A 57,671-nucleotide genomic window follows, 5' to 3' on the forward strand; every position below is an offset into this window, starting at 1 on the left:
TTCCGGTGGCCGTCGCCGTGTCGATCGTCAGCAGGGAGTCCTCGAGCGGTACGGACAGCCGTGCCAGCACCACCTCTGCACGCTCCGGGTTCGCCCCGGTGGCGACGCCGAAGAACGGCGGCGACGTTGTCGATGACCCGAAGACGACCGAAGCCGGGGATGCCTGGACGCCACGCATCGAAGAAGTCACCAACCGGCCGTCCCGACGCGATAAGACCGTCCCGCCGATCCGCCCCGTCCGCAATGCGTGGGTACCGGTGGAGGCCACGAAAACGTCGCGCACGCAACCCAGCTCACGCGCCGCGGTCAACGCGAGCAGAGTGCCGATCCCCAGACTCGCACCCATCCCGGCGATCGCGCACACACCGCCCGCCCGCGCTTCGACCTCGAGTTCGCCCCTGCGCAGAGTCGGTTCCCACTCGTCGCAGGCATCGAGGTAGTGGGTCCCGGTCTCGATCGCGACCCGCAGGACGGTGAGACCGCATTCGCGATACGGCCCAACAGTATCGAGCACAACGTCCGCCGCCCGCAGCGCACCGAGCAGGTGGTCCCGATCGGTGAGCTCCACCCCGTGCGCACGGATGGACCGCCGGCGGTCGGCGATTCGATCGGCCACACGTTCGGCTGTACCGAGGTCAGGATCCGCGATCACGATCTCAGCGACACCGGGCAAGCCCGCTGCGGTCGACACCGCCGCTTCGCCGGCCGCCGCTCCCCCCAGAACAAGCACCCGCACAACACTCTCCGATCAGTACGACATCATTGGATTCGGCCGGCTTTCGCGGCCATGGGCGTTCCGTGAGCCGGCGGGACCTCGCCGAGGCCGCCGTAGACGTCCTTGCCCTGTGCTCGGGCTCGAGCGACCATCTCATCGGCCCCCATCGAAGCCCCGCCGATGCGCAGGACCGCGTCGCATCGGGTCAGCAGTTGCTCGGCGATCGGATGGAAGATCTCCTCGAAAACGGTGTCTCCGAGATGAATGCTCCCCGCGATCTCGAGCAGCGGCAGGGCCAGGGCCTCACCGGTGACAGGCAGGTGCCCGGCTCGGAACAGCGCCAGCGCGGCCCGGTTCATCGCATGAAGGTTTGCGGCGATCTTCGACGGGTCGTCGCCGGTACCGGACCGGTACGGCCCCGCCACGAGAATCATCAATGTGCGCGGCTCGCTCGTCATGGGCACCTCCTGGAGGGATAGCGCGATTCGGCTTGGCAGATGTGATGGGCCGCGTCTTCGCCGGCGCGGACGGCGCCGTCCATGTATCCGTTCCAGATGCGGGATTGTTCGGCCCCGGCGAAGAGGATCGGGCCGTGCCGGTCTGCGAGGGTGGGTCCGATGCGGGTGATCAGACCCGGCGGCACGGTGGGCATGCAGCCGGCAGTGAACTGCTCCGCACGCCAATCCCGTTCGATGTAGTCGAGCGGGCGTTGCGCTTCGGGTCCGAAATAGCTTGTCAAGCAGTCGATTACCGCACTGCGGCGAGTTTCCGGGTCGGAGAGTCGGTCCGGCGTCGCGGCGTTCCGGCCGGTGCCGTCGGCGACAAAGGCGGTGAGGATGCCGAGGCGGGCATCCGGTGGCGAATTGTCGACCGTCACCGGCGCCGGGCCCAGGTCGCCGAGAGCCTGGCCGCTGAGGCCCGCGGCGCGCCAGAACGGCCGCGGATAGACGGCGTGCGCCTTCATCCCGGCGTGAGCGCCGATACCGGCGGTCGCTTCGGCGAGTCCATATGGCAGAGATGGCCGGAACGCGATCGAGCGACGGTCCGCAGGGCTCAACGCAACGATCACGTACCGGGTTGTCACCACCCGCTCGCCGGAGTAGACGGCCGCGCCCTCCGCGGTGGCATCGATACGGGTCACCGGGCGCGCGAGTTCGACGGTGTCGCCGAGGTCAGCGGCCATCCGCGCGGCGAGCAGTTGCGATCCGCCGGCGAAGCGCAGTTCCTGTGCGCCGCCGGTCATGTCGAGTAGCCGGTCGAGCCCTCCCGCCGATCGGATGCGGATCAGAACCGAGAGAAGTGAGATGTCCGCGGGGTTGCCGCCGAAGGTCAATCCACTGATCACGTCGAGCAGATGACGGGCGCCGGTGGTGCGCAGCTGTCGGCGCAGGAACTCGTCGAGGGTGCGGCCGTCGAGTTCGGCGGCGCCGTCGGCGACCCACGGGCGATCGAGATCGATTCGGCGAGACATCGACTCCAAGCGCATCAGCGCCCCGGCCAGGTCCAGCCCGATCAGCGGAAACGGATACGGCACACCGAATCGGTAGGTGCGCCGCTTGCCGCCGAGAATCAGCACCGAACGCCCGCGGTCATAGCTGGCGAATGTCGGAACGCCGAGCTCGCGCCCCAACGCCAGCACTCGATCCTGGCCAGGACCCACCCACTGCCCGCCGCCTTCGACGACGGTTTCGGCGTCGACGCGCTGATTCAGCACACGCCCGCCCACCCGGTTCGCCGCCTCGAACACCGCTATCCGACGAATCCCGTTCTGCCACAGCCGACGTGCGGCCACCAAGCCGGACAGGCCGGCGCCGACCACGACGACATCCCGCTCGAAGACCTCATCCATGGCAAGACCGATGCAACAGCCCCGCGCTGTCCGGGCTGATAGCCCACACGACTCCTCCTACGATCGAAAAATAACCGTTCACATTCGATACGATCGAATGTAGCATGAACGAATAGTCGCTGCGGGAGGAAGCTCATGCGGGTTCGCCACAGCCTTGATCGACACGGAAACCATCTCGCCGCACGGAATCTCAACAACTCTGGGCACCTCTGCGCCCTGGAAGCGCTGCGCGGCCTCAGCAACCACGCCCGCACAGCACCGGATGCGCCCGTGCCGCACCTCGCGAAATAGCGCACACCCCATGGCATCTCGACGGGCCTTCGCCGAACCCCTCAGACCAAAGGCGGCAGAGCACCGAGTTCAGCTGTCTCGCAGTGACGCACGAGTGCGCGGTCAGCGTCCAGTGTCGCTCAACGCTGCATTGCCGAAACACCGCTTGCTGGGCGGTCTTTGGGCCGGCGATGCTGAGTGAACATCCGAACAGGCTCGAAAGGCTGTCCATGCGCAAGATCATCGAATCCACCTTCGTCACCACCGACGGAGTTGTCGGCGAGCCACATCAGTGGGGTACGCCGTACTGGGATGACGAGCACAGCGAGTACGGGACCCGGCTGCTGTTCGCCGCCGATGCGCTCTTGCTCGGCCGCGACACCTACGAGGGATTCGCGCAGGTGTGGCCCACGCGCCCCGCTGAAGATCCCTATACGGCTCGCATCAACGCCATGCCCAAGTACGTCGCGTCCCGCACCCTCGCACAGCGGGACACGACATGGAATGCCACTGTCCTGCAGGGGAATATCGTCGACGCCGTGCGCGCCGTCAAGGCGCAGGACGGTGGTGACATCCTCAAGTTCGGCACCGGCTCGCTGTCACACACACTGCTCGAGGCCAAACTGGTCGACGAATACCACTTCTGGGTCTTCCCGGCCATCGCAGGCGCCGGCGATCGGCTGTTCGACGGCTACGCCGAACTCACCCATCTCCAATTGCTCGGGACGACCGTCTTCAAATCCGGCATCGTCGTGCACCGCCTCGCCCCGCAGTGAATGCCGATGAATCGCGGGGCGGTTCGCGCCCGGATAGGCTCCAGCCCTCGCCACGGATAACCTCCGCTGGTGAGGGGAGGACACCTCGGACAGCTTCGCGATTCAGAGCTCGAAGATGAATTCGCTTGCGCTGGCCTGTTTATGGCTCATACCGGGCGGGAAGGCGGCACCGGGATCCAGTTCGACTTCACTGGTGGTGGGGTTCCAGCGGAAGTAGCAGGAACCGGTGGGGTTGTAGATGTAGGTTTCCTGGTCACGCACATAGAGTGCGGTGGTGACCGAGCGGCCGTCCTCGAAGGCGAGGGCGATGGGCAGGAAGTCGGGGTCGTTCTGGGCGAGCCATCGCTCGCTGAGTCCCGGGTCGGCGCCGGCGGTGTTCACCTTCATCGCGTAGGTGCGGTCGGGGCGCGTCGCGTTCACGAAGCGGGCGGCGATGAACCGGGTGCTGCGGTACGTGACAGTGAAGACCGACAGGCCATGGATGGCGCTGATATCGGGCTGATCGGTGTCCCATTCAGCGTAGGCGCCACCGAAGCCGTAGTGCTGCCAGGCCATTACTTTGGCGGTCGCGCCCACTCGGACGGAGAGGAATCTGTCATTGAGTTGCCCGGGGACTTCCACTACGCCGTCGTTCGTGCTGTAGGGAAAAGAATCACCCTGAAAATCGCGCTGTGTGAAGAAGATTGCTTCATTGGATTGCGGAGTGGTCATCTCCGTACCTTCCATTGTGACTACCGAGCATTCGGTATCGGAAAGGCGCCCCCGGTCGGCGCTGACCGCGCTGACGCTGCCGATTCAGTGTCCGATCGCTGTTCCCCGTCCGGGAGAGTCGAAAGTCCTCGGCCAGTGGGGATCCGCTCAGTCGGCTCGGGGCGGCTTCAGCGGTGGGAGCCGATGCAGGAGATCGGTCATGCCTTCCAGGGGATGGCCTTGTTGCAGCGTGGTCACGGCTCGGGTGAGCTGGATGCACGCATCGTCGACCGCGCGGCGGGCGTGGTCGCGCTGTGCCGTGAGGGTCGCGTGGAGCAGGGCTGTGAGGGCAACCGAACCGTTGAATGCCTGCAGCACAACCATTTTCGTGGTGAGGTCGAGGTCGGCGAACGCGGGGAGATTTCTGGAGGCCGCGTAGGAGGCGACCGTGGAGGAAATCAGGGCGCACGGTACGGTGCCGGCCAGGTGGAAGCGCAGTCCGGCCCAGATGAGGAAGGGAAAAGCGAGGAACAGCATGTTCGCGGCCACGGCGGTCGCGGCGAGCACGACCGCGAGCGTGCCCGCGAACAGAGCGATAGCCTCGGCGATCCGCCATGGCCCCAGCGTCCGGGGTTTCGCGCCCGAACCAAGGAGCAGGATGAGCGGTGCGACCGTGAGCACGCCCATCGCGTCGCCGGTCCACCAGACGAACCAGGTCGGCAACCAGTGGTCCGGTGACAGCGCACCCGCGACCAGCAAGGTCGTGCTGCCGACTGTTGCACTGACCAGCATTCCGGTGAGCGCGCCGAGGAACACCAATGCCAGCACATCGGTGATCCGGTCGAATCCACGGCGAAATCCGACCCGTCGGAGCAAGAGATACGCCACGAGCGGGGCCGCCGTATTCCCGGCCGCGATCACCAGGATGGCCGGAAGCTGCGGCCCGAGAACGAGGTTGACCGCGAACGCGCCGAGGGTGATACCCGGCCATACCCGCGGGCCCCGTAACAGCAGGCACGCGAGAGCGATTCCGGTCGGCGGCCAGAACGGTGTCACCTGGTGCTCGACCAGCGCCATCCGCAACCCGACTTGCGCGGAGGTGAAGTACGCGACGGCGACGGCCACGATCCACAGCACGAGAACGACGTGGCCGCGAACCCGGCCCACCGGCAGCTGAGGGCGCATCGTCTAGCCCTCCGCGGGGAGCGGGGCCGACCAGCGCAAGGTGGTTCCGCCGCGGACATTCCCGGTGGCATCGAAGTGGCCGCCGCACTCGCGGGCCCGGACGGCCAGGTTGGCCAGTCCGCTGCGGCGGCGGACGGAGGTGTCGAGGCCGACCCCGTCGTCGGCGACCTCGAGGGTGACCTCGTCGGCGACGGTGAGGCCGACGGTGACGGTGCGGGCGGAGGCATGGCGCACCACATTGCTGAGTGCTTCACGCAGAACGACTTCCACGGTCTCGGCGAGCGCGTCGGGCAGGACGGAGATCGGGCCGGAAAGGTGGATCGTGGTGTGCAGGGCGGTCTCGGTGGTCATGTCGGCGACGACGTCGTGCAGGCGGGTGTGAAACGTCGGCGCCCCCGGTCTCGTGTCGTGCAGGTTGAAGATCGTCTGGCGGATGTCGTTGACGATGGCCTGGAGATCGTCGATCGTGCGGGTGAGCCGGTCCCGGATGGGCGCGGAGCGGGCGCGCTGGAGAGTGCCCTGCAAGTCCATGCCGGTGGCGAAGAGTCGCTGAATCACCTGGTCGTGCAGGTCGCGGGCGATGCGTTCGCGGTCGGTGAGCACGTCGAGTTCCCGCATTCGCCGCTGATTGTCGGCCAGTTGCCAAGCCATCGCGGCCTGATCGGCGAAGACGGCCATCATCGCGAGCGCGGATTCGTCGAAGTCGGCCGCATCGGGCGGGCGGAGCACCGCGAGCACGCCGATCACCGAATTGCGGGCGCGCAGTGGCAGCAGCAGCACCGGGCCGAAGCAGGACAGGGCATGTCGCATCGGGCGATAGGCCAGCCTCTCGGCCGTCGCTACGCAACCGGTCCGGAACACCCGGCCGATGTGCGAACCGTCGAGCGGGATGCGCTGCGACAGAAAGGACTCCGCATTGTGGCCGGAGCCGGCCGCAACGATCAGCTCGCGCACGTCGTCGTCCGGTACATCCGGGTCCTCCGGGAGCGCGATGAACGCGCACGCCGCTCGGGTGAGTGTGAGCGCGCGCTGGGCGACGAGGCTGAGGATCTCCGAGGGTTCTCCGCAACCCAGCAGTTCGGTCGCCGCGTCGCGGGTGGATTCCAGCCAGCGCTGGCGAATTCGTGCATCTTGGTAGAGCCGAGCGTTCTCGATCGCGATGCCCGCGGCCGCCGCCAGAGCGCGGACCACGAGTTCGTCGTCCTCGGTGAACTCCCGGCCGTCGGTCTTCTCGGTCAGGTAGAGATTGCCGAATACCTCGTCGCGCACCTTCACCGGAACACCGAGAAAGGTCTTCATCGGCGGATGATTCGCCGGGAAGCCGACCGATGCCGCATGAACCGAAAGGTCGCTCAAGCGAAGCGGTTTCGGCTGCGCGATGAGCAGCCCGAGCACCCCCTCACCGTGCGGCAGCTCGCCGATCAGCTCGCGGGTGCGATCGTCGATGCCCTCGTAGACGAATTCGGCGAGATTGTTGCCCAGCTCGCGTGTCTCACGGACGCCGAGCGCGCCATACCGGGCATCGACCAGTTCGATGGCTGTATGCACGATCGAGCGGAGTGTGTCGTCGAGGTCCAAGCCCGCCGAGATCACCAGCATGGCCTCCAGCAGCCGGTCCATTCGACTCTGCATGCCGGCGAGCTGGCCGATTCGCTCCTGCACTTCACCCAGCAACGCCCGCAAACGCAACTGAGAGGGCGCGTCGGCCCAGGGATCATGGCCGCCGCGGGCGCCCGGCTCACGTGGCATGGCCGCCATTGTGCACGGAGCCAGGTCGTGCCGGAGGCGGTATTCAGCGTCATTGACAAGACCGCCGCGTGTCGGTTGCGCCGGTGATGCACCGATCGAGCGCAACAGCGCTCGGGCGTCGATTCGGGCCATGGCGGGACTTTCGGCTCTGTCGACGCCATTCATGCAGTGGTGCTATTGGTGCGCCCACTGCGAGTCACGAGGAAGAACGGGGTAGCGAACGTGAGTACGTGCGAGGGACTGCGAACTTCCCGGGCCCGGACCGAGGTGATCACATGCGGCGCGGTCCCGGCGGCCATGACGGCTCGAGCGGAGTGGCTGATCGAGCGAGTGCTGCGCCGGCACGATCTCGACGCCGACGCGCGGGTGCGGCTGACCCGGTCACGGGCGGCGAACGACGAACTCGTCGTGCAGGTGAATCTCGATACTGCCCGCACACCGATCCGGACACAGATCAGCGGCCCCACCGGCTTCGCCTTGACCTTCGCCGCGGAGCGGTTGGACCGCCACATACACCGGATCACGACCGCCGAGGGCCCGCGGAACTGGCCCGACCCCAGTCGGGCTCCGTTGGCGCTGGTCACGGCCGACCGGCCCATCGTGCGGCGTAAGGCCGGCTACCCGCTGCCCCGCGACATCGCCGATGCCATCGCCTTGATGGAGGAGATGGACTTCGACGCCTGCCTGTTCACCGACGCGATGGCGGGTGAGGACGCGATGGTGTACTGGTCGGGGCCGCTGGGTGTGCGATTGGTCCGGCAGCGGCGGATGAATGCGCCGAAACAGGCGAAGCTGTTGCGGCTCACCGTGAACCCGCATCCCACGGGCGTTCTCACCGAGCCGCACGCGGTGGCCCGGCTGTGTGGTTACGGGCTGCCGTTCCTGTTCTTCACCGATGCGCACGACGGGCGCGGCCGCCTGCTGTATCGGCGGTACGACGGCGACCTCGGGATGGTCGTCGCCTGTGATGGATGAGATCGATCTGTGATGGATGAGATCGATCCTGGGCCGACGGCCCACCGGGCACGGATTCGGGGTAGCCGTACCCGGTAGGCCGCCGTGGCGGGTCGGTACCGTGGCATCCACATCCGGGTGGCGGACGATACGCGTGAGCGATCCGGGATCGCCGTGCGATCGTCGGCGCCTCCGCGCGACGCGCGGTCGCGGGGCGGGGCGCAGGGACCGAACCGATTGGCTCGCTCGTCGATCGACGTCGCTCGACACGATACGTCCGCAGACCCCTGGTGCGATGTTCCGACTGGCGGTAACCGACGGATTCAGTATGTGCGCGAACGGATTCGCGGTGGCAGAGGCAAGCGGCCTCGCCGCTGCGGGACTTTGGTCCTCGAACCGTGGGGACAACATCGGTTCCCCTGAGCGATGGGTGCCGGACTGTCGACATTCGGGGCAACCCGGCCGGGGTCAAGCCGAGCGGCGTGCATCGCCCACGTTATGTAGCTACGCATTCGCTGTCTGTCGAATAGGGAAGCAGGACGCCCGCGCATATGGGGCGGACTGTCGTGAAATCGCTGAAATTTCACGCCCGAGCGCAGCGAGTGGCTACTCTCACGAGGAGTTTGCTATCTATTGGCTCACTCGCGCTGTACTCGGCAATACCCTCAACCAGGAGGATGCGGTGGTCAGCAGTTCGAAGTCCCGGCGCGTCCGGGCAGCCATAGCGATGGGTCTGGTGGGCGCGGTCGCCTTGGCCTCGGTCGCTTGTTCGTCGGATTCCTCGACGGATTCCTCGACACCCGGCTCGTCGGCGGCGCCAACGGCCGATGATCTGGCGGCACTGGCCTACACCTACACCTATCCGCTGGTGTCGGTGGAGGTGACGCGACGGCAGTCCACGAACTATCCCGCACCGGATCCATCGATCGGCGCGGCCCCGATGAATCAGCTCGCCCCGCTGCACTTCTTGCCCGACGCGAAGTTCACCGGCGTGGTGCGCCCCAATGTCGACACCCTCTACACGTCGATGTTCTTCGACGTCTCGCAGGAGCCCCTGGTGGTCAGCGTGCCCGATATGGGCGGGCGGTATCACCTGTTCCCGATCCTGGACGCGTGGACCAATGTCGACGCCTCCGCCGGACCTCGCACCCTCGGTGACGTGCACGGTTACCAGTTCGCCCTGGTCGGGCCGAACTTCCACGGCACGCTGCCCGAGGGCGTGCACGAATACCAGCTGCCGACCGATTCCGGGTGGATGATCGGCCGCATCCAGGTCAACGGCCCCGACGACGTGCCGAACGTGATGGCGATCCAGAATCAGATGACAGCGATCCCGCTCAGCGCCTACGGCACCGCCTACACCCCGCCGACCAACACCGACCTGCACCCGGACTGGCCCAAGGACCAGGCAGTCGGCAAATACATCCACGACCTGACCCCGCAGCAGTACTGGGATCTGTACTACACCAGCCTGTCCCACACCCAGACCCGCCCGGACGACAAGGCCACGCTCGACCAACTGGCCACGATCGGATGGTCTCCGGACACGAAGCTCGACCTGAGCTCGCTGCCCGAGTCCGAGCGCGCCCGCTGGGAACAGGCGTGGCCGAAGGCGCTGTCGAAGATCGAAGCCGATCTGGGCAACAAGGAGGTCAACGGGTGGAAGATCGCGCGCAGCGACATCGGTGACTACGGCACCGATTACGCCGCTCGCGCGCTGGTGGCCTACGGCGGACTCGGCGCGAACCTGCCCCAGGACGCCATCTACCCGGCCACCCGCGTCGACGACAAGAACACCCAGCTCGTCGCCGACCACGCCTACGTGCTGCACTTCGCCGCCGACCAGATCCCGCCGGTCAAAGGCTTCTGGTCCCTGACCATGTACAACGAGCAGGGCTTCTTCGTCGACAACCCGATCAACCGCTACGCCGTACGCGGCGAACGCCTGGCCAAGAACCCGGACGGATCGGTCGACATCTACATCCAGCGCGAAAACCCCGGCCCGGAAAAGGAATCCAACTGGCTGCCCGCTCCGGCCTCGGGCGAATTCAACCTGATGCTGCGCACCTACTGGCCCGACCGGACCATCGTGGACGGCACCTGGAACCCACCCGCTGTCACCCGAACCAACTGAACGCCACAAGCCCCCGGGCAGAGACAGCGGGCGAAGGGACAGCGGGCCTGGCTGCCTCATCTCTCGATCGAGCGCAGCCTCCACCAGGTCAGCGCGAGACTGACACCCAGCAGACCGCTCATCACGAGGACCGCGGTGGCGTCCCAGCCCCGCCCCAGCCAGGGACCGCGCAGGACCGCCCCGGCATAGGTGAGCGGAATGAGTTCGCTGAGGCCGGACATTGCGCCGGGCATCACTTCCCGGGGCGGGCCGGCGCCACCGAGCAGCAGAAAAACGAAGAACATCAGAACCCCCAGACCTTGCGCGGCACGGGCGGTCGGCAGCATCACGCCGACGCAGGCTCCCAACACCGCGAAAGCGACGGTGATCAAGACGAACCCGGCCAGCACGCCGAGCCAATCGTGCGGCAGCGCACCGTGATACCCGACAGTCGACAGCGCGGTCAGCAGGATCGCCCCGACGGCACCGGTCACCACTGCAATGATCACGTGCGCGCCGATCAATGTCGTCGGCGTCAGTGCCGACGCGCGAAATCGGAGCAGTATCCCCTGTTCCCGGTAACCGGCCAGGTGTACCGGGACCGATAGGACGCCGACCGTCGCGACAACCAGGGCGACATAGGCGGGCGCGTAGAAGTCGACGGCGCCGACCCCTTCGTCGACGTCCGGGTTCGGCTGGTTGCCGAACAGGCCGTTGAGGATGTACAGCATGATCAGCGGCAACACGAGCACGAAAACCACCGTGATCGGTTCCCGGCCGAACAGCTTGAGTTCGACCCAGGTGATCTCCCGCAGAGCTCGCATGCGCTCAACCCCTTCGTGCCGCGTCGAGATGTCCGGCAGTGGTGCCGGTCAGCGTCAGATAGGCATCCTCGAGCGAGGGCAGTTCTATTCGCAGGTCGAGTGGTTCCTCGCCGTGGCTCACCAGTGCGTGTGCCACCCGGGCGGCCAACGGTCCCGACCCCGTGACTTCGACCCGGTCGCGGGAGCGCTGCACCCGGGCGACACCCGCCACCTGCCTCAGATAATCGAGATCATCGGGATCGCGCGCGGTGAATCGCACTGTGCTGCTGCGGGTTTGGGCAGCCACCAGCTCCGCCGGAGTGCCGGCGGCCACCACTCGTCCAGCCGTCAGCACAACGACCCGATCGCACAACCGGGCCGCCTCGTCCATGAAATGCGTGACCAGCAGCACCGCGGTGCCTCGTTCCCGCACCGCCTCGACCAGTTCCCAGGCCACTCGCCGAGCGGCCGGATCCAATCCGGTGGTCATTTCGTCGAGGATGACCACGCGCGGATCGTTGACCAATGCCAGGGCGACGAACAACCGTTGCCGCTGCCCTCCGGACAGGTCTCCGAACGCGGTGGTGCGCCGGGACCGCAGCCCCCACTCGTCCAGCAGCAGTTCCCAGGGCGGCCCGTGCGGGGACAGCGACGAGAACAGTCGCAGCGCCTCCCACACCTTGATTCGATCCGGCAGCGCGGAGTCCTGCAACTGGCTGCCGACCAGTCGTCGCACCTTCGCCGGTTCCCGTCTCGGATCGGCGCCGAATATCTCGATCTCGCCTCTATCGGCTCGGCGCAGGCCCAGCACACATTCGACCGTGGTGGTCTTTCCGGAGCCGTTCGGTCCGAGCAGGCCGAGGATCTCGCCCTTGCCGACCTCGAACGACACATCGTTCACGGCCACCGTGTCGCCGTACTGTTTGCGCAGGCCGCGTACCCGCACCGCGGTACCCATATCGGTTCACCTCAACCGCGAGAAGCACTGATGTCCCGATATCGAGAGTCGTTCATTCGTCATGCTGCGCACAGGGCCGCGGTACCGCAAAGCCGAGGACCAACGCCCCTTCTCACCGCAAACCCGACGCCGCCGACCTCGAAGCAGGGATTGTTCCGCGATCCACGCGGCGCCCGTGAGTGTGCTTACGCCGTTGCGGAGCGCTCCGACGTATCCTGACTACATTGGTCAGGAGCGGTTATGGCCTGGTGGAAAGACGATCCGGATCTGGTGCGGTACTACCGCGAGCAGGACCGCAAGTACGCCGAGCGGCGCGCCGAGATCGATATCGCATTGATCCGCGGCCGATCCGACATCGACGCGGTCAACCGCCGGATCACGGCGGCCGAGGATGCCGAACAGGCCCGGTGGCGTGCGCGAAACCGCCGGTTCGCCGAGAACCTCCGTGACTCCGCCGAGCGCACGTTCGACGACTGCGATCATTTCGACGAGTCGGCCTGCCGGCGCTGGGCCGACGGGATTCATCGGATCTTCCGCACAGCAGGCGACGATCACGCCGAAATCCATGCTCTGCTCGACGATTTCCGCGGCGCCGCAGCCGCGCTCCAGCGTGGTCTGCGCGGTATCGCCGACCTGCTGGGCCTGGAGTTGCCGCCGGACGCCGTACCGGTTCGGGCTCCGTTGACCGAACTGTTGCGAGAGCTCGGCCTCCCGGATCTGAGCAGAACGCTGTCCCACCAGCCGGCGACATCCACCATTGATGTGAGCGAATTGCGCTTCCGCATCCTCACCTGCGCCCACCTGCGCGCACGAACCCGCCATGAGTGGCTGTCCGAACTGCGGCCGCCGCCACACCGTCCGGGCTGGACCATTCCGCCGTGGGCGATCGATGAGTTGCCCACCGACACGGTATTCGACCTACGCCGACGGGTGACGCTCGAGTCTCGCCATGCCGCCCTCGACGCCGGCTTGATCACCAGTTCCTTGGAACTCCTGGCAACCTATGCCCACTGAGCGTTCAGTTCGAGGTTTTTCGACACGTATCACCCTGGCAGCAAGGATCTTTGGCCAACATTCGGCTGGCAGGTCGCTGCCGCGGTCGCCCGACTCCACGCAGGGTGCTGAGATCCGCAGCCCGGGACGATATCGGCGCCGACATCGTGGGCCATCGAATACGACATTCTATGCCAATTCACCGAAATACTGTGGGGCACAGACCATTTGATGACCCTTCCGGCAGCTCCTATGCTGGGATGGAAGGAATCTCGACCGTGATGCACGCTCAGAGAAGGGAACCGAGGCCATGCAGCGCCCGCGCCAGCGGATCCGGCTGTCCTCGATCCAGGTGTCCTGGTCGGAATCCGACGCCGCGTTCGTGGCACGCTCCGACCAGTTTCCCGGGATCGCCCACAGTGACCCCCATTCGTCGCTGGCAGCGGTCGACGGCCTACTCGAGACAGTCGAGGCCGCACCCGTGCGCAACATCGACAGACCGCACTAGCAATCGGGGTTCCCGAGACGGCGAATCGCGAATCTCCACACCCCGGAGTGCGGGTCACCAATGCGAAGATAGGTCGATCGGCCGATCCGGGCGTCACCGTGGCGCGCACACCATTGGCTAGAGGCAAAGCTCAGGGGCGCGGACCTCTTCGCATCAGACCTCGAAAACGCTTTCCTGCACGGGGATTTCACGGAAGCAACCTTCTTCTCAGCGAACCTGACGAACGCACATCTCGGGGGTGCGAATCTCACGGACGCAGATCTGCGGAAAGCCGATCTCACCGGTGCGGATTTGGCTGGGGCGAATCTGGCCGGCGTCTACTTCGACGAAACGACGAAGTGGCCCGGCGGTTCTCCGCCACCCGGCGTATCGGCCCGGTACCTGCCACGGGAGGTGGAGATGGCGCGCTGCGGCCGGGGCGAGTTCATGGTTTCGATTCCTGCTGGTTGACACCACGGTGGTGAGCTACGACCAGGCGCGCAATCGTGGTGATCGCATGTCCAACGGCTCGGCCGACCGCGTCGAATCGGCATGACAATCGCGCTAGTCGGAGAGTTTGGTCGCCATGCCGGGGAGGCGGTCGACCATGGCTACTACGTAGTCGGCGATTAGTTCTATGAGGACTGGGCGTTCGACTTTTAGGCCGCCGTCCAGCCAGACCAAGGTCAATTCGGCGGCGCCGCCGGTGATGAGTTGGGCCAGGGCGGTTATGGCGGTGTCTTCGCCTTCGGGGATGTCGAGGAGGAGGCGGGTTTGTTCGATGATCAGGGCGGCTACTTCGCGCATGCCGGCGAAGCGGCGGCGCATGAGGGCTTCGCTGCCGTAGGCCTGGGCGAAGGCTATGTTGGCGCGGCGGGGGTCGTCGGTGACGGAGATGATGAGGGCGGCTACGCCTGCTCGGATCTTGTCTTCGGCGCTGCCGGGGGTTGCGTTCATGGTGAGGCGGGCTTGGTCCAGGGCCTCTTGCTGGACTTCGGTGAGGAGGGCGCCTGCCAGGGCGTCGAGGTCGGGGAAGGATTCGTAGAAGAAGCGGGGGCCTACGCGGGCTTGTTCGCAGACGCCGCGGACGGTGAGGGCGGACAGGCCTTGGGAGCCGACTATGTCCAGGGCGGCGTCGAGGAGGCGGCGGCGGCGTTGTTCCCGGCGTTCGTCGGTGGTGGTTCCGCGATAGGTGCCGCTGAATTCCCGGGTCACTCAGCCAGCTTCGCATAGATGTCCGGAAACGACCATTTACGGAAACGGTTGTTTCCGCTACCGTTGGGGGAGGTATCCCGGAGGGAGACGATCATGAATCTCCTTGTGCCCAGCGATCTTCCGGTTCGCGGAACGCTGCGGGCCCATCATGTGCGGGCGCTGGTCAATCTGCGGGCGCGCAGTGCGGCGGCGCGGATCTCGCGGGCGTATCCGTCGGTGCCGCGGGCGCTGGCCGTGCCGCCCGCGGGCAGTGGGTTGCGGCCCGTGATGGGGGATGCCGGGTTGCCGGGTATCGGGCATCTGCTGAGTTCGCTCGGGGATTCGCTGGACTTCTCGCGGGAGCGGTTCGAGCGGTTCGGGGCGGTCAGCTGGTTCGGGATCTTCGGGCGGCCGGTGGTCGGGATCGGCAGTCCGGATGCGGCGGAGGCGGTGCTGCTGGATCGCAAGCACGTGTTCTCCGCGCAGCGGGGGTACGAGTACCTCATCGGGCCGTTCTTCCACGGCGGAGTCCTGTTGCGCGACTTCGACGAACACCTGCACCACCGGCGCATCTTGCAGCAGGCGTTCGGGCGGCCGAGCCTCGTCGGGTACCTGGACCTCACCACGCCGCATCTGGACGCCGGGATGGCCGCATGGCAGCCGGGCCGCGACTTCCGGCTCTACGACCACGCGAAACAGTTACTGCTGGAACAGGCCACGGTGGTGTTCGCCGGCGCCCGCCTCGGACCCGAGGGCACCCGCCTCGGCTACGCCTTCGAGGACGCCGTGCGCGGCGGGCAGGCCATGATCCGCGCGAAGGTGCCCGGCGGCGTCTGGTCGCGCGGCCTGCGCGGGCGGCGCATCCTCGAGGAGTACTTCCGCCGGGAACTGCCCCGCAAGCGCGCCGGCGATGACGCCGACCTGTTCAGCGTGCTGTGCCGGGCCGCGGCCCGCGAGGACGACTTCACCGACGAGGACATCATCTCGCACATGATCTTCGTGATGATGGCCGCGCACGACACCAGCACCATCGCCATCTCCATGCTGGTCTACGAACTGGCCCGCCATCCGGAATGGCAGGAGCGGCTGCGAGCCGAATCCATTGCCCTGGAATCGGATTCCCTCACCTACGACGACCTGGCCCGGCTGCCGAGCCTGGACCTGGCGTTCCGCGAGACCCTGCGCCTGCACGCGCCGGTCGGCCAGGAGGTGCGGGAAACCATCGCCGACACCGATATCCTCGGCTACTACATCCCGCAGGGCACGCTGATCATGATCGGCGCCGTCCCCCTCATGCGCAACGAGGACTACTGGTCCGATCCGGACGTTTTCGACCCGGAACGCTTCAATACCGAACGCCACGAAGACAGTTCGCACCGCTACGCCTGGTCGCCCTTCGGCGGCGGCGCGCACAAGTGCATCGGCATGTATTTCGGTGGCATGACCGTCAAGTCGGTGCTGCACCGCATGCTGCGGCACTACCGCTGGTCCGTCTCGCCCGGCTATCGGGTCCCGCTGACCTCCGGCACCGGCCCGCTGCCCGCCGACGGCCTGCCCGTCCACCTGCAGCGCCGCTAGCGCACGTCCCGCGGAATCCCGAGTTCGATATCCAGATAACTCAATTCGGGATCGCGCCGCCGCCCGTTGCGGAAGGCGCGGAACACCAGATCCTGCGGATGCACGACCGCGAACACGTCCCGGAAGGTCGCCACCGTCCGCCGCGGCGATCCGCGCAGGCACGGGTTGTACCCGGCGCGCGCCACCGGACCCTCCCAGATGAGCGCGGCCCCGCCCGGCACGCTGTGCGGTGCGAAGCTCCAGCCGAGATCGCGCATGCGCCTGTCGAATTCGCCCGCGCCGAGCCCGGCCACATCCCAGCCGCTGGCCTCGTTGAACAGCTGCCGCCCGTGCAGGAACTGCACGAAGCACGGGTCCGGTCCGGGATGCGGGGTACTCAGATTGATCACGCCGTCCCACGGCAGAGTGGTCAGCGCCCACGCCAGCCGATCCTCGAAATCCGCCCAGTCCGAACAGGATACGGGCGCACCGCGCTCACTCGGCCGATCGGCGGTCAGCCCGAACGTCCCGGTCTCCGGCACATCCAGGCTCCACGCCGCGATCCGCAGCCGATCCGGATGCATATCCAGCCCCTCGCGCAGCACCGCCACCACCGAGTCCGCCACCCGCTTGCGCGCATCGATCCCGGCGCCCTGCGCCCACCCGGTGCTCCATTCCCGCGCCAGCCCCGGCTGCTCCCGCACCCGCCGCACCGCCTGCCACTGCGGATCCGGCGCGGCCCCATCCGATTCCGCGGGCAGCGGCACCGGATCCCAGATCCCCTCCGGCTGCGCCTTCAGCACCGATAGCAGCGTCTGCGCATCGGCGGCGTCATCCGGCACCGCCAGCACGATCTCCACATCGCTGCCCTGCTGCGCGAAGTGCACATGCCGCCCGATCCCTTCGTCCCGCACCTGAATGAACCGCGGGTTCCATTCCAGCCCCGAATCCGCGTTCTCCGCACCGTCCTCCAGAAAGAACGGCATCCACTTCAGCAGGACATCCCATCCCTGCACACCCATCTACGCCTCCCTCCAGGCTCTCGCCAACCTACCGGGCGGTCTTCGGCCGCGCCGGGGTATGGGTATCGGATGACCACCCCGGCGTGGTAGAACCTGTTCTAGTTTTCGACGAAGGACCAACGCGCATGAACTGGTACACCGGTAATACCGGCTATGACACCGTCCTGACGATCGCCTTCGGGTTCGCGGCGTTCGTACTGGTGGGCGGGCTGTTCGGGCAGAGCCCGTACGGCCGGTTCGCCACCGCGAAGCTGGGGTTCAATCTGAATCCGAAGCTCGGGTGGTGGCTGATGGAGATTCCGGCCACGGTGGTGTTCGCCGTCGCGTATCTCGGTGGCCCGAATCGGTTCGAGCCGACGTCGCTGGTGCTGGCGGCCATCTGGATTCTGCACTACGGCAATCGCGGGTGGTTCTTCCCCCTGTCGATTCGCCAAGTGCCCGGCAAGACCAGCAGTTTCAATGTTTCGGTGCTCGGTATGGGCATGTTCGTGACGGCGATGCACGGGTATCTCAACGGCGCGTTGTTCAGCCATGACTACCTGGGGCAGTACGGGACCGGCTGGCTGACCGATCCGCGGTTCCTCATCGGCCTGGTGGTGTATCTGTGCGGGTTCGCGCTGCTGGTGAACTCCGAGTGGATCGTTCGCAATCTGCGCGACAAGAACAATCCGGGCGCAACGGAATACAAGATCCCGTTCGGCGGCGGCTTCCGATTCGTCACCAGCCCCACCTATCTCGGGGAGCTGGTGGCCTGGGCGGGCTTCGCCCTGCTCACCTGGGCGCTGCCCGGCGTGGTCATCTTCCTGATCACCTTCGGCAATCTGGTGCCGCGCGCCTTCGCCACCCACACCTGGTACCGGGAGAAGTTCGCCGACTACCCGGCGGAGCGGAAAGCCTTGGTGCCGTACGTGATCTAATGCCCTGCCGCGGAGCGATCTAGCGGCCCTGCCGCAGCGCCTTGTCGCGGTACATGGCGCTGTCCACGGCGTGCATGAGTTCGTCGATGGCCGTCGAGTCCACGTCCACCAGCGCGGTGCCGATACTGGCGCCGACGGTGACCGACAACCCCGCCACAGTGAACGGCCGCAGCAGCGCCGCCAGGATGTCATCGGCGACCGTGGTCAATTCCTCATGGTTGGAACAGTTCTCGACCAGCACGATGAACTCGTCGCCGCCCAGCCGCGCCGCCACCGCCTTGGTGGGCAGCACCGTGGCCAGTCGCCGCGCCACCTCGCGCAGCACCTGATCCCCGGCGGTGTGGCCGCGCTGATCGTTGATCTCCTTGAACCCGTCCAGATCCAGGTAGCAGACGCCGATCCGGCCGCTGGCCGCCGCGAGCCGGTCGAAGAACAGCAATCGATTGGGCAGCCCGGTCAGCGAATCGTGGTGGGCGTCGTGCCAGAGCTGGTCGGCCAGCTTCTTGCGCTCGGTGACATCGACGGTCACGCCGACCAGGAAGCGCGGCTTGCCATTGCTGTCGCGGACGACCGACATGGAGAGGTCGACAATGGCGGTGCCGCCGTCCGGGCGGGTGTGCTTGGTCTCGGTGCGGAAGCTCGCGATCTGCCCGGTGATGAGCCGCTGGAACTTGTCGAAGGCATCGCCGATATTGGCCGGGCCCAGGATCTCGGCGACCGACCGGCCGGGCATGTCCTCGGCGGGCACGCCGAGCGTCTCGGCCATGGCGCGATTCACGTCCACCACCCGGCCGGTGCTGATGTCCACCGTGCCGATGCCGACCGAGGCGCCGGCGAAGATGGCCTGGAAGCGGGCCTCGGACAGCTGCCGCCGCGCTTCGGCTTCACGGGCGGCCGTGAGCGCGGCGGCCAGCGTGGCCTCCTGTTCGGCGAGCGCGGCATTGCGCAGGCCGGCGGTGAACTCGGCGGCGAATTCCGCGGCCACCTCGATGGCGCGGTCGCGAACCGGGTCGTAATCCGGACATTCGGGATCGGGGCAGACGGCGCGCACCAGGTCCTTGCACAACACCAGCAGGGAGCGATGCACGGCGAGCGGATCCCGGTAATTGGCCGCGACCAGCGCCGCGGCGGCTTCCCGCGCCACCGAGACGTCCTCGGTGCCCTGCACCGCCGCGATCAGACGCGCGGTGTACCCCTCCAGCAGCGTCTCGACCTGACCCCTGGTGATGGTGGGTGCGACCGCACCGTCGAGCATGCCGGCCCACCGGACCGCCAGTTCGTGTGCCGTACCCACCACGACTCCCCTGCCCCGAATCGCCCGCGCCGCTCAGGCTTTCCGGCCGACGCCCGCGAGTCCCAGGGAGCGGCCCGGAGTCTCGTGCTGATCTCGGTCGGATTCGGGTCGCCATTGCGGCAATTCGACCACGCCGGGCTCGAGCAGATCCCAGCCGTCGAAGAAGCCGGTGATCGCTTCGCGGGAGCGGAAGTGAATGCCGATCTTGTTTTCGTCCGCGGCATTGGCGCCGAGTTTGGCGGCATCCTCGGGGCGGGTGGCGGAGGTGAGATGCGAGAGGGCGAGATAGCTGCCCGCGGGCACCGCGGCGCGCACGGCGGCCACCTGCGCACCGGGCTCATCGGCGTCGCCGAGCAGGTGCAGGACCGCGATCATGAGCACACCGACCGGTTGGGAGAAATCGATAATGCCGGTGGCCTGGGCCTGATCGAGCAGATCGGCGGGCTTGCGCAGATCCGCCTCGATGGCCGCGGACCGGTCGTTGTCCAGCAGGATCGCCCGCGCGTGCGCGACGGCCACCGGATCGATATCGGCGTAGAGCACGCGGCACGAGGGGTCGATCTCCTGAGCGACCTGGTGCACATTGCCCGCGGTCGGGATGCCCGAACCAATGTCCAGGAACTGCCGCACCCCCGAATCCACCAGGAATCGCACGGCCCGGCGCAGGAAGGCCCGGTTGCTCAACGCCACGCGCGGCAGGTCCGGTACCAGCATTTTGCCCATTTCAGCGGCTTTGCGGTCGACCTCGAAGTTGTGCGAACCGCCCAGCAGCGCGTCGTACATGCGAGCCGGGCTCGCCTGCGTCATATCCACGCCGTCCGGGGCCCATGCCGGTCTGTCCATGTCGAACCCTCCTGCGATCACGATCGAAACCCGGCCGGTCGATCCCGTGCTCCCGATCACCCGGACGGTGTAAAGCGAATGTTAGCCCCCGTTCTCGAGAAATCTCGCGCCGGTGCCAATCTCCTTGTGACGTGCCAAGATCCTCATGCTCCGGATGCGGGCGCGCAGGTGCTCTGCGTGATCCCGGGCACGCACACCCCGGTCACGTCGGCCAGCAGCAGTCGCCCGCCCAGCAGCAGCGAGCACACCGCGATCGCGCCGAACAGCAGCACCCACAGCAGTCCCGGGATGCGGGTCAGCCGGGCCAGCTGATCGGCATCGGAATTGGGTTCGTGCCGCCGGTTGCGCTGCAGTTCCAGGACCGGGCGCACCGCGGCGAGCAGCAGGAACCAGGCCGCCAGATAGGCCAGCCCGGCCTGGGTGACATCGGTGCCGAACCAGGACACCGCGAAGACGATGCCGCCGATCACGAACATGCTGAGCACGCCGTAGAGATTGCGCACCTTCACCAGCAGGATGAGCAGCAAGGCGATGGTCAGCCACAGCATGAGCGTGATCCGATGCGCGCCCAGCAAGGCGGCGTAGGCCAGTCCCAGCAGCGCCGGGGCCGGATAGCCGGCCGCACTGGTGAGAATCATGCCCAGCCCGTACGGCTTTCCGCTGGACACGGTGAGACCGGAAGTGTCGGAATGCAATCGGATGCTGTTGAGCCGCCGCCCGGTGAGCAGGGCCGTGAACGCGTGCCCGCCTTCGTGTGCCAGGGTCACCACATTGCGCAGAATCCGCCAGGTGGGCCGGAAGGCGACCAGTAGGAGCGCGATCACGCCGGTTCCGATCACCAATTCCACCGGGGGCGGGGTCTGTGTGGTGGTCAGCCGATCGATGATCGAACTGCCGCGTTCGACGAACTCTGCGGTGTCCATCGCCGAACCATAGCGAACCGCCGTCTTCCGGGCTGTTCGAGGCGGCGCAGGGCGGACAGCGCGGCATTGTGGCCGCCCATACCGTGGGTACCGGTTCCCAGTGGGGTGGCGGCGGAACAGATGAACATACCGGGGACACCGGTGTAATACGGGTCCGGCGCTATACGCGGACGGGTCAGCAGTTGAGTGGGAGTAGCCGCACCGCCCATCACATCGCCGCCGACGAAATTCGGGTTGTCCGCGGCCAGATCCGTGGTCCTGATCGCCGAGGTCGCGACGATACGATCACGGAATCCGGGGGCGAAACGTTCGATCTGGTCGAGGATGGCGTCGGTCGCATCCCCGGTGAAGCCGTTCGGGACATGGGCGTAGGCATAGATCGGGTGGAGATCACCGCGGGAGCGAGCTGGGTCGGCCAGGTACTGCTGGCCCAGGACGATGAAGGGGCGAGCGGGCATGCGTCCCGCATTGGTGTCCCGTTCCGCAGCCACCATCTCGGCGAAAGAGCCTGCAACATGGACGGTTCCGGCATGTCGGCAGTCTTCGTTCGACCACGGGATGCCGCCTTCGACTGCGAGGTCCAACTTGAATGCTCCGGGGCCGTAGGAGTATCGGCGGTACGCGCTCTGAATTCGTCCCGGCATGCGGTCACCGAGGATGCGGGCGACAGCGTGCGGTCCGAGGTTGAACAGAGTGAGGTCGGCAGGCGGCAGATCAGCGGCCGAGGCGACTTTCACGCTTGTCTCGATGCGGCCACCCAGTGAGATCAGCAGAGCAGCCAGGGCATCGGTGATCGATCGCGAACCGCCCTGCGCCACCGGCCAGCCATAGCGCTGGTTCACGGCCACGAACATGACGCCGAGCGCCGCGGACAGGGGGGCGGTCAGAGGCTGGAAAGAGTGGGCGCATGCACCCCCGAACAGCGCCTTCGCCTCCTCGGTCCGCCACAGCCGAGCGACCAATGCAGCCGAGGCCACCGACGGTATACCCAAGCGCGCCAGGGTGATCGGATGCCGGGGCAGATGCGGCAGCGGCCGGAAGATCTCCTCCACGGCGTCATCGATGCGGGCGGAGAGCTTGCCATACAGTCGATTCCACCGCTGCTCATCGACGCCCAGCCCCGCCGCGGTCTCGCTCACCGAGCGAACCAGCACGCCCGCCGCCCCGCCATCGACCGGATGCGCCAAGTCGACCGGCGCGTAGCGCCAAGTGAGACCATGCTTTTCGAGATCGCGGCCGCGCAGGAACGGAGACGCCGCAGCGAACGGGTGAACCGCCGAGCAGTGATCGTGCAGCAGCCCGGGCACGGTGAATTCCCCGCTGCGCGTCCCACCCGCACTACTGTCGGCCGCCTCCAGCACCGTCACCTCGACCCCGCGCTCGGCCAGGGTCACCGCAGCCGCGAGCCCATTGGGCCCCGCCCCCACCACAATCGCCGTAGTCATCTCTCCCCCTCGTCCACTCGTCCACTCGTCCAGCGTAGCCACAGTCCGCGACCCATCGAACGGTCCGCGCGTGCGTCAAACCTCACCCACCGCACTCGTCACCGGCCTGACATGGACATGCGATCACCGGGAACTGATGGCGGGGGCTTCTCGGCCGATGCCGCCACCAGTTCCCGGTGATCATTTGACCAGGGTGGGTAGCCGGCGGACGCGCAGTACGCCGGTCAGCATCGGGAGGGCGAAGTTTTCCGGCCAGCACGGCATCGACGCACGCATCGGGGAGCGGGATCGCCTCGGCGCTGCCCGGCAGGGCACGCAACCCCCGGCAAGGCTCGGCGCAGCTCGGTCAGCATCGCCGGATCGGGCTCGACCGCAATGACATCGGCGCCGAGCGCGACCAGTGTGCCGGTCAGCTTGCCGGTTCCGGCGCCGAGGTCCAGTACCCGCGGGCCGGGCGCGGGCTCGAGCGCCCAGCGCACCGCTGTCTTCGCGTAGTCCGGGCGATGCTCGGCGTAGGCGTCCGCTGCCGCACCGAACGACGAGGCATGAAGTGACCGCACGTCGTGCTCCATGCGGTCACACTATCCGCGCTGGACGTCGCTGCGGCTGCAATGAGTTTGCCGGTTGCGATGACCGTTGTTGCGGGATGTCGGGGGCGCCGGTACGCTGGGCGGCGGATCTAATTGGTGATCTGCTCAGGCGGTCACCATGTGGATGTAGGTGAGTAGCTCCCTCCCACACATTCCAATCTCCCGAAGTTCGGTCGATGTCCTCGTTGCAATGTCGCCGGTTCGGGATTCGCCGCAGCGTCGTGCTGCATTCGCGGCGGTTCGCCGTATCCGAACGAATGAAGACATCCACTCTGATGAGAGAGAAAAACCATGACAGACAACATGATTCATGTTGGTGATGATCGGGTGCCGGTTACCGGGATCGTGGACATCACCGACAACCACGCGACTGTGCGGGTGGAGGGCTATCAGGCCGGTCCGCACGATATTCACGTGTCGGCGCGGGTGATCCGCGAGTACGGGCTGCGCCGGGGGGATACCGTCACCGGGGTGGCGGGGACCAGGCAGGATGGCGTGAGGCTTGCGCCGTTGCTGCGGGTCGACACGGTCAATGGGATGACGCCGTCGCGGGCGAAAGCGCGTCCGCATTTCGGTGATCTGGTTCCCATCTATCCGAATCAGCGGCTTCGGCTGGAGACCGAAGCGCATGAACTGACCACGCGCATAGCCGATCTGGTCACTCCGATCGGGAAGGGGCAGCGGGCGCTCGTGGTCGCGCCGCCGAAGGCGGGGAAAACCTCTGTGCTGCAGGCCTTTGCGCACGGGATTGCCAAGAATCACCCGGAGTGCCAGATCATGCTGGTGCTGGTCGGCGAACGGCCCGAGGAGGTGACCGATCTGTCCCGGGGTGTGCCCGCCGATATCGCGGCCGCCACCTTCGATCAGCCGCCGCGGGAGCAGATCGCGGTCGCCGAACTGGCGATCGAACATGCCAAGCGGCTGGTGGAAATGGGCCGCGACGTGGTGGTTCTGCTCGATTCACTGACCCGGTTGGCGCGCGCCTACAACATGGCCGCACCCACCTCCGGGCGAGTGCTGTCCGGTGGTGTGGATGCGGGTGCGCTGGCGCCGCCGAAGAAGTTCCTGGGTGCTGCCCGGAATATGGAGAATGGCGGGTCGCTCACGATTATCGCCAGTGCGCTGGTGGAGACCGGGTCGCTGGCCGACACCGTCATCTTCGAGGAGTACAAGGGCACGGGCAATTGCGAGCTCAAGCTCGATCGGCGGAGCGCGGATCGGCGGCTGTTCCCCGCCGTCGATGTCGCCCAGTCCAGCACGCGCCGCGATGACCTGCTGTTCACTGCGGAGGAGTTGGCGGCGACCGCGGCAATGCGGCGCACCTTGACCGATCGCGATCCGCAGCAAGCCCTCGAGCTGTTGCTGACCGGACTACGGCAGACCGAGAACAATGCCGAGTTCCTGACCCAGATTCGGTCGGCCGGCAATGGCGGTCGCGCCGCCGCGTGACCGGGGACCGCGCCGCGATCCCAACACGCAGGGCTCGGACCGGTCGGTATCGAGGCGGGGCTGTGGTGGAATCGGGTGCTCGTGCGCGCTCGATGGCCTGCCTCGCACCGATAGGAGACGAATTGGCTCGGGTCGGAGTTCGATTGCTCGCGGTGCTGGCGGTAGCCGGGGTGGCGGCCTGTTCGGAACCGCCGCAGCGGCCCGAGCCCAGTGTCGAGCCGGTGTCGGTGGGGGCGACCGCGGAGGGGTTGACGCTGGACGGGAAACCTTGGTGGCCTTCGGGATTCGATGCGCCCCAGCTGGCGACCAACTTCGCGATCAATTTCGGGTGCGGGGCCGAGGTGGAGCTGGATTCGTATTTCGGGTCGCTGCCGAAGAACGCGTTGACGCGGTTCAATCTGTTTCAGGCCTTCGCGGTGGACAAGACCACCGGGGAATTGAATTTCACCGCGGTGGACGCGGTGTTCCAGGCGGCCGAGCGGCATCGGCAGGCGGTGCTGCCGGTGCTGTCCGCCCAGGACGGCGGCTGCAGTGACGAGCGGTTCAAGCAGCGGCAGTGGTATGTCGAGGGCTGGAAGCAGTTCCGGCCGGTGCGGGGGCGGGCCGTCATGAGCTACCGGGATTGGGTGCGGACCGCGGTATCGCGATGGCACGACAGTCCGGTGCTGGCGGGATGGGAACTGGTGGGGGAACCGGAGGCGAGCGAGTGCGCGGGCCGCGATTGCACGCTGCGCGCTCGGACCTGCCCGGCGGATGCGGCGCAGGTGCTGCGGCGGTTCTTCGACGAGGCGGGCGCGATCGTGCGGAAGCTGGATCCGGGGCGGCTGATCTTCTCCGGATTCACCGGCGGCGGGCAGTGCGGAACCGCCGGCGCGGACTACGCGTTCGTCGCGGCCTCACCGCAGGTGGATGTGCTGGACTACCACGACTATTCGAAGGACCCCGCCGTCCTGCCCGGCGACGGGCACGATGGCCTGGCGGTGCGCTTCCAGCAGGCCCGCGACCTCGGAAAGCCGTTGCTGCTGGCCGAAGTCGGCGAGGAGGCCGGGTCGTGCCGGAGTCCGCAGGCGCGCCGCGACGATATGGCGGTCAAGCTGACCACGGTGCGCGAGGCGGGCGCGGCCGGGGCGCTGTTCTGGGCCTTCGTCCCGGATCCGCGCCCGGACGAGTGCACCCTGGACATCGGTCCGCGCGATCCGCTGTGGACGCTGGTGGCCGAGCGGATCACCGTCGGCCCGTAGCCGGGCGGGTCATTCCGCGCCCAGCACCCGGTAGATCCGCCAATCGGGCTGTCCGGCACCGGCATTGGGCATCTCGAGCCACAGCGTGGCGATGCCCGCGCCGTTCTCGTAGATGGTCGGATAGCGCCGGTTCACCGCATCGGACACACCGCGGCCGGAATTCGGCACGGTGAGAATGTATTTCACGCCGCGTTCGGCCGGCCGGTTGAGCACCCGCACGAAGTCGCGGTCGGACGGCACCACGAACTGGTCGGGGTACCGCGAGGCCGCCGCGACGGCGAAACCGTAGACGGTGTCCATCAGGACCGCACCGCGCGGGAGCCGCATGGCGTCGAGGTAGTCGGCCATGGTGCGCCCGGTGGAGAAGGTGGCGGCGATGCGGCGCTGATCGGCGTTGTAGGCGGAGGCGTCGTCGGGATCCGGGAAGAGCACCTCTTCGAGGGCGTACTCCTGCACCGCCATGGGCTGACTGGTCATCCCCCACGCCGTCAGCGGCACCGAGGTGACGAGCAGGCACAGCGCACCGGCCATGGCCGCTTCGGGCAGCCCGAACACGGGCCGCGAGGCGTGCCGGCCGGGCGGGAAAGCCCGTGCCGGAGCATCGGTTACGGCATGGCGGCCGGGCCTGCGGCTGGGCGGGAACCCGCGGGCCGCGACGATCTGCATGCCCAGCACGGCCGCCAGCGGAATCGCGGCGATATAGAACCGCAGGAAGGCGAATGTGGAACCGGAGGCATAGCTGAGCGCCTGGAAGCCGAGCACCGCGCCGAACAGCAGCAGCGGCACCAGCACCTGCCCATCGCGTCGCCGCCACGCCAGCGCGGCGACGATCGGTATCAGCACCGGCAGCGCCGGGCCCAGAATCAGCGTCGCCCCGAACGAATACTCCACCGCGGCAAGCAGTTCCGACTCCCCCGCGCCGCCTTCCTGCGCCAGGATCGAGGCATTGCCGTACTGGGAGGTGAACTGCTGGAACGCCTGCCCGGTGATGAGCCAGCTGGTCAGCGCCCAGACGAAGAAGGCGACCGCACCCGGCGCGCCGACGAGCACCAGGTCCATGAGCGCGGCGTGCGTCCGATGCGGCTCCCCCGCGGCGCGCCGATAGGTGACCACGAACACCAGCGCCCCGGCGGCCACGGCGGGCGCGATCGCGTCGTATCGGGTCAGATACGCCAGGCCGAAGGCGACGCCGCAGGCGGTGAGATCGTGCACGTCATCGGTGCGCATCCAGCGCATGAGCCGCCGCACGGCCCAGCACAGGAAGAACAGGAACGGGGCCTCGCTCATGCCGTTCGCGGCGTAGAAGACGATCATCGGGTTGAGCGCGAAGGTCGCGGTCACACCCCAGCTCATCCACCCGGGCAGGCCGCGGTCGGTGCCGATGCCCAGGATCATGATCACCGCACCGGCCATGAACAGCGCCGACATGAACGCCCCGGACAGCCCCCAGTGGGTGAGCCACGGGAACAGCGGGGACAGGGCGACGAACGGCAGTTGCGCCAGCGAGGTCAGCGGTGTGAACACGAAGCCGATGGCCGACAGGTGCGGATCGCGGCTGAACAGCGCGGCCTCGGTGGCCTGGACCCGCGCGAGCGCATCGCCCATCACGAATCCGTGTCCCACACTGAGGAATACGGCCGCCAGGCAGTAGAACAGCGCGGCGGTCAGGAAGACGCACCACAGCGTCCGGCGCGACGGCCGCCGGATGTCCTGCGCGACCGGCGGATCGACCGGCGCGGCCGCGCGCACGAGGGTCTCGGTCAACTCGTCGCCTCCGAGGTGCCGGCGGTCGTCCCCAGACCGTGAAAGGTCTTCTCCCAGTACGACGGATTGCGAATGAGCTGATAGCACCCCTTCACCGAGGCAACGGCCATCATGATCCAGTACAGCGGCGAGAGCAGGCACGCCCAGATCAGATCCGGCCGGTTGTTCTCCCGGCAGGCGATGAGGTTCATGTAGATGGTCGCCGCATTGCCGATGATCAAGGCGATGAGCGAGGGGAAGTACACCACCGACGGGAACAGCTGCCCGATCACACTGGGCTGCCCCAGAATCCACGCGATGGAGATGGACCAGAACACCAGATTCAGGCAGGCGATGACCGGGGTGCCCGCCAGGAACAGGGTGAATCGAATGAAGCTCACCGGCCCGATCGCCCGGTACAGCTGGATCGGGCGGCGCGCGTGCACCAGCCAGGATTGCAGATACCCCTTGTACCAGCGCGACCGCTGCCGCACCCAGTTGATGGGATCGGGATTGGCCTCTTCCAGGGTGGTGGAGTCGAGCACGCCGGTCGAATAGCCGTGCACCGCCAGCCGGACGCCCAGATCGGCGTCCTCGGTCACGTTGTAGGGATCCCAGGCGCCGAGCTCCTCGAGCACGGTGCGCTTGAAGTGATTCGAGGTGCCGCCCAGGGGAATCGGCGCCGCACTGCGCATCAGGCCCGGCAGCAGGTAGCCGAACCACAGCCCGTAATCCATGGTGAACCAGGCGGTGAGCAGATTCTGCCGCGCATTGTGGAACGAGAGCTTGGCCTGCACACACGCCGTCGACTCCGGCAGATCGCCGAAAGCCGCCACCACCCTGCGCAATTGCAGCGGATCGGGAATGTCCTCGGCGTCGTAGATGGTGACGATCTCACCGGTGGCCAGGTGCATGCCGTAGTTGCACGCCTTGGGTTTGGTGCGCGGCTGCGCTTCGGGTACCAGAATCATTGTCACGTAATCGATCTCGCCGCCGATCCCGGCCCGGCGAGCCGCCTCGATGGTCGGCTCGTCGTCCTCCTCGAGCAGCAGCAGCACCTGCATCTTGTCGCGCGGATAGTTCAGCCCGCCCAGCGCGCCCAGCAGATCCCCGACCACCTCGGGCTCACCGTAGGCGGGCACCAGAATGGTGTACGCGGGCAGCTGATCATCGGTGAGCGCCAGCGCCCGTTCGTCGTCGACCGTCATGATGGCGTCGCGCGGCAGCCCGCGTTTGAAGATCAGGACCCGGTCGAGCATGCCCGCCAGGTACACCAGCGTGCAGAGCGCGACCAGCACCGTGAGCGTCGCCATGGGCGCGAACACCGCGCACACCACGATGAGCAGCACCGCCGCGATGGCCGTATTGCGTTGCCACGGCAGGAAAGCCACCGATGCCGAGGCCATGGGATCGTTCTCCCGCAGGCCGTGCACGGCGTAGTGCAGCGCCTGCGCCGACCGGGACTCGGGCCCCTCGACGCCGCTCACGACCGCCCCGTTCCCACCCGCACCATCTCCCGCGCGAGTTCGGTGAGCATGGCCGCGTCCTTGGGCGCGGCATCCGTATCGACCAGGGTGGGATCCGGATCCGAATCGAGCACGACGGCGCTGCCGCGGAAGAAGATATTGACCACATTGTCGAGCACGCCCGTCGCCGCCGGATGCGGCTGCGGGAACTCCGCATCCGGCAGATGATTGTCCGCCGCGATGAGGCTGACACGCTCCGCGCCGTACTCGTCGCGCCAGTTCCAGCTCAGCCATGTCCAGCTCAGCAACTGCCGGTCGTCGAGCACCGTATTCATCCGGCCGACCACCCCATTGCCCAGATCGACGCGGATGGCCGGGCCGATGCGCGGTTGATTCAGGGTGTAGAGCACGAATTCCGGCAGTTTGTCGATGTCGTGTCCGGTGGGCGCCGACATGACGTCGACCATTACGCGGCGACGCCGCAAATCCTTGTCCCACTCCGGTTTCCGGTTCTCGGCCCGAATGAGATGGCGGTTCAGATCCGATCGGCTGCCGAAATACCGTTTGGCCCAGTCGAAGTCCCGCTCGCCCAACAGTGTCCAACCGGGCGGCACGGTATGCGGGCGGGCCAGATTCAGGCCCGGGACGAGCGGGAACGCCCGATCGTAATCCTTCGGAATCGGCAGGAAGGCAAGGGCGGCCGCGATGACCGCCACCGTCGCGACGCCGCTCCAGACCTGGTGGGCGGTGAGCGGATCCAGCGGGCGGTCGATGGGTTTCATCGAACCGCCGCGCCGCACACTGATATACATCACCAGGCACATGACGAAGCAGCCGACCAGCGACGGAATCGCCTGATAGGCCAGCACCGGCCACCACGGCCGCCACCGATGGATGGCCGCCAGCACCAGCCCGCCGATCACGAGCACGCCCACCGCCCCGATCAGCGCCCGCTTGCGGGTGCGCCCGACCCCGATGGCTGCGGCGAAGGCCGCCAGCGGCAGCAGCGCGACGCCGGCCTGGACCGCATCCCCGCCCAGCGCGGTGCGCAGCAGTCGATACGGCACCGGGAACGCCGCCAGCAGCAGCAGCCAGCTCGGCCAGAATCGCCATACCGGCCGCAGTCCGAAGACCAGCACCGCCGCGCCGAACAGGAACAGCCAGGCCGCGAGCAGATCCAGGTGCAGCATGTCGTAGAAATACCGGTAGCGCGGCATGAGCAGACCCTGGACCGCGACCGCCATGCCGAGCAGCATGCCGCCGACGATCACATCGGTCTGCCGGTCGTGAATCGGCAATTGCCGGCCGCGCCGCAGGAGGATGCCCGCGGCGGCCAGGGCGGCCAGCGCGATCAGCACGTAGACGTAGCCGATGCTGCTGCCATTGTGGACATCCTGAATGAGCCGGAGCCAGGTGTCCCAGAACGCGACCGCGGTGGCGACGAGGATCAGCACCAGTCGCAGCGCGATGCGGACCATCGTGCCGCGGGTGTGATCGCGGGCCGCTGTGCCGGACATGTCAGCTCTTGCGGCGTCGCATCAGCAGCATGGCGCCGGCCAGCACCGCCAGCAGCGCGACCACCGCGCCCGCGATGGTCAGTGTGCGGGCGAGCGAGATGGACGGCGGCGGTTGCGGGCCGCTGTCGGCGCCGAGCGCGGCGTCCGGATCGAAGAACTCCGGTTCCCGGTCACCGGCCTGGAACAGCGCGTCGCCGTGCAGTTCCTGCCAGCGCTCCAGGTCGGCCTGCAGCCAGCCCAGCGCGCGATCCAGATGCCCGGAGGAGGCGGTGGAGGTCGCGACCACGACCGTGCGGCCGCCGCTCCAGGTGGTCTGCACCGAGCCCATGGGGACGGTGGGATCGAGCCGGACGGTGGCCGAATCACCCTGGATGCCGTTCGCGGTCAGGGTCAGCTCGTCGTTGTTCGGATCCAGCGGCAGCGTGATCGATTCCAGCCCTTCGCCATTCGCGGAGACGAGGACCGCCGGGACCGAACTGCGCACCGCCTTGCCGAAGTCGACGATCTCCGGCCGCAACGGCATGACCGAGAGTCGTTGCAGCCCGGTGAGAATGGTCGCCGCGCGCACGGTGTCCGCGAAACCGGGATCGTGCAGGCCGACCTGCACCTGCGGTTGCAGGGCCTGCGGCAGCGCCTCGAAGCCGCCCGGAATGGCCGGGGCCGCAGGCCGACTGGCGACCTCGGTGTCCGGATGCAGGGTCAGCGTGACCGGGCGCTCCAGCCCGCAGCCCTCGGTGACGCCGGTCTGCCGCAGGGTCACGCCGACCGTGGTGAACCGGGTGAGCAGCTTGTCGGGAATCGACACCCAGCGATCGATGGTGCCGGACGCGTCGACCGGCCAGCCGTCGATATAGGTGCCGTTGGCCTCCACCACGATCGCGCCGCTCATTATGGATTCCGGCAGCGGGGTGTAGTTGCCCAGCAGGCGAATTCGCACATCCCGCACCGGATGCCCGATACGGGACTGGTCGACGCCGAACTCGACCCGGACTCCGCCGATCGAGGTCGCGCTGAGCTGGGTCTGACCGAGTTCGGACAAGGTGACGCTGTCCGGTGACACGATCGGGGCCTGCGGCAGCGAGACCGCCGCCGCGCCCGAGGACACGGCGATCTTCGACAGATCGCTCACCAGCAGGCGGGTCTGATCCGGCAGGGCCTTGGCGTCTCCGCTGAGACGCAGCACCGGTTCCGGGCCGGGATTCTCCAAACGCAGTCCGGCATCGGAGGATTCGCGGATCACCACCTGCCGCTCCAGGAACCGGGGCGGATGATCGGGCGCCCGGCCGTCCGCCCCGAGCTGACGGATTTCCACATCCACCGGCTGGCGTCCGTACCGCGCGATCACCGCCGTGCCCAGCGTGAGCGCGGCACTGCTCTCCACCGTGCTGGGCTGGGCCGGCAGGTACACGGTCAGCTTGCCGAGCACCGGCGGCAGGAAATCGGCGACGGTCGTGGGCTGGATCTCCTCGCCGGAGTAGATCACCGAGACATCGGCCAGGGTCAGCGGCACGCCCCACCAGTCGGTGACGCACCAGCCCGGCTCCGGCACCAGCGACGAGGTGAGGGTGACCGACACCGCGTTCTGCTTCACCTGCGCGCCCGCCAACGACAGCCGGATGGGGGCGGGCGCGCCGAGCGGCAGGTCGATCCGGTCCACGAACCGCCCGCCCGAGGAGACCTCGATGGTGCCGCGGGCGACGTGCGGCGGCAGCTGGGCGGTGCCGAGGATGGCGGTGGGCGCGAGGCCGGGCAGGATCGGCAGCACCAGCGAGACCTGGTGCTGCCCGCCCGGGAAGGTCAGCGATTTGCCCATGCCCAGGGCCGGCAGGGACAGCGGCACGTCACCCGGGGCCGCGGTCACCGCGGCGGGCAGCACGGCGACCGGTGCGAGGGTCACCGCGCAGGCCGCGAGCACGCGGACGGCAGCCGAACGCCAGCGAGACGAGGTCATGCGGCGGATGCTATAGCCAACACGCATGACAAAGCCTGCGACATGCGGGCCGCCGCGTAATCCGGTACGCGGATCAACCCGCGGGGGCCGTCGCCGCGCCGATATCGGCGGCGCGAATCTCCTCCACCACGAGCTTGGCGGTCTCGGCGCAGGCGGTGGTGCCGCCGGTGGCGTACTCCTTCACGGCGTCGCCGACATTCCAGAGATTGGGGATCGGGGTGGTGTGCGGCAGGTCGTACCCGGCGACGGTGCGCTGGGGCGGCCAGTCGTCGCGGGCCACGGCGATGGACAGGATGCGGGCGCGGTCGAAGCCGGGGATCTCGGCGCGCAGATCCTGGAGTATCAGGGCGGTTTCGGCCTCCGCGTCGAAGTCGCCGACCGAGGGTTTGGGGACGCCCGCGCCCGCGTACAGGTGCCAGCCCGCGGGCGCCATCTCCGGGCAGGCGCCGGTGAAGTTCGCGACGTAGCACAGCCGCCGCGTGCGGGCGAAGCTCAACAGGCCCGGGGCCGAGACCAGCGGTTCGCGGCTGGCGAAATTGACCGAGATCATGGCGCAGGGCAGGTCGCCCTGCAGGACCGTGCCGACGTAGTCGGCGGGGAAGTGCTCGGGTCCGACCAGATCCAGGGTCGCCGACGGACCGATATCGCTGATCGCGAAAGCGCAAGTGACATCGATGGTTTCGCCGTCGCGATCGATGCGCGCCCCGGTGATGCGGCCGTCTCGGACGCACAGCTCACGCACCTCGCTGTCGAGCCAGACCGCTCCACCATTGCGCTCCACCACCGCGGCCAGCGACTCCCACAGGCCGATGGTTCCGTGCGGGCAGAACCCGATGCGCTTGAACGCGGACTTGCGGGTGAAGTAGGTGAGGAAGACGCGCGCGGGCAGTTCCTCCGAACCGACCGCGAAGACCGTTCCGCACATGTTCCGGAATATGCCTTGCACCGCATCATTTTTCGTGAACCTACGTACCCAATCGGCGGTGGAGATCTCCCGGCTCTCGTCCACGGTGGTCTTCAGCAGCTTGGCCCCTTGACGGGTCAGCTGGGACATCAACAGCCCCCAGCCGCCCCCGGTGACGTCCACATCGCGGCCCGCGATGCGATAGAGAATCGGCGGATCCACCGCGCGCACATCGAATTTCGCGCCGACCTCGGCGAAGGTGTCCTCGGTGACGCCCCCCATCTCGATGGCGGACGCGCCCTTGTTCACGATGAAACCGTCGAGTTCGTCGGTGGAGGCGCGACCACCGACCCGGTCCAGACGTTCGGCCACCAGGGTGCGATAGCCGTGGTGCGACAGCCGCGCGGCGGCGCACAGGCCCCCCGCTCCGGCTCCGACAACCAATGCGTCCCAATTGTTCTCGCTCATGGCGAGGCTCCTCGGAGATGCGCTCAGCCCACGGGGTTCGCCCCGGGCTCAGCGTCGGACATATCGGTAATGCGGTTCCAATTCTCCCGCACTTCCTCGATTGTCGGCACCTCCGGATACAGCACCGGTTTGCCCGCGAACAGCTGCACGCGCTGCACCGTGCCGCCGCCCACGATGAGCACCATGCCGGTGTCCTCGCACTCCTCGCTCAGCAGGAAGCCCACCACCGGAGCGACATGGGCGGGCGGGAGATTCTGCAGCAGATCGGCCGGGGCCTCGGCGGTCATGCGGGTGGCGGCCAGCGGGGCGACGGCATTGACGGTGATGTCGTATTCGCGCCCCTCGATGGCGAGGGTGTTCATGAGGCCGACCAGCCCGAGTTTGGCTGCGCCGTAATTGGCTTGGCCGAAGGTGCCGTACAGGCCGGTGGTGGAGGTGGCCATGACGACGCGGCCGTAGCCCTGCTCCCGGAAGTGGCCCCAGGCGGCGTGGGTGACGTGGTAGGCGCCGAACAGGTGCACCCGCACCACGGCATCCCAGTTCTCCTCGGTCATCTTGGCGAAGCTGCCGTCGCGCAGGATGCCGGCATTGTTGACGATGCCGTGCACCGCACCGAATTCGGCGAGGGCGGTGGCGACGACCGCGGCCGCGCCCGCGGCGGTGGCGACGCTGTCGTAGTTGGCCACGGCTCTGCCGCCCATGGCCCGGATCTCGCCGACCACGCTGTCGGCCATGGCGGTGCCGGAACCCGTTCCGTCGCGGTTGCTTCCGAGATCGTTGACGACCACGAGGGCGCCTTCGGCGGCCAGCAGGCGCGCGTATTCGCGGCCCAGTCCCCCGCCCGCACCGGTGACGATGACGACTCGATCGACTACACCAGGCATGATTCTCCTTGCGGAGCTTCGAAACTCCGCATTCCATTCGCCAGGGTCGCGGTCGCCTTTGCCCGCTCGGTTCAACCGTACTCGCGTTATCGATGCAGCTCGACGCCCAATTCCGGGTATGCCCGAGGGCGATCGCAGCGGGGCGTTCGCTCAGCAGCGAACGCCGGTGACGGCAAAGCGCTCCACCTCCTCGATATGCCCGCCGGTGGCGACGGCGACGGTGAGCGTGCCCGGGCACGACGCGCTGAAGTTCACGGTGCCGGTCCACGGAGTGTCGGTGCCGCCGGCCGGGATCATGCCGGTCGTACCGATCGGGGCCTGCTGCGCGAGCTGGCGGATCTGGATGTCGAGGCTCTCGTCCACCCCGGTGATGCGGCCGCCGACGGTCACCGGGGAGGTGATGCGGGCGCCGTACTTCGGGGTGGTCAGCGTGAGCGTGGTGTCGTCGGTGCCAACGATCTCCCACGGCGCGTCGTCACCGGCGCCCAGGCGGACCAGATGCAGCTTCGCCGCGGGGAAGGCGTCACCGCCCGGCTCGGCGGGATCGTCGTAACCGACTGTCACCCAGGCTTCTTCACCCTTGGTCTGCACTTGTACGACGCGGTCGATATTCGCGTAGCCGAGGTAGTCCCGGGCGAAACCCAGCGCGGTGGCGGCGGGATCGAGATGCCAGGGTTGATGGCCGCCCTCGCGATAGGACTGCTGCCAGGCGGCGGCTCCGGCGGCATCGGCGAAGGGCCAGAGCGGTTGGTAGGCGAAGGTGTTCGGCACGGCACCGCCGGGGGTCGTGGTCAGCGGGAGGTCCGTGGCCGTTGCCGGGGCGCCCGGTCCGCTGACGGTGATCGTGGTCGCCGGAGTCGACGGGGCCGAGTCGGTGTCGTTGCCGTCGTCCCGGGTCACCACGGCATATCCGAGGACGACGACGGCGAGCACCACCGCCGTGGCCGCTGCTCCCAGCGCGAAGGCCGCGACATTGCGGCGTCCGGGCGGATCCGAATTCTTGTTCATGTTTCAGAATGCCTCGCCGGGGCGCTGCCGCGCTCGTCCTGGAACCGGCCAGTCGATATGTTGGGGAAGTGACGCCGTTTCTGCACCGGATCCACCCCGAGCTCGCGGGCTCGCTGCCGCATCTCGCACTCGGGAAGAGCCCGACGCCGGTGCGGCGGCTGAGCTCGCTCGACAGCGCCGGGGCCGAGCTGTGGGTCAAGGACGACAGCGCGTTCGGCGAGGGCGGCTGGGGCGGGAACAAGGTCCGCAAACTGGAGTGGTTGCTGCCGGATGCGCTGCGGCGCGGGCGGACCACCATCGTGACCGTCGGCGGCCTGGGCACCAATTGGGGACTTGCGGCAGCGTTGTACGGGCGCGAGCAGGGGCTGAAAACCGTTCTGGCGCTGGTGGATCAACCCGAGGACGAGCATGTGCGCGCCCAGTTGGAGCGGCTGCGCGGCTCCGGCGCGCGACTGTACTTCACGCACACCAAGGCGCGGACCATCCTGCGCGCGCCGCTGATTCTGGCGCGGCACAGTACCCGGGGCCGCCTGCCGTATTTCCTGCCCGTGGGCGGCTCGTCGCCGGTCGGGACGCTCGGCTATGTGGAAGCGGCGCTGGAGATCGCGGACCAGGTGCGGGCGGGAGAACTGCCCGAGCCGGCGCACATCGTCACGCCGGTGGGCTCGGGCGGGACGGTCGCCGGGCTGTCGCTGGGACTGCGGCTGGCCGGACTGCCGACGCGGGTGGTCGGAGTGGTCGTGAACGACACCCTGCGCCTGGACGAGCCCGCACTGAGCAGGCTGGCCGATCGCGCGGCACGGCTGCTGCGGGAGCGGGGCGCTCGCCTGCCCGAGAACATCTCCCGCACCGGCAATCTCGATATCGTGACCGACTATCTGGGTCCCGGTTACGGTTGTCCGACACCGGAAGCTCTTGCGGCGCAGAAGCTCTCAGCAGATCTGGAGCATCTGACCCTGGAACCGGTCTACACCGCCAAGGCCATGGCCGCGCTGCTGGATCTGAATGCGCAGGGACACTTCGGCAGCGGGCCGGTGGTGTACCTCAATACCAACGGCCCACGCTGAGCGAGCCCGGCATCAGGCGCGGGCCGGCGCGGCGAGCTCGGCGGCCAGGAACTCCTCCCAGGTGCGCTCGCCCACCGCGCGATCCAGGGCGAGGTCGCCGCCCCCGCGCGGGTGTGACACGGTGTGGCCGGGCGCACAGCCGGGCGGCGCTCGTACCCTGGGCGCATGTCGGATGTATCGGCGGCCGCCGCCCCTCGTAGCCAGCTCCACCAGCTGCTCGATCTGCTCTCCGGCCGCCGCGTGGCGGTCCTGACGGGTGCGGGCATCTCCACCGACAGCGGCATTCCGGACTATCGCGGGCCGGACACTCCGCCGCGCAATCCCATGACCTATCAGCAGTTCGTCGGCGATCCGGTGTTCCGCCAACGCTATTGGGCACGCAATCACGTCGGCTGGCGCTATATGGATGCCGCTCGCCCCAATCCGGGTCACCGCGCCCTGGCCCGTCTGGAACGCGCCGGCGTGGTCACCGGCCTGATCACGCAGAACGTGGACCTGCTGCACACGAAGGCCGGTCAGCGCTCGGTCATCGACCTGCACGGCGTCTACGCCCGGGTGCGCTGCCTGGCCTGTGAGGCCCTGATCTCGCGCATGACCCTGGCCGACCGCCTCGAAGCCGCCAATCCGGGCTTCGCCGAGGCCGCCCGCATCACCGGCCTGGAGGTCGCCCCCGACGCCGATGCCGTGCTCACCGACACCGAGTCCTTCCGCATGGTCGACTGCGGCCGCTGCGGCGGCATGCTCAAGCCCGACATCGTCTATTTCGGCGAAACCGTCCCCAAGGATCGAGTCGCCGACTCCTATGCGCTGGTGGACGCCGCCGACGCCTTGCTCGTGGTCGGCTCCTCCCTCACGGTCATGTCCGGCCTGCGCTTCGCCCGCCATGCCGCCAAAACCGGCCGCCCCGTGGTGATCCTCAACCACGGCCGCACCCGCGGCGACGAACTGGCCGCACTGACCATCGACGCCGGCTGCTCCCCCACGCTCACCGCGCTCGCCGATGCCCTGGCTCCGTCTCCACCATCGCCAGATAGTGCGCAACTGGTTCGAGTGTGACCAGCCCGGTCCCCGCGCCCGCGAGTTCGCCTGCGGCAGGCAGCAATCGGTCGTGCACGCGCGCCATCACATCCTGCTCTCCGAGTTCGACGGCAGCCCGCGCGACCAAGCACAGCCGCAGTTCCAGCAGCAGGTCCGGCGGCGGATCCGGTAGTGCGCGCAAGGCTTCCAGGGCCTCATCGCGACGACCCTTCTCCAGCAGGAGCAGCGGTCGCACCCACGGCTCGTGCGGCCCCCAGTCGGTGCCCGGCTCCGATCCGATCGGCTGCCCGTGCCGCAGCCGAACACAGAGCAGGGCCAGCGGCAGCAGCCCGCGACCGAGCCCGGGCATCGCCGCGAGCGGAACAGCGGCCGCCGCCGACCGATAGGCGGCCTCGGCTTCGTCGCCCGAGTTCGACAGCGAATCCCGCAGTGCCGCATACCAGCGAGTGAAAACCGCCACCAACGGCAGACCGTAGTGGTCGGCCACAGCGCCCACCGCCGCGGCGTGTTCGTCGGCAGCATCGAAATCCGCTGTGGCGCTGAGTGCTTGCAGAAGAATGAGATGCCCGAGGACTTCGAACGTGACCAGCTTGTTGGCGTGCGCCAGAGCCACCAAATCAGCGCCGATGCGAGCACGCTCCGGGGCCAACCCGGCGCGGTAGAAGGTCTGCATGTAGCGGGCATTCAGCGTGAAGGCGAGTAGCGCCGGGTCATCCGCCTGCCGCGCGATCTCCTCGGCCTGCGCGACACAGGCCCGGCCTCGTTCGCCATCGGTGGCACGCAGTTCCAGCGCGATCGTGGTCAGCAACCGGCACCGGAGCTCCGCATCCGCTGGTCGCTCAGCACCCACCGCGGCTCCGGCACCCACCAGTTCACACAGCGCACGCTCGGCGGCCGCGACAATCCGCCGAGCGGATTCCGGATCGTCATGCTCGGTCCACACGGTCGGCACATCGAACGCCGCGATCACCCGAGCCGTCAGCCTCGAATCCCCGAATTCCTGTGCCGCCCCGATGGTTTCCTCCCACCGCCCACGCGCCTCGGCCAACCGCCCCGTCACCGCCAAGGCCCGCACCAGCCCCATACTGGCCTCCAGCCGACCGCGCACCTCCCCGACCCGCGCATAAGCGGCAACCGCATCGGCCCACAACCGCGCCGCCTCCTGCGGCGCGAACACCCGCTCCGCCGCAATCGCCGCCAACCGCGCATACTTCGCGGCCCGCGCCGCCGTGCCCCGCGTCCCCGCCCGCACGAAATGGTGTGCGAGCACGGCGACATCACTGCCGCCCGCCTCCTCCAGCAGCTCCCCGACCGCACCGTGCCAAGCCGCCCGGCGCGGCCCGGAAATCTCGCCGTACACGACCTCCCGCACCACAGCATGCACGAAAGCCACATCGGGGCTGCTGGTTTCGCCCAGGAACCCTGCACCCAGCGCGGCTTCCACACCCGCGAGCACTCGCTCCTCGTCACCCGCCAATCGCACCAGCAGTTCCCGATCGACCTCCACTCCGATCACCGAAGCCTGCTGCAGAACCGTCCGGTCCGCCTCCGTCAGCCGCCCGAGGCGATGCCGCACGACATCGCGTACCCCTGCGGGAACCGCCTGCAACGCCGTGTCCCCTTCATCACGGATCAATCGCGCCAGTTCCCTTGTGAAGAAGGGGTTCCCGTCCCCCCGCCGATAGATGTCGCGCACCACCGCCGCTCCGATCGCCGCCCCCGCGATCTCGCGGACGATCCCCCCGGTCTCCGCCTCACTCAACCCGCCCAACGAGAGGCGCACCGGTTCCGTTCGCGCCATCCGCGCCAGCGCCGCAACGAGTTCCACCCCCACCTCGGTGCCCCGATACGCACCCACCACCACCACCGGCCCGGCCACCGGCGCACTCACCAGCTCCGTCACCAACTCGAGCGTTTCCTCCCCCGCCCAATGCAGATCATCGAACACCAGCAATACCGGCCCACCCCGCGCCACCGAACCCAGGTAATCAACAGCCGCCCGCCGTTCCATGAACCGCGCCACCGCCGGATCACGACCGGCGGCCCCGTCCGCCCCGTCCACTCGATCGTCACTGCTGCCGAGCGCAGTGTGGGCCGCCCCGTGATCATCCCCGCCTACTCGCGCCGCCGACGCACGACCCGGCATGAGATCCGCCCGCGGCAGAGCCCCGCCATGGACCGCGGCCGCGAGCTGCTCGCTGATCCGCGTCCAGGGCCAATTCGGCGGCGCACCTTCGTCGGCCGGGCTCGACCCCCACGCAACCGTCCAACCCCGCCCGGCCAACTCCCTCGACAGCCTCGCGACCAGCGCCGTCTTCCCCGCCCCCTCCTCGCCGGACACGAGGACGAGCCGTGAACTCCCCTGCGCGACCACCCCCTCCGCCGCCTGCCGCAGCCGCCGCAGCTCACTCCGTCTCCCGACGAAACCGCCGACCGCCACACCGCCGGGCGGTGCGTCGCCGGCCGGCGCCGTGCTGTGACCGGATGCCGCTTCGCCAGCAGGCATTGCACCGCCGACCAATGCCGCCGAAGCCCGAGATCTCGGGTGATCTTGCGACGAGATCGGCTCCGAGCTGGAATTCCCTTCCGGCCGCGCGCTACCGCTGGGCACCACGCTGCCACCGAATGTCGCGCCGCCACCGGGCGCTGCCGCGTCGCCACCGGGCACTGCCTCGCCGCCCAACTCCGCCGGGGCTTGTAATTTCGATCGATCTCGCGACGGCGACTCCGCGGGCGTACCCGCCTGCGCCGATGCACCTTCCACCCCATCGGCGACGGTATCGCCGGGCGCCCGGTCTTCGGTCGGCCCTTGCTCGTCGGTGACAGGGGGCTCCTCTTCCGCGTGCGACTTCTCGCTCGGCGGCCGCTCTGCCGCGGACTTTGTGGCAGAACCTTCTGGTGTCGGCGGAGTCAGGTGTGGGGCGTGAGCGAGGATTGCGGATTCCAGATCGCGCAGTTGCGGGCCGGGGTCGATTCCGAGTTCTGTGCGGAGGTTGTGGCGGACCGTGCGGAGGGCGGCGAGGGCATCGGCCTGGCGACCAGCGCGGTAAAGGGCCAAAGCCCGAGTACGCCAAGCCTGTTCGTGGAGGGGGTGGTCGTGGAGATGGGATTCCAAGGCGGCCGCCGCTTCGGCGGGGCGGCTCAGGTCGAGCAGGGCTCGAGCACGCTGTTCTATTGCGAGAAGGCGTAATTCGTCCAGCCGGTTGATTTCGCCACGCGCCCAGCTCTGATCGGCGAACTCCGCGTAGGCGGGGCCTTGCCACAGCCCCAGCGCGGTGTCGAGTCGCCGCAGCGCGTCGGCGGGCTGCCCGGCGGTCAGTGCCACGTCGGCGCCGCGGGCGAGAGTCTCGAAACGTCCGGCGTCGACATCATCGGAAGCCACGCGCAAGGCGTAGCCGGGGGCAGCGGTGACGAGGATGCCGGCAGGTTGCCTAGGTGCGCGGTCGGGCTCGAGGACACGCCGCAGCGCCGCGACGAAAGTGTGGATGGTCCCGACCGCGTCCCGCGGGGGCTCCTCCCACAAGTCGTAGATGAGCTGCGTAACCGGAACCACCCGACCGCGGGCGACCAGCAGCCGCGCGAGCACGGCCCGGTGACGCGCCCCTTTCAGCGCGATCGGCCCACGCTCGTCCGCCGCCCGCAACGGTCCGAGCACTCCGAAGGTCACCACGAAGCCCGATGCTATCGCTCACCTCACCGAGACCGGCCGGGCAACCGTGATCCATGACGCTCAGTCGCTGCTGATCGGTTGCTCAGTGGGGTGGTCCAGCCTCGTTCTCGTCAGTGAAAACACCTGGAAGGACACTCATGACCTCGCGTATCCCCGGTTTCGACTATCAGCGTGTGACCGTCGCGGACGGTGTCGCGCTCAGCGTTGCCGTCGCCGGTTCCGGCAGTCCGATCGTGCTGTTGCACGGCTTTCCGCAGACGCATCTCATGTGGCGGCATGTCGCCGTGGATATCGCCGCCGATCACACGGTGCTGGTGCCGGATCTGCGCGGGTACGGCGACAGTGACAAGCCGGTCGCCGTCGATGGCGAGACGTATTCGAAGCGGACCATGGGGAATGACATCGTTGCTCTGGCAAGGGCTTTCGGTTTCGACCGGTTCGCGTTGGCCGGGCACGATCGGGGGGCGCTGGTGGCCATTCGGGCCGGGCTCGACCATCCGGATGTGATCACGCATCTGGCCAGCCTGGATGGGATGCCCACCGTCGAGACCTGGGACGTGCTGCACGGGGTCGATGGCGCGATCGCCTTCCACCTGTACCTCATGGCCCAGCCGGAGGGGCTGCCCGAGCAGCTCATCGCCGGGAGTCCCGATGCGTTCTTCGGGCACTTTCTCGATATCTGGGGGAAGAATCCGCAGGCTGTTCCGGCTGAGGTTCGTGCGGCGTATCTGGCCGCGTCCCGGGCGGCGATTCCATCCATCGTGGCCGACTTCCGGGCTTCGGCGCATGCCGATATCGCGCACGATCTGGCGGACCGGGAGGCCGGGAACACGCTGCGGATGCCGGTGACCGTGCTGCAACAGGATTGGGGGTCCGCGCTCGGGTTCGATGCCGAGGGGTTGTGGCGCAAGTGGGCTCCGGATCTGGATCACAGGCTGCTCACTTGCGGTCACTTCATGGCCGAGGAAGCGCCTGCCGAGGTCGTGCGCGCCCTGCGGGAGCTGCTGGTTCGTTGATTCGCTCCTTTTCGGACGCCACGGTCGGCCACGATAATTCTAGCGATTACTCGAATAGTCTTGACTCGAAGAGTAATCGGTCGCATGCTTGTGGCCATGCCCAGCGATGAGTTCACGGTCGAGGACCTCGCCTCGCGAGTCGGGGTCCCGACCAGCACCGTGCGGATGTATCAGACGAGGGGACTGCTGCATCCGCCGCGGCGGGTGGGCCGTGGGGTTCGGTACGACCGTTCGCATCTGGAACGGTTGGAGTTGGTGCAGCGATTGCAGGAGCGCGGGTTCTCACTGAACTCGATCGCGGCCCTGCTCGCGGCGCGTGCGCAGGGGGCGAGCGTCGCGGATCTCCTGGAATTGCCGGGCGGCCCGGAGGATTGGGTTCCTTTGGGGCTGACCGATATTCGGAAGATCATCAAAGCCCGGGACCTGCGGCCCACCCTGCTACGCAAGGCGACCAAGGTTGGCTTGATCCGGTGGCAGCGGGGGCGGCCGCAGACGCGGCGGTGGGCCCTGTCCAGCGGGATGCGGGTGACCGAGTTCGGGATCTCCGCCGTCGAGGTGCTGGATCAGTTCGCCCGACTGCGCGGGCACACCGATGCGATCGCCGACGATTTCGCGCAAGCATTCGAGGCCAACCTGTGGCCGCGAATCCAGCAGGGGGCCAATGATTCCGACCAACTGCAACAAGTGCGCGCCCTCCTGGAAGAGCTCACCGGCATCGCCGAGGGCGTCGTGCTCGGCGCGCTGCGCGAGTCCATGCGCGAGCTGGCCGAACGGTTCGCCGAACGCCACGCCTTGCTGCCCGAGGACGGCAGCGCGCCCCCCTGGCTCGAGCACTCGGCACCGGTGCTCGGGGAACGATTGAGCGGGGATGGGACCGCCGGCGGTGAGGACGCCGTCGAGGCCTTCCTCGCCGAGGACACCGAGGACACCGAGGACCGGCCGTGAAACCCGGCCAGCCACAGCATTTCCGCTATGCGACCACCGAGAGCCCCTAATGGCACCTCCCAGCAATCGGCCGATCGACGGCCCATCGAGATTCTCCGGAGCCATTGCGATCACGACGGGAGCCACTGCCCTACTACAGGGCCTGTTCTTCGGTTGGGTGTTTCGCTGGATTCTGGCGGGGCTGGAACCGGGCTCCGACAGTGGGGCCTACGCCGAGTTCTTGATCGGTCTCATCGTCCTGTGGCCGATGGCGATGGTGCCGAACCTGTTCGTGGCGGGAGCGGCCCTGCTGTTCACTCGCCGACGGGCAGGACGGTCTCTCGTAGTCACGGCGGACGTCATCGTTCTGCTGATCGCCCTGGGCAGCGTATGCGTATTGCCGGGCACGGCCCAAGTATCGATCTTCATCGTGATCCCGGCCCTTCACCTGTGCCTTGCGCTGTGCGATTCCACCGAGTGGTGGGTCGGCGCTCGCGCTGCTGCCGAGTAGCCGACCACGTCCCAGCCGTCTGTCACCGGGCCGGTTGGGGTTCGGCCGCCATGGCGGACAGTTCGCGGTCGACGGCCGCGTCGTGGGCGGCCGCGGCCTCCTCGGCCTTCTTCGGGCTCCAGTAGCCGGACATGAAGAAGACGAAGGGGAGGAAGGCGATCTGGGCCACCAGGCAGATCCACCACCAGGTTTTCCACTGGTCGGCGGAATCCTCGCGGGCCTGGACTACCTCTTCGCCGTGCGCGGAGAGGTACTCGCGGTCCTCGGCGGGAATATTGCTGACCGCCTGAAGTTCCGCGGTGGCCTTGGTGAGGGGGGCGCTCACCTGGGAGGCCACGGCCAGTTCATTGACCGGAACCTGTTGTGCCGCCTGCAATCGAGCCGCGGCCTGATCGGCGGGGATATTGAACTTCCGCGCGATCTGGCCGACCGCGGTGGCGAGAGCTTCCTGATCGTCGGGGTTGACGACCACCTTGGTGAGGACGCTGGTGTCCACCGCTTGCAGGGTCGCGAGTTCTTGTGGGAAGCGGGAATTCAGGCTCACCGCGGTTCTGATGTCGGCCTCGGCGGCGCCGCTCAGCTTGGTCAGCGCGGCGACCTGGGCGTCCTGATCGTTCGGGTTCTCGCCCAGTTTCGCCATGGTCTCGGTTCCCACCTTTTGAATGGTGGCGATCTCCGAGTGGTATTTGCTCGAAATCTCTTGCAGCTTGGGCCCGTAGTTCACCAGCGTGCCCGCCGCGGTCACCACGATGAGCAAGCCGAACAGCACGAAGGTGACGACCGTGCGCAGGGTGCCGCCCCATACCGCGAGCCCGACCGCCGTCGCCGCCGGATTGCGTTCCTCGACCGTCTCGGTGAAGCTGGCCATCCAGCACGAGTAGGCGATACCGGTGCCGATTGCGATGAAGCTCAACACGATTGCGAACGTGTAGTAGTCGGTCCCCGGCCGGTCGGTGTAGCCGAGGAAGATGTACACCCCGATGATGCTCAGCACCGCGCCGAAGATCATGAACGGTTTGCGGACCTTCAGGTAGTCGGAGACGATTCCGGTCAGCACCAGCGCCGCGGCATTGGAGATCCAGTACCAGTTGCCCATGGCATTGGCCTGCGCCGCGGTGAATCCGAAGTTGGTCGCCATGTACACCGGCAGGAACGACACGATGGTGTAGAAGAACGCCAGGAAGATCGAGATCGCGAGGGCCGAGCCGATGATATTGAACTTCAGCATCTGCTTCCACTGATGGCGTTCCAGCGCGGTGACATCCAGCCCGCGCGCCCGCGCCTCCACCAGCGCCTTGTCCCGCAGCGACACCATGATCTGGTCGCGCAGCGCGGGACTGAGCTCCCGCAGTCCGAGCAGTCCGAGAATGGAGATGGCGACGCAGATGACGCCGCACAACCGGTAGTGGTACTGCCAATCGGGATGGTCGGCCAGGGTCGCCGAGGAGATCTCGGTGGTCACCAGCGCGCCGAGCACCGGGCCCAGCGTCCAGAACCCCATGGCCGAGGCGCGGCCCAGCTGCGGTGAGAAGTCGCGCACGATGGCGGGCGTCGCCACCAGCACCGCGCCCTCGACAATGCTGATCAGGCAGTAGACGACCAGGAACGCTTCCTTGGTGGTGGTCTGCGGCACCGCGAACAGCGTGAGCAGCGAGACGATGACCGTGCCGTAGGCGACGATATTGGCCCGCCCGTACCGATCCAGCAGCCCGGCCGCCACCGAGGCCGCCGCGCCGAAGGCCGACCCGGCGATGAAGATGCCGACGAAGTACCGGAAGGTCAGGTCGAAGTAGGCGATGAGTTCATTGCCCACCGCGCCGGCGACGAACAGCTGGTAGTACTGGGCGATCGACACGACCACCACGATGAACAGGTACCAGGACCGCGCCGGAGTCTCCGGATAGTGCGGGAGCTTGCGCCGCCACAGCCCCGTGAGCAGTGTGGGCGCTGCATCGGAGGGACGGACGGCTGCCGAGGTGGAACTCATGATCGAGACGCCTTTCTGCCCACGGCATCTCGCGTGACCGGTAGGCCTACAACGCCACGATCAGCCGGGTGAGAACAGGGTAGCGGTCATGAGTGATTCAGATCACTGCTATCGAAGATCGAAAACTGAGCAGATTGTTACGGTCCCGCTGGCCGGGACTACCCGTTGCCAGCCCGGAAGTACAGAATATTGGACCCGTGCTGGGCCAGCGGCCCGGCCTCGGCGGCCTGCCGGATGCCACTGGCCGGGAGTCCGGTGAGCTTGGCGAACATGGGCGTATTGCCGAAGGCGGCGCGCACCTGGGTCTCGGAGGCGTAGTCCGCGCCGTATTCGGCGAGGGCCTTGAAGTCCAGGGGCGCGAGCGGCTTCTCCAGGGGGATCTGCCCGGCCGGCAGGCCCAGCGCCGCGTAGTGGGTGGCCGAACCGCCGTCGTACCAGCACAGCTCGTAGGACATGTTCTCGGTGGTGGTCACGCTCACCACCGGCCATTCCTGGGAAAGCCGCAGCGCCAGTGGGTGTCTGCCGATCGGCGCGACCTCCCAGTTCAGGCTCTTCACCGAAACCCAGTGCTCGGAGACCTTTTCGATGAGCACCACGTCCTCGCCGAGCCGTTCGGCGGTATTCGCCTCGGGATCCGGCGTGCTCCAGTGCTTTTCGTCGACGCCGAGATAGGCCGAGCTGGGCACCGGCTCCGCGCCGTCGGCCACATAGGCGGCGAGCACGGCCGCGCGCACCAGGGTGACGGCATTGCGCGAGGAGCTGCGCACGCACAGCGCGCCGAAGGAGTTGTTGATCTCCACCGGTTTCGACGGCTGATCGGGCATGGCCCCGGCGGCCAGGGGCTTGAGACCGACCAGCGCCAGCTGCCAGTTGATCTCCTCGATGGTCGAGAGGTCACCGGAGGTCTGATACAGGATCTGCTGCTGCGTCAGGTATCCCGCGCGTTCGAGGGTCTGAACTTCCAGTTTGCCCAACGCCGTGGTGGTCTTGCTGGTGAGCCCGAGATCCTCGATCTTGATCTCACGCAGCCGCTGCGTCATGGCCGGCGAGGTGACCGCCGCATACCGCTCCCGGTACATGGCGACCGCCTGCTTGCGCTGCCGCCCGACCATGAGGGTGCGCAGCAGCGTATTCAGGCTGGAGAGATACCGATTGGCCTGTTCCGGATCGGCGGCGAACAGCGAGGCGCGAATGCGCACCGCGTCCTCGCTGGCGGCGACGGCGGCCTTGGGATCGAGCCGGATCAGCCACACACCGCATTTGGCCAGCCCCTGCGCGCACACCGCCGCGGCATTGGGATAGGTGTGCGCCACATGCCGATACGCCTGGCACGCATTGCGAATGGTCGAGGTCGCCAGCTCGCGATGCCCGATGGTGCGCGCCGCCTGCTCGAACAGCCGCAGCGCCTCCTGCACCTCATTGGCGAAGATGGCGTCCACATGCCCGGCGGTCAGCCAGCGCAGCCGCAACAACACCGCTTCCTGCGCCGGTTCCAGCGCCGAGGGCGACCGATCCCGTTGCGAAGGATCCTCTTTGGTGGCCATGAGCGCCTTGGCGAGCTCACACAATGAGCCGGCCAGCCGCAGCTCCGCCTCGGCCGAACGATCCCGCGCGGCCCCGCGATCCTCCACCACCTGGCGCTCGATGGCGCTGAGATCCATTGCGACCTTCAAACTCCCGCTACACCCGACCACGTCCGGCTCCGATCGACCGTCCGCGTGTTTGCGCCGAGTCTGCCACATAATCGCCGCCCGGGTCACCCATCTGCCGGTATGCGTGGTTTGCACGGCGCGGCGAGATCAGGCCACCGCGATCCCGCTCCGCCCCGCGCCGACCGCCGCGTCGCGCGCCTCGGCAGCGAGAATCTCCTCCAGAATCGAGCGGGCCGCCCGCCGCTCGTCGATCTCCCGGTTCATGCGCTCGAGCTCGGCGCGCAGATCCCGCGCCATCTCATCACAGGCCGGCGCGAGGTACCGCCCGGACTCCACCATGCACGGCAGCACCTCGGCGATGATCCGCGTCGGCAATCCGGCCGCCAGCAGAATGCGAACGCGCCGAACCGATTCCACATCCGATTCGGCGAATTCCCGGTACCCGCTGGCGCGCCGGGCCGGCCGCAGCAGCCCCTGCTCCTCGTAGTAGCGCAGCGCGCGGGTGCTCATTCCGGTGCGGCGCGCGAGTTCTCCGATGCGCATGTGATCTCCGCCTCTCGTGGTTGACCTTCACGCCGATGTGAAACTTTAGCGTCGTCGGCATGACGGAAAACAAAGCAGAGACCCACGATTCATTCCCCGCATTCCAGGGCCGCACGGCGGTGGTCACCGGCGGCACGCACGGCATGGGCCGCGCCATAGCGGAAACCTTGCTGGCGGGCGGCGCCGAAGTATTGCTCACCGGGCGGAATTCGGAACGCGTCCAGCAAGCGCGGGACGAACTCGATTCGCCCGCAGCCCATGTGGTGCGTTCCGACGCGGCCGTGCGCGCCGAAATCGACGCCCTGGGCATAACGGCCGAACAGCGGCTCGGGCACATCGACTACCTGTTCGTGAACCACGGCATCGCCGAATTCCAGACCCTGGACGAGGCCACCGAAGACCATTGGGACCGCATCTTCGACATCAATGCCAAGGGCGCGTTCTTCACCGTGCAGCGCCTGGCCCCGCTGCTCCGCGACGGCGGCGGGATCGTGTTCACCACGGTCTCCAACGACCGGATCTTCCCGGGCCTGAGCGCGTACTCGGCGGCCAAGGAAGCCGTGCGCGCGTTCGCCAGGGTCCTGGCCGCCGAACTCCTCCCCCGCAATATCCGCGTCAATGCCGTCGCACCCGGCTTCATCCTGACCCCGAGCATGGGCGTCGCCCAGCTCACCGAGCAGGAGCGCGCGGAATTCATTCGCGAGGGCGAGTCCACGACCCCGATGGGCCGGCCCGGCACCATGCAGGAGGTCGCCGACGCGGCGATCTACCTCGCGGCCACGGCGACTTTCACCACCGGCGTCGAGCTCGCGGTGGACGGCGGATTCGCCCAGGGAATCGGCGGTTAGCCGGACACGCCACAGCAGGGATTCGCCCGGGGCGTTTCGGGGTACTCCGCCACAGCGAGCCGTGGGAGTCGTACCGAAGCCGGGAGGCCGACGATGATGTCGAACGATCGAACAGAATTCCACTCGGCACGCGCCGAGGTGAGCGCACTACCCGGGAAGCGGGCACGGCGGTACCGGTCACCGTCGGGTCATTCCTTCTTCGATGAGCAGGTCGCACGGCTGCGCCAGGAGGCGCTGGCGGCCTTGCGTGAGACCGCTCATCCATAATCGGATCGCTCAGCTGGGCGGACGGGCGTAGCGGAGCTGGCCCGGTTTGGTGGCGTCGTAGGCTTCGCGGCCCGAGAGGTGTTCGGGCACGCCGACCTCCCACCAGGCTCCGGCCTCGGTCCAGGCCGCCGGCTGGGTGCGGACCACGACCACGGCGGGACGCCGTTCCATGGTGGTGGCGGTGCGCGCGCGGGCATAGGCCTCGCGGAACTGCTTCAGATCGGTGGCGGTGAACGCCAGGCAGCCCATCGCATAGGCGTGCATGGCGAAGTCGACCCGCGGCGGCGGCACCGAATGGTTGGTGCGGCAGTTGGCGTAGAAGTTGTTGTACGGCGCGGCGCCCTGACCTTCCTGCAGGCGGGCGATGACGGCGTAGCCGTCGTTGTCGCAGACCACCGCCACCATGGGGTGGCCGGCGAAGGCGGCGGAGAACAGCTCGGAGTTGAGCATGAGGTAGGAGCCGTCGCCGAGCATGGTGGTCACCAGGCCGTGCGAGTGCGCCATGGACGCGCCCCAGGCTCCGGCGAGTTCGTATCCCATGCAGGAGAACCCGTATTCGACATCCATGGTGGGCTGACCGCCGGTCGCACGCCAGCCGCCGATCAGTTCACCGGGCAGGCCGCCCGAGGCGGTCATGACGTAATCGGTGGGCCCGCTGAGCTCGTTGACGACACCGACGAGCTGGGCATAGGTCGGTGCGCCGATCGTCGGTGCGCGCAGTTTGTCGATATGGGCGTCCCAGTCCGCGCGCGCCGCCAGGGACCGGGTCGTCCATTCCGACGGCACCACCCAGTCGGTGAGCTGGGGTGCGAGGTCGTCGAGCGTCGCGGCGGCATCGCCGACCACGGCGAGCGCGCCGTGCTTCACGGCGTCGAAGCGCGCGGCATTGATGTGCACGAGCTGAACGTCCGGGGAGAACACCGTCCACGACGCGGTGGTGAAGTCCTGCAGGCGGGTGCCGACGGCCAGCACCACATCCGCCTGCGCGGCGAGGGTATTGGCCGAGGCCGCGCCGGTGATGCCGAGCGGTCCAGCGTAGAGGGAGTGGTCGTGCGGGACGAGGGTGCGCCCGGCGGTGGTCTCGGTGACCGGAATGCCGTGCCGCTGTGCGAATTCCAGTGCTTTCTCACCCGCGCCCGAGTACCGGACTCCCCCGCCGAGCAGCAGCAGGGGCTGCTGCGCCCGCCGCAGCACCGCCGCCGCCTCCGCCACGCTGTCGCGATCGGGTCGCGGCCGCGGGATGCGGTGCACGACGGGCCAGAACAGTTCCTCGGGATAGTCGTAGGTCTCGGCCTGCACGTCCTGCGGCAGCGCCAGCGTCACCGGTCCCGCGTCCGCCGGATCGGTGAGCACCCGCGCGACCTGCGGCAGGGTGGAGAGGAGTTGTTCGGGCCGGGTGATCCGATCGAAGTAGCGGCTCACCGCCCGGAAGGCGTCGTTCACGGTGGCGGTGGGATCGCCGAAATGCTCCACCTGCTGCAGCACCGGATCGGGCGCCCGGCTGACGAAGGTGTCGCCCGGTAGCAGCAGCAGCGGCAGCCGATTGGCATGCGCCACACCGGCGGCCGTCACCATGTTCAGCGCCCCCGGCCCGATGGACGAGGTCGCCACGCCCACCTGCCGCCGGTTGGCGGCCTTGGCCAGGCCGACCGCCGCCAGCGCCATGCCCTCCTCGGTGTGACCGCGCCACACCGGAATCACATCGCGGCGCTCCTCGAGCGCACTGCCCAGCCCCAGCACGTTCCCGTGCCCGAAGATGGCGAAAACCGCGGGGAACAGCGGAACTTCGCCCCCGTCGAGGGTCTCCGAGCGCTGCGCCACCAGCCAGGCCACCAAGGCTTGCGCGGTCGTGAGTCTCATAGCAATCGTCCTTCATGAGAGGTGACCGGGCAGCGCGGGTCCAGCGGCTCGTCCGCCCAGCGTGATCGCACCCAGCCGTGCGCCGGGTCGTCGCAGAAGGCCATCGACCGCTCGGGCGCGGGACCGGCCAGCACGTTCAGGTAGTACATGGGATATCCGGGAGCGGCAATGCACGGGCCGTGATACCCGTGCGGGATCAGGAACACATCGCCGTCGCGCACCGCGACGTTCTCATCCAGAGTGCCATCGGCGGTATAGGTGCGATGCATTCCGAAACCGGTGGGCGACGGCGTGATTCCGTCCTGCCCAGCGATCCGGAAGTAGTAGATCTCCTCGTTGACGACTTCGCAGTCGCTCGCCTCGTCGTGCTTGTGCGGTGGATAGGAGGACCAGTTGCCGTCGGGAGTGATGAGCTCACAGGCATTGAGCTTGTCCGCGTGGTCCCACACCCCGGGCACCCCGAAGTTGGTGACCTGCCGCGTGGCCCGCCCCGCGCCCCGCACCTCGACCGGAACCTGCTCGGCGGGACCGTATTTCGGAGTCAACCGCCGCGTGCACCGCGCCATGGGCAGCGCGACCTCGATGCCGTTCGCAGTGGACAGCTCCAGATCGGAATCACGTGGTACATAGGCGAAGTCGGTGACCCGGGTGAAGACCGATTCGCGCCCTTGCAGTTCGAACACCTCGCCGTCGACGCACAAGGTGCACGATCCGGCCAGCGGCAGCACGAATGCCTCGAAATCGCCGGTGCGCACGGTCCGCGTCTCGCCCGCGGCCAGGTTCAGGACAAGTAATCCGGTGTACGTCCAGCCTGCCTCGCCGGGCGTGAGCACCACGGGATCGCTTCCGCTGCCCAGAGTTCCGTGCGGACGGTGCAGCTTGCTCATGCCGATGCCCTCTCACCTGACCGAACGTTCCCCTCGTCAGTCCGGCGCGCTCTTGGCCGGAATCCACCACGCGGTCGGAGATCTCGGCCAAAAGCATGCCGGGATGACGAGCGGGACTCCTGTTCACGTGCTGCACTCATCCCGCCGCCTCCAGCACCCGGGCGGCCGCGTCGACCGCACCCGCCACGTCACCATCGGGTGGGTACAGCAGGGTGCGCCCCACCACCAATCCGCGCACCACCTCGTGGCGCAGCGCAGCACCCCACGAAGCGAGGTCCGCCGCAGGATCGCCGGATGGTGCGCCGCCGAGCAGGAGTACCGGCAGCGTGGTCGCATCCAGGGCCGATGCATCCTGCGGGGCCGGGATTTTCAGCCAGGTGTAGGCGGAGGTACTGCCGAGCCCGGAGGCCACCGTCATGGCCCGTTGCAGGGCGGCGGCGTCCTTGTGCATGACCAGCGCGCCGGTCTCGTCGCGCCCGTAGGGCAGCGGTTCGACCATCGCCATCAGGTTGTGCTCGGCGAGTTCGGAGACGGCGCGGGCGCAGGCTTCCAGGGTGGGAATGGTGCCCGGATCCGAATCCACCAGGCGCAGCAGCATTTTGCCGCCGTCGAGCCGGTATTTGACCAGGGATTCCGCGTCGTACCCGGTGAACCGGTCGTCGATCTCCCAGTCCGCCCCGGCCAGCCCGCCGCGGTTCATCGACCCGATGACGATCTTGTCGTGCACCGCGTCGAGCAGCAGCAGTTCCTCCACGATGTCCGGGGACCCGAGCACGCCGTCCACCGCCGGATTGGCCAGCGCGATGAGCAGCCGCTCCAGCAGCGTGCGCCGATCGGCCATGGCGGTGCGGTCCGCGCCGACACCGAGCGCGCCGCGGGCCGGATGATCGGCGGCGACCAGGAACAGGGTGCCCTTGTCCGACAGCAGGTTCGGGCGACGGCGGCGGTCGGCGTAGGCGCGCTGGATGGCCTCCGGATCGGTGGCGCGGGTGCGCAGCAGCTCGTTCCAGCGGTCGTCGGTCAGGTGCACAGCAGCTCCTCGATTTCGGCGGCGGTGGGCATGGCGTCGGCGCAGGCCAGGCGGGAGGCGACGAGCGCGCCGGCGGCATTGGCGAAGGCGGCGAGCCGGTGCGGGTCCCAGCCGGAGAGCAGGCCGTGGGCCAGCGCGCCGCCGAAACCGTCGCCCGCGCCGAGCCCGCAGACCACCTCGACCGGGCACGGCGGCACCGTCCAGCGTTCGGCCTCGGTGGCGATGAGCACGCCCTCCGCGCCGCGTTTGACCACGGCCAGCCGCACCCCGCGCGCCAGCAGCCGGTCGGCGGCCTCGTCCGGATCGGCGGTGCCCACCGCGATCTGGACCTCGGTGCGGTTGCCCACCACCACGTTCACGTGGTCGAGCATCCAGCCGATCTCGGCGCGGGCGGTCTCCGCGTCGGGCCAGAACATGGGCCGGTAGTCGAGATCGAGCACGGTGTGCCCGCTCCGGGCGCGCCGGCGCAGCATCTCGCGCTGGGTGCCGCGGCCGGGTTCGGCGCTCACGCCGGTCCCGGTCACCCACAGCAGCGGCACGGAATCGACGACATCCCAGGGAATCTCGTCCTCGGTGAGGGTGAGATCCGGTGCGATGGGCGCGCGATAGAACAGCAGCGGCGGATCCGCGGGCGGTCTCAGCTCGCAGAACACCACCGGCGTCAGCAGGTCCGGCGCGGTGCCGACATAGTCCGCCGCAACCCCGAACTCGCGCAGGGCCGTGCGCACGAAGTCGCCGAAGCCGTCCGGGCCGACCTTGGTGAGCACCGCGGAGCGGCGGCCCAGCCGGGCCGCCGCCACCGCCACATTGGTGGCCGTGCCGCCGAGAAACTTGGCGAAGGTCTGCACCTCCGCCAGCGATACTCCGCTCTGCTGCGGGTACAGGTCGACCCCGACCCGCCCCACGGTCAGCACGTCCAGCGTCGTCACGGCTGCACCACCCGTTCCAATTCGTGTTGCAGCGCTTCGAGTTCGGCCCCGCCGGCCATCTGCCGGGTGAGCTCGGGCAGATCGATCTCGGACTTCTCGTAGCTGCCGAGCTGGGCGCCGCGTTTGAGCAGCAGGAACCGATCGCCCACCGGATAGGCGTGATGCGGGTTGTGCGTGATGAGCACGACGCCCAGCCCGCGGTCCCGGGCCTGGACCACATAGCGCAGCACCACGCCCGCCTGCTTGACACCCAGTGCGGCCGTGGGCTCGTCGAGGATCAGCACCTTCGCCCCGTAGTGCACGGCCCGGGCAATGGCCACGCACTGCCGCTGCCCGCCGGACAGCGTGCCGACCGGCTGCTCGAGATCGCGGATCTCGATTCCCATATCCGCCAGGGCTTTTCCGGTGATCTCCTTGGCTTCGCGCCGGTCCAGCAGCTCGATCGGCCCGTATTTCCTGACCGGTTCGGAGCCGAGCACGAAATTGCGCCACACGCTCATGAGCGGCACCACGGCCAGATCCTGGTACACCGTGGCGATGCCCTGATCCAAAGCCTCACGCGGCGAGGAGAATCGCACGGCCGTGCCATTGACCTTCAGTTCGCCGCTGTCGTGCTGATGCACCCCGGCCAGGATCTTGATGAGCGTCGACTTGCCCGCGCCATTGTCACCGAGCACGCAGGTGACCTCGCCGGCCTTCACCACGGTGGACACATCGCGCAGCGCCATCACGCCGCCGTAAGTCTTTCCGATGTCGACGGTTTCGATCAAAGGATCGGCAGTCATCGGCGTACTCTTTCCGCTCGCTTCTTGAATTCGTTGTTGACCAGTACGGCCGACAGCAGCAGCACGCCGAGGAACAGCATGAACCAGTCGCTGTCCCAGCCCGCGAACACGATGCCCTGCCGGGCCATGCCGAAGATGAGCGCGCCCAGCGCCGCGCCGACCACCGAGCCGAAGCCGCCGGTGAGCAGGCAGCCGCCGATCACCGCGGCGATGATGTACTGGAACTCCAGTCCCACACCCTGATTGGCCTGCACGCTGGAGAAGCGCAGCAGATTGCAGGCGCCGACCACCCAGCCCGCGAAGGCCGTGCCCATGAACAGCAGGATCTTGGTCCGCACGGCCGGAACGCCGACGGCCCGCGCACTGGGCAGCGAACCGCCGACGGCGAAGGTCCAGTTGCCGAATCGGGTGCGCACCAGGATGAGCGCGGCCAGCGCGGTCAGCACGATCCACCACACCACCGACGCCTGGATGCGGGCGTCACCGATATTGGTGGTGGAGGCGAACACCCAGCCCGCGGACTCGTAGCCGCCCGCGCCGCGCATGCCCGACACCTGCACGGTGCCCGTAACCAGTCGCGTCACACCGAGGTTCAGGCCCTGCAATGCGAGGAACGTGCCGAGGGTGACGATGAAGCTCGGCAATCCGGTCCGCATGACCACCCAGCCGTTGAGCGCGCCGACGGTCAGCGCGAACAGCAGCGAGACACCCAGCGCGAACCACACGTTCCAGCCGGAGTGCACCGCCAGCAGGGCCGTGATCAGGGCCGTGGACGCGGTCATGACGCCCGCGGACAGATCGAATTCGCCGCCGATCATGAGCATGGCGACCGCCACGGCCATGATGCCGAGCGTGGAGGCGTCGTCGAGCCAGTTGGACACACCCAGCGAACTGAGGAAGCTGTCGGTGATGATTGAGAAGAAGACGAACACCGCCAGCGCGCCCAGCAGCGCGCCGAGTTCGGGCCGCACGATCAGTCGGTTCAGCAGCGTGCCCTCCGGCGGCGCGACCGCGGTCTCGGAAGGTTTTGCGAGAAGACTCATTTCAATTCACTCCCGACCGTGATCACCGGGTGCCCTGGTCGACCAGGGCGGCGATGGCATCGACATTGCTCTTGTCCACGAAGGCGGGACCCGTCTGCACCGGCCGGCCGCCGCCGACCGTATTGAGGTTCGACTTGTACAGCTTCAGCAGCACCACCGGCAGATAGCCCTGCTCGTACTGCTGCTGATCGACCGCGAACAGCAGGTTCCCGCCCCGGATCGCGGTCACCACATCGCTATTGAGATCGAAGGTGGCGACCGCGGCGTTCGACCGCGACTCCCGCACCGCGTCCACGGCCCGCGCGGCGATCTGCGAATTCAGCGTCAGCACCGCGTCGACGGCGCGATCGGTCTCCAGCGCGCCCTTGATGCGGGCCTGCGCATCGGTGGGGTTGTTGATATCGACCTGCAGCCGCACCACATTCCCGAAACCCTGGGTCGCGCCGTCACAGCGCTCCTCCTGGCCGATATTGCCGGCCTCGTGAATCACGCAGAGCAGCTTGGCTTTTCCCTCGTCCTTCAGCCGCTTGCCCGCGGCCTCACCGGCGAGCTTCTCGCTCTGCCCGACATGGCCGATGGCGCCGAAGGCGACGCTCTTCCCCTCACCGGAGTTGATGGTCACCACGGGAATGCCCGCGGCCACGGCCTTTTCGACCGAGGTGCGCAGCGCGTCCGGATTCGCCATGGACACGACCAGGCCGTCCACGCCCTGCGCCACCGCATTGTCGATGAGTTTGGCCTGCTGGCCGGGATCGCCGGAGGAGTTGTATTCCACGCGCACGCCCAGATCCTCCCCGGCCGCCTCCGCGCCGTTCTTGACCACATTCCAGAAGGCGTCACCGGCCGAGCCGTGCGTCACCACGGCTACCGATTTCAATTCGCCGACATCGACGGGCGCCTTCTGATTCCCGGCCGTATCGGCCCCGGGTCCGCTACAAGCGGCGAGCACGGCCGCGACGGCCAGCCACGGCGTCAGCCGCCGCCACCGCTTCCAGCGCGATTGTGTGGGTTCGGACATCTTCGTCATCACCTCTTCACTAAATCCGCGCGGAGGCGAGTTCGGAGCCGATTCGGGCCAGGTGTCGCAAACTGCGTGTCGTATCGCCGGTCGGCCCGGCCGCGGTCTCGCCCGCGCGCAGCGCCGTGTCCTGCTCGAGCACGTACCAGCCGCGGTATCCGGCCGCGTGCACCGTGCGCACCAGGGCCGCGATGTCCACGTCGCCGTCGCCCAGCGGCACGTACAGCCCGCGCCGCACGGCCTCGCTGTATTCCATTCGGCCGGAACGCACTTCGTCGGCCAGGGCCAGGCGCACATCCTTGAGGTGGATGTGCCCGATGCGGCCGGCGTACTTGCGGGCCAGCTCGACCGGATCGGTGCCGCCGATGGCCAGGTGCCCGGTGTCCAGGCACAGGTCCAGATCCGAGCCCAGCAGGAAGCGGGCGACCTCGGCCTTGGTCTCGACATGGGTGCCCACATGCGGGTGCACGGTGGTGCGCAGGCCGTGCTCGGCGGCGATATCGCGCACGGTGGCGGCGGTGTCGAGCAGGGTCCGCCACTCGTGATCGGTGAGCGGTTCGCGCTGGTCGTACCCGTCCTCGCCGGTGGCGGCGGCCAGTACGAGCACCTCGGCCCCGGCGGCGGCGAACAGCCGCGCG

At 68.0% G+C, this 57,671-nt stretch carries 50 protein-coding genes (2 of these 50 cut by a window edge); 16 read left to right on the plus strand and 34 right to left on the minus strand.

Features of this window, described 5'->3' with window-relative positions; all coding sequences use genetic code 11:
• The 3 genes in view from ACFVIV_RS10195 to ACFVIV_RS10205 are tightly spaced (at most 23 nt apart) and all read right to left on the minus strand, a layout consistent with a single transcriptional unit that may run on beyond the window.
• On the minus strand, positions 1-736 hold the 5' portion of the coding sequence (locus tag ACFVIV_RS10195; protein ID WP_379194588.1) for a saccharopine dehydrogenase NADP-binding domain-containing protein. It extends 188 nt beyond the left edge of the window; the window shows 736 of its 924 coding nt (coding positions 1-736); its start codon is at positions 734-736; its stop codon lies beyond the left edge, outside the window.
• Positions 737-759: 23 nt separating this feature from the next.
• Complete coding sequence (locus ACFVIV_RS10200; protein WP_379194590.1) at positions 760-1,173, minus strand: hypothetical protein; 414 nt, start codon at positions 1,171-1,173, stop codon at positions 760-762.
• Complete coding sequence (locus ACFVIV_RS10205; RefSeq protein ID WP_379194592.1) at positions 1,170-2,564, minus strand: flavin monoamine oxidase family protein; 1,395 nt, start codon at positions 2,562-2,564, stop codon at positions 1,170-1,172. Before ACFVIV_RS10205 ends, ACFVIV_RS10200 begins: the two co-directional genes overlap by 4 nt.
• Positions 2,565-3,064: 500 nt before the next feature.
• Here ACFVIV_RS10205 and ACFVIV_RS10210 point away from each other — a divergent pair, with 500 nt between their 5' ends.
• Positions 3,065-3,610, plus strand: a complete 546-nt coding sequence (locus ACFVIV_RS10210; protein WP_379194594.1) for a dihydrofolate reductase family protein — start codon at positions 3,065-3,067, stop codon at positions 3,608-3,610.
• Positions 3,611-3,712: 102 nt separating this feature from the next.
• Here ACFVIV_RS10210 and ACFVIV_RS10215 read toward each other — a convergent pair whose 3' ends face one another.
• From ACFVIV_RS10215 to ACFVIV_RS10225, 3 genes are all read right to left on the minus strand, one after another.
• Positions 3,713-4,321, minus strand: coding sequence for a beta/gamma crystallin domain-containing protein (locus ACFVIV_RS10215; protein ID WP_379194595.1), 609 nt, complete (start codon positions 4,319-4,321; stop codon positions 3,713-3,715).
• A gap of 147 nt (positions 4,322-4,468) precedes the next feature.
• Positions 4,469-5,485 carry an MASE1 domain-containing protein gene (locus ACFVIV_RS10220; protein WP_379194597.1) on the minus strand — a complete coding sequence of 339 codons (1,017 nt, stop codon included), beginning with the start codon at positions 5,483-5,485 and terminating at the stop codon, positions 4,469-4,471.
• Between the two features lie 3 nt (positions 5,486-5,488).
• Positions 5,489-7,243 (minus strand): GAF domain-containing protein, encoded by a 1,755-nt coding sequence (locus tag ACFVIV_RS10225; RefSeq protein WP_379194961.1) that lies wholly within the window; start codon positions 7,241-7,243, stop codon positions 5,489-5,491.
• Positions 7,244-7,531: 288 nt separating this feature from the next.
• On the opposite strand from ACFVIV_RS10225, the gene ACFVIV_RS10230 reads away from it, so the two are divergent.
• The gene (locus ACFVIV_RS10230) at positions 7,532-8,209 is read left to right on the plus strand and encodes a hypothetical protein (protein ID WP_379194599.1); all 678 of its coding nucleotides are present in this window, start codon (positions 7,532-7,534) and stop codon (positions 8,207-8,209) included.
• Between the two features lie 661 nt (positions 8,210-8,870).
• Positions 8,871-10,322, plus strand: coding sequence for a DUF1254 domain-containing protein (locus ACFVIV_RS10235; RefSeq protein WP_379194601.1), 1,452 nt, complete (start codon positions 8,871-8,873; stop codon positions 10,320-10,322).
• Between the two features lie 56 nt (positions 10,323-10,378).
• Here ACFVIV_RS10235 and ACFVIV_RS10240 read toward each other — a convergent pair whose 3' ends face one another.
• The gene (locus tag ACFVIV_RS10240) at positions 10,379-11,125 is read right to left on the minus strand and encodes an ABC transporter permease (protein WP_379194603.1); all 747 of its coding nucleotides are present in this window, start codon (positions 11,123-11,125) and stop codon (positions 10,379-10,381) included.
• 4 nt (positions 11,126-11,129) lie between these two features.
• Positions 11,130-12,062: an ABC transporter ATP-binding protein gene (locus tag ACFVIV_RS10245; protein WP_379194605.1), complete on the minus strand. Its 933-nt coding sequence runs from the start codon at positions 12,060-12,062 to the stop codon at positions 11,130-11,132.
• A gap of 240 nt (positions 12,063-12,302) precedes the next feature.
• Here ACFVIV_RS10245 and ACFVIV_RS10250 point away from each other — a divergent pair, with 240 nt between their 5' ends.
• From ACFVIV_RS10250 to ACFVIV_RS10260, 3 genes are all read left to right on the plus strand, one after another.
• Positions 12,303-13,076, plus strand: coding sequence for a hypothetical protein (locus tag ACFVIV_RS10250; RefSeq protein ID WP_379194607.1), 774 nt, complete (start codon positions 12,303-12,305; stop codon positions 13,074-13,076).
• Between the two features lie 289 nt (positions 13,077-13,365).
• On the plus strand, positions 13,366-13,563 hold the full coding sequence (locus ACFVIV_RS10255) for a hypothetical protein (RefSeq protein ID WP_379194609.1): 198 nt from the start codon (positions 13,366-13,368) through the stop codon (positions 13,561-13,563).
• 174 nt (positions 13,564-13,737) lie between these two features.
• Positions 13,738-14,013 (plus strand): pentapeptide repeat-containing protein, encoded by a 276-nt coding sequence (locus ACFVIV_RS10260; protein WP_379194963.1) that lies wholly within the window; start codon positions 13,738-13,740, stop codon positions 14,011-14,013.
• Positions 14,014-14,106: 93 nt separating this feature from the next.
• On the opposite strand, the gene ACFVIV_RS10265 is transcribed toward ACFVIV_RS10260, so the two are convergent.
• Positions 14,107-14,757, minus strand: coding sequence for a TetR/AcrR family transcriptional regulator (locus tag ACFVIV_RS10265; RefSeq protein WP_379194611.1), 651 nt, complete (start codon positions 14,755-14,757; stop codon positions 14,107-14,109).
• 93 nt (positions 14,758-14,850) lie between these two features.
• Between ACFVIV_RS10265 and ACFVIV_RS10270 the strand changes: the two genes are divergently transcribed.
• Positions 14,851-16,314: a cytochrome P450 gene (locus ACFVIV_RS10270; RefSeq protein ID WP_379194613.1), complete on the plus strand. Its 1,464-nt coding sequence runs from the start codon at positions 14,851-14,853 to the stop codon at positions 16,312-16,314.
• On the opposite strand, the gene ACFVIV_RS10275 is transcribed toward ACFVIV_RS10270, so the two are convergent.
• The gene (locus ACFVIV_RS10275; RefSeq protein ID WP_379194615.1) at positions 16,311-17,315 is read right to left on the minus strand and encodes a hypothetical protein; all 1,005 of its coding nucleotides are present in this window, start codon (positions 17,313-17,315) and stop codon (positions 16,311-16,313) included. The genes ACFVIV_RS10270 and ACFVIV_RS10275 overlap by 4 nt on opposite strands.
• A 125-nt stretch (positions 17,316-17,440) precedes the next feature.
• Between ACFVIV_RS10275 and ACFVIV_RS10280 the strand changes: the two genes are divergently transcribed.
• Entirely contained in the window at positions 17,441-18,232 is a 792-nt protein-coding gene (locus ACFVIV_RS10280) for a 3-oxo-5-alpha-steroid 4-dehydrogenase (RefSeq protein WP_379194617.1), read from the plus strand.
• Positions 18,233-18,251: 19 nt separating this feature from the next.
• On the opposite strand, the gene ACFVIV_RS10285 is transcribed toward ACFVIV_RS10280, so the two are convergent.
• The 5 genes from ACFVIV_RS10285 to ACFVIV_RS10305 form a co-directional block, all read right to left on the minus strand.
• A complete protein-coding gene (locus tag ACFVIV_RS10285; RefSeq protein ID WP_379194619.1) occupies positions 18,252-19,526 on the minus strand; it encodes a diguanylate cyclase domain-containing protein in 1,275 nt (424 codons plus the stop codon).
• A gap of 33 nt (positions 19,527-19,559) precedes the next feature.
• The gene (locus tag ACFVIV_RS10290) at positions 19,560-20,369 is read right to left on the minus strand and encodes an SAM-dependent methyltransferase (protein WP_379194621.1); all 810 of its coding nucleotides are present in this window, start codon (positions 20,367-20,369) and stop codon (positions 19,560-19,562) included.
• A gap of 143 nt (positions 20,370-20,512) precedes the next feature.
• A complete protein-coding gene (locus ACFVIV_RS10295) occupies positions 20,513-21,292 on the minus strand; it encodes a M50 family metallopeptidase (RefSeq protein WP_379194623.1) in 780 nt (259 codons plus the stop codon).
• The gene (locus ACFVIV_RS10300; RefSeq protein ID WP_379194625.1) at positions 21,241-22,737 is read right to left on the minus strand and encodes a phytoene desaturase family protein; all 1,497 of its coding nucleotides are present in this window, start codon (positions 22,735-22,737) and stop codon (positions 21,241-21,243) included. Before ACFVIV_RS10300 ends, ACFVIV_RS10295 begins: the two co-directional genes overlap by 52 nt.
• Before the next feature lie 224 nt (positions 22,738-22,961).
• A complete protein-coding gene (locus tag ACFVIV_RS10305; RefSeq protein WP_379194627.1) occupies positions 22,962-23,309 on the minus strand; it encodes a class I SAM-dependent methyltransferase in 348 nt (115 codons plus the stop codon).
• Between the two features lie 309 nt (positions 23,310-23,618).
• On the opposite strand from ACFVIV_RS10305, the gene ACFVIV_RS10310 reads away from it, so the two are divergent.
• Positions 23,619-24,776, plus strand: coding sequence for a transcription termination factor Rho, short form (locus tag ACFVIV_RS10310; RefSeq protein WP_379194629.1), 1,158 nt, complete (start codon positions 23,619-23,621; stop codon positions 24,774-24,776).
• A 92-nt stretch (positions 24,777-24,868) separates the two neighbouring features.
• Positions 24,869-26,017 carry a beta-mannosidase gene (locus ACFVIV_RS10315; RefSeq protein ID WP_379194965.1) on the plus strand — a complete coding sequence of 383 codons (1,149 nt, stop codon included), beginning with the start codon at positions 24,869-24,871 and terminating at the stop codon, positions 26,015-26,017.
• Positions 26,018-26,026: 9 nt separating this feature from the next.
• Here ACFVIV_RS10315 and ACFVIV_RS10320 read toward each other — a convergent pair whose 3' ends face one another.
• The 7 genes from ACFVIV_RS10320 to ACFVIV_RS10350 form a co-directional block, all read right to left on the minus strand.
• The gene (locus ACFVIV_RS10320; protein WP_379194967.1) at positions 26,027-27,724 is read right to left on the minus strand and encodes an ArnT family glycosyltransferase; all 1,698 of its coding nucleotides are present in this window, start codon (positions 27,722-27,724) and stop codon (positions 26,027-26,029) included.
• Between the two features lie 53 nt (positions 27,725-27,777).
• A complete protein-coding gene (locus ACFVIV_RS10325) occupies positions 27,778-29,247 on the minus strand; it encodes a glycosyltransferase (protein WP_379194631.1) in 1,470 nt (489 codons plus the stop codon).
• The gene (locus tag ACFVIV_RS10330) at positions 29,244-30,743 is read right to left on the minus strand and encodes a hypothetical protein (RefSeq protein ID WP_379194633.1); all 1,500 of its coding nucleotides are present in this window, start codon (positions 30,741-30,743) and stop codon (positions 29,244-29,246) included. The genes ACFVIV_RS10325 and ACFVIV_RS10330 overlap by 4 nt, the downstream gene beginning before the upstream one ends.
• Before the next feature lies 1 nt (position 30,744).
• Positions 30,745-32,694 (minus strand): hypothetical protein, encoded by a 1,950-nt coding sequence (locus tag ACFVIV_RS10335; RefSeq protein ID WP_379194635.1) that lies wholly within the window; start codon positions 32,692-32,694, stop codon positions 30,745-30,747.
• Between the two features lie 73 nt (positions 32,695-32,767).
• A complete protein-coding gene (locus tag ACFVIV_RS10340) occupies positions 32,768-34,066 on the minus strand; it encodes a phytoene desaturase family protein (protein ID WP_379194637.1) in 1,299 nt (432 codons plus the stop codon).
• Between the two features lie 23 nt (positions 34,067-34,089).
• Positions 34,090-34,950, minus strand: coding sequence for an SDR family NAD(P)-dependent oxidoreductase (locus tag ACFVIV_RS10345; RefSeq protein WP_379194639.1), 861 nt, complete (start codon positions 34,948-34,950; stop codon positions 34,090-34,092).
• 150 nt (positions 34,951-35,100) lie between these two features.
• Entirely contained in the window at positions 35,101-35,958 is an 858-nt protein-coding gene (locus tag ACFVIV_RS10350) for a hypothetical protein (RefSeq protein ID WP_379194641.1), read from the minus strand.
• 68 nt (positions 35,959-36,026) lie between these two features.
• On the opposite strand from ACFVIV_RS10350, the gene ACFVIV_RS10355 reads away from it, so the two are divergent.
• The gene (locus tag ACFVIV_RS10355; RefSeq protein ID WP_379194642.1) at positions 36,027-37,025 is read left to right on the plus strand and encodes a 1-aminocyclopropane-1-carboxylate deaminase/D-cysteine desulfhydrase; all 999 of its coding nucleotides are present in this window, start codon (positions 36,027-36,029) and stop codon (positions 37,023-37,025) included.
• Positions 37,026-37,190: 165 nt separating this feature from the next.
• Positions 37,191-38,081 (plus strand): NAD-dependent protein deacetylase, encoded by an 891-nt coding sequence (locus tag ACFVIV_RS10360; RefSeq protein WP_379194644.1) that lies wholly within the window; start codon positions 37,191-37,193, stop codon positions 38,079-38,081.
• On the opposite strand, the gene ACFVIV_RS10365 is transcribed toward ACFVIV_RS10360, so the two are convergent.
• Positions 38,011-41,733 carry a BTAD domain-containing putative transcriptional regulator gene (locus ACFVIV_RS10365; RefSeq protein ID WP_379194646.1) on the minus strand — a complete coding sequence of 1,241 codons (3,723 nt, stop codon included), beginning with the start codon at positions 41,731-41,733 and terminating at the stop codon, positions 38,011-38,013. The genes ACFVIV_RS10360 and ACFVIV_RS10365 overlap by 71 nt on opposite strands.
• A 137-nt stretch (positions 41,734-41,870) precedes the next feature.
• Between ACFVIV_RS10365 and ACFVIV_RS10370 the strand changes: the two genes are divergently transcribed.
• From ACFVIV_RS10370 to ACFVIV_RS10380, 3 genes are all read left to right on the plus strand, one after another.
• Positions 41,871-42,749 (plus strand): alpha/beta fold hydrolase, encoded by an 879-nt coding sequence (locus ACFVIV_RS10370; RefSeq protein WP_379194648.1) that lies wholly within the window; start codon positions 41,871-41,873, stop codon positions 42,747-42,749.
• 96 nt (positions 42,750-42,845) lie between these two features.
• Complete coding sequence (locus tag ACFVIV_RS10375; protein ID WP_379194650.1) at positions 42,846-43,694, plus strand: MerR family transcriptional regulator; 849 nt, start codon at positions 42,846-42,848, stop codon at positions 43,692-43,694.
• 157 nt (positions 43,695-43,851) lie between these two features.
• Positions 43,852-44,184 (plus strand): hypothetical protein, encoded by a 333-nt coding sequence (locus ACFVIV_RS10380; RefSeq protein ID WP_379194652.1) that lies wholly within the window; start codon positions 43,852-43,854, stop codon positions 44,182-44,184.
• Positions 44,185-44,206: 22 nt separating this feature from the next.
• Here ACFVIV_RS10380 and ACFVIV_RS10385 read toward each other — a convergent pair whose 3' ends face one another.
• From ACFVIV_RS10385 to ACFVIV_RS10395, 3 genes are all read right to left on the minus strand, one after another.
• Entirely contained in the window at positions 44,207-46,171 is a 1,965-nt protein-coding gene (locus ACFVIV_RS10385) for an MFS transporter (RefSeq protein ID WP_379194654.1), read from the minus strand.
• Positions 46,172-46,329: 158 nt separating this feature from the next.
• A complete protein-coding gene (locus ACFVIV_RS10390; RefSeq protein WP_379194656.1) occupies positions 46,330-47,832 on the minus strand; it encodes a hypothetical protein in 1,503 nt (500 codons plus the stop codon).
• A gap of 138 nt (positions 47,833-47,970) precedes the next feature.
• A complete protein-coding gene (locus ACFVIV_RS10395) occupies positions 47,971-48,366 on the minus strand; it encodes a MerR family transcriptional regulator (protein WP_379194658.1) in 396 nt (131 codons plus the stop codon).
• A 59-nt stretch (positions 48,367-48,425) separates the two neighbouring features.
• Here ACFVIV_RS10395 and ACFVIV_RS10400 point away from each other — a divergent pair, with 59 nt between their 5' ends.
• Positions 48,426-49,214: an SDR family NAD(P)-dependent oxidoreductase gene (locus tag ACFVIV_RS10400; protein WP_379194660.1), complete on the plus strand. Its 789-nt coding sequence runs from the start codon at positions 48,426-48,428 to the stop codon at positions 49,212-49,214.
• A 276-nt stretch (positions 49,215-49,490) separates the two neighbouring features.
• Here the strand turns inward: ACFVIV_RS10400 and iolD are convergent, their stop codons facing one another.
• The 8 genes from iolD to ACFVIV_RS10440 all read right to left on the minus strand — a co-directional run.
• Entirely contained in the window at positions 49,491-51,341 is a 1,851-nt protein-coding gene (gene iolD / locus ACFVIV_RS10405) for a 3D-(3,5/4)-trihydroxycyclohexane-1,2-dione acylhydrolase (decyclizing) (protein WP_379194662.1), read from the minus strand.
• A complete protein-coding gene (gene iolB / locus ACFVIV_RS10410) occupies positions 51,338-52,228 on the minus strand; it encodes a 5-deoxy-glucuronate isomerase (RefSeq protein WP_379194664.1) in 891 nt (296 codons plus the stop codon). Before iolB ends, iolD begins: the two co-directional genes overlap by 4 nt.
• A 136-nt stretch (positions 52,229-52,364) precedes the next feature.
• Complete coding sequence (locus ACFVIV_RS10415) at positions 52,365-53,258, minus strand: aldolase (RefSeq protein ID WP_379194666.1); 894 nt, start codon at positions 53,256-53,258, stop codon at positions 52,365-52,367.
• Positions 53,249-54,187, minus strand: a complete 939-nt coding sequence (gene iolC / locus ACFVIV_RS10420; RefSeq protein WP_379194668.1) for a 5-dehydro-2-deoxygluconokinase — start codon at positions 54,185-54,187, stop codon at positions 53,249-53,251. Before iolC ends, ACFVIV_RS10415 begins: the two co-directional genes overlap by 10 nt.
• Positions 54,184-54,972: an ATP-binding cassette domain-containing protein gene (locus ACFVIV_RS10425; protein WP_379194670.1), complete on the minus strand. Its 789-nt coding sequence runs from the start codon at positions 54,970-54,972 to the stop codon at positions 54,184-54,186. The genes iolC and ACFVIV_RS10425 overlap by 4 nt, the downstream gene beginning before the upstream one ends.
• Positions 54,969-56,015 (minus strand): ABC transporter permease, encoded by a 1,047-nt coding sequence (locus ACFVIV_RS10430; RefSeq protein ID WP_379194672.1) that lies wholly within the window; start codon positions 56,013-56,015, stop codon positions 54,969-54,971. The genes ACFVIV_RS10425 and ACFVIV_RS10430 overlap by 4 nt, the downstream gene beginning before the upstream one ends.
• Positions 56,016-56,037: 22 nt before the next feature.
• The gene (locus ACFVIV_RS10435) at positions 56,038-57,033 is read right to left on the minus strand and encodes a sugar ABC transporter substrate-binding protein (RefSeq protein WP_379194674.1); all 996 of its coding nucleotides are present in this window, start codon (positions 57,031-57,033) and stop codon (positions 56,038-56,040) included.
• A 19-nt stretch (positions 57,034-57,052) separates the two neighbouring features.
• Positions 57,053-57,671: the 3' portion of a TIM barrel protein gene (locus tag ACFVIV_RS10440; protein WP_379194676.1), read on the minus strand. Its footprint extends 284 nt past the window's final position; the window shows 619 of its 903 coding nt (coding positions 285-903); the start codon falls outside the window, past its right edge; it ends in the stop codon at positions 57,053-57,055.

The organism is Nocardia sp. NPDC127526 (assembly GCF_042672265.1).
Lineage (GTDB): Bacteria > Actinomycetota > Actinomycetes > Mycobacteriales > Mycobacteriaceae > Nocardia.

Excerpts from the sequence above, each read along its gene's own strand:
- ACFVIV_RS10200 (WP_379194590.1), bottom strand. The coding sequence starts at position 1,173 with ATGACGAGCGAGCCGCGCACATTGATGATTCTCGTGGCGGGGCCGTAC.
- ACFVIV_RS10205 (WP_379194592.1), bottom strand. The coding sequence starts at position 2,564 with ATGGATGAGGTCTTCGAGCGGGATGTCGTCGTGGTCGGCGCCGGCCTG.
- ACFVIV_RS10210 (WP_379194594.1), top strand. The coding sequence starts at position 3,065 with ATGCGCAAGATCATCGAATCCACCTTCGTCACCACCGACGGAGTTGTC.
- ACFVIV_RS10215 (WP_379194595.1), bottom strand. The coding sequence starts at position 4,321 with ATGACCACTCCGCAATCCAATGAAGCAATCTTCTTCACACAGCGCGAT.
- ACFVIV_RS10220 (WP_379194597.1), bottom strand. The coding sequence starts at position 5,485 with ATGCGCCCTCAGCTGCCGGTGGGCCGGGTTCGCGGCCACGTCGTTCTC.
- ACFVIV_RS10225 (WP_379194961.1), bottom strand. The coding sequence starts at position 7,243 with ATGGCGGCCATGCCACGTGAGCCGGGCGCCCGCGGCGGCCATGATCCC.
- ACFVIV_RS10230 (WP_379194599.1), top strand. The coding sequence starts at position 7,532 with ATGACGGCTCGAGCGGAGTGGCTGATCGAGCGAGTGCTGCGCCGGCAC.
- ACFVIV_RS10240 (WP_379194603.1), bottom strand. The coding sequence starts at position 11,125 with ATGCGAGCTCTGCGGGAGATCACCTGGGTCGAACTCAAGCTGTTCGGC.
- ACFVIV_RS10245 (WP_379194605.1), bottom strand. The coding sequence starts at position 12,062 with ATGGGTACCGCGGTGCGGGTACGCGGCCTGCGCAAACAGTACGGCGAC.
- ACFVIV_RS10250 (WP_379194607.1), top strand. The coding sequence starts at position 12,303 with ATGGCCTGGTGGAAAGACGATCCGGATCTGGTGCGGTACTACCGCGAG.
- ACFVIV_RS10255 (WP_379194609.1), top strand. The coding sequence starts at position 13,366 with ATGCAGCGCCCGCGCCAGCGGATCCGGCTGTCCTCGATCCAGGTGTCC.
- ACFVIV_RS10270 (WP_379194613.1), top strand. The coding sequence starts at position 14,851 with ATGAATCTCCTTGTGCCCAGCGATCTTCCGGTTCGCGGAACGCTGCGG.
- ACFVIV_RS10275 (WP_379194615.1), bottom strand. The coding sequence starts at position 17,315 with ATGGGTGTGCAGGGATGGGATGTCCTGCTGAAGTGGATGCCGTTCTTT.
- ACFVIV_RS10280 (WP_379194617.1), top strand. The coding sequence starts at position 17,441 with ATGAACTGGTACACCGGTAATACCGGCTATGACACCGTCCTGACGATC.
- ACFVIV_RS10290 (WP_379194621.1), bottom strand. The coding sequence starts at position 20,369 with ATGGACAGACCGGCATGGGCCCCGGACGGCGTGGATATGACGCAGGCG.
- ACFVIV_RS10295 (WP_379194623.1), bottom strand. The coding sequence starts at position 21,292 with ATGGACACCGCAGAGTTCGTCGAACGCGGCAGTTCGATCATCGATCGG.
- ACFVIV_RS10300 (WP_379194625.1), bottom strand. The coding sequence starts at position 22,737 with ATGACTACGGCGATTGTGGTGGGGGCGGGGCCCAATGGGCTCGCGGCT.
- ACFVIV_RS10305 (WP_379194627.1), bottom strand. The coding sequence starts at position 23,309 with ATGGAGCACGACGTGCGGTCACTTCATGCCTCGTCGTTCGGTGCGGCA.
- ACFVIV_RS10310 (WP_379194629.1), top strand. The coding sequence starts at position 23,619 with ATGACAGACAACATGATTCATGTTGGTGATGATCGGGTGCCGGTTACC.
- ACFVIV_RS10315 (WP_379194965.1), top strand. The coding sequence starts at position 24,869 with ATGGCCTGCCTCGCACCGATAGGAGACGAATTGGCTCGGGTCGGAGTT.
- ACFVIV_RS10330 (WP_379194633.1), bottom strand. The coding sequence starts at position 30,743 with ATGTCCGGCACAGCGGCCCGCGATCACACCCGCGGCACGATGGTCCGC.
- ACFVIV_RS10335 (WP_379194635.1), bottom strand. The coding sequence starts at position 32,694 with ATGACCTCGTCTCGCTGGCGTTCGGCTGCCGTCCGCGTGCTCGCGGCC.
- ACFVIV_RS10340 (WP_379194637.1), bottom strand. The coding sequence starts at position 34,066 with ATGAGCGAGAACAATTGGGACGCATTGGTTGTCGGAGCCGGAGCGGGG.
- ACFVIV_RS10345 (WP_379194639.1), bottom strand. The coding sequence starts at position 34,950 with ATGCCTGGTGTAGTCGATCGAGTCGTCATCGTCACCGGTGCGGGCGGG.
- ACFVIV_RS10350 (WP_379194641.1), bottom strand. The coding sequence starts at position 35,958 with ATGAACAAGAATTCGGATCCGCCCGGACGCCGCAATGTCGCGGCCTTC.
- ACFVIV_RS10360 (WP_379194644.1), top strand. The coding sequence starts at position 37,191 with ATGTCGGATGTATCGGCGGCCGCCGCCCCTCGTAGCCAGCTCCACCAG.
- ACFVIV_RS10370 (WP_379194648.1), top strand. The coding sequence starts at position 41,871 with ATGACCTCGCGTATCCCCGGTTTCGACTATCAGCGTGTGACCGTCGCG.
- ACFVIV_RS10375 (WP_379194650.1), top strand. The coding sequence starts at position 42,846 with ATGCCCAGCGATGAGTTCACGGTCGAGGACCTCGCCTCGCGAGTCGGG.
- ACFVIV_RS10385 (WP_379194654.1), bottom strand. The coding sequence starts at position 46,171 with ATGAGTTCCACCTCGGCAGCCGTCCGTCCCTCCGATGCAGCGCCCACA.
- ACFVIV_RS10390 (WP_379194656.1), bottom strand. The coding sequence starts at position 47,832 with ATGGATCTCAGCGCCATCGAGCGCCAGGTGGTGGAGGATCGCGGGGCC.
- ACFVIV_RS10395 (WP_379194658.1), bottom strand. The coding sequence starts at position 48,366 with ATGCGCATCGGAGAACTCGCGCGCCGCACCGGAATGAGCACCCGCGCG.
- ACFVIV_RS10400 (WP_379194660.1), top strand. The coding sequence starts at position 48,426 with ATGACGGAAAACAAAGCAGAGACCCACGATTCATTCCCCGCATTCCAG.
- iolD (WP_379194662.1), bottom strand. The coding sequence starts at position 51,341 with ATGAGACTCACGACCGCGCAAGCCTTGGTGGCCTGGCTGGTGGCGCAG.
- iolB (WP_379194664.1), bottom strand. The coding sequence starts at position 52,228 with ATGAGCAAGCTGCACCGTCCGCACGGAACTCTGGGCAGCGGAAGCGAT.
- ACFVIV_RS10425 (WP_379194670.1), bottom strand. The coding sequence starts at position 54,972 with ATGACTGCCGATCCTTTGATCGAAACCGTCGACATCGGAAAGACTTAC.
- ACFVIV_RS10430 (WP_379194672.1), bottom strand. The coding sequence starts at position 56,015 with ATGAGTCTTCTCGCAAAACCTTCCGAGACCGCGGTCGCGCCGCCGGAG.
- ACFVIV_RS10435 (WP_379194674.1), bottom strand. The coding sequence starts at position 57,033 with ATGTCCGAACCCACACAATCGCGCTGGAAGCGGTGGCGGCGGCTGACG.